Source organism: Roseibium sp. HPY-6 (assembly GCF_040530035.1).
GTDB lineage: Bacteria > Pseudomonadota > Alphaproteobacteria > Rhizobiales > Stappiaceae > Roseibium.
The window spans coordinates 1,433,744-1,491,414 of the sequence record NZ_JBEWCD010000002.1 but is presented as its reverse complement, the minus strand read 5'-3'; the positions used below and the strand labels follow the sequence as shown (position 1 = coordinate 1,491,414).

At 55.7% G+C, this 57,671-nt stretch carries 51 protein-coding genes, 1 tRNA gene and 1 riboswitch (2 of these 53 running past the window's edge); of the genes, 19 read left to right on the top strand and 33 right to left on the bottom strand.

The genetic code is table 11. The annotated features are described in order from the left end of the window. Positions 1–419 carry the beginning of a histone deacetylase family protein gene (locus ABVF61_RS18265; protein ID WP_353994966.1) on the bottom strand. Its footprint begins 499 nt before the window's first position, so 419 of the gene's 918 nt are visible here — the first part of the coding sequence; its start codon is at positions 417–419; its stop codon lies off the left edge, out of view. Between the two features lie 144 nt (positions 420–563). Here ABVF61_RS18265 and ABVF61_RS18260 point away from each other — a divergent pair, with 144 nt between their 5' ends. Beyond that, positions 564–1,916, top strand: coding sequence for an MATE family efflux transporter (locus ABVF61_RS18260; RefSeq protein WP_353994965.1), 1,353 nt, complete (start codon positions 564–566; stop codon positions 1,914–1,916). Here the strand turns inward: ABVF61_RS18260 and ABVF61_RS18255 are convergent. Both ABVF61_RS18255 and ABVF61_RS18250 read right to left on the bottom strand, forming a co-directional pair. Next, positions 1,913–3,007, bottom strand: a complete 1,095-nt coding sequence (locus ABVF61_RS18255) for a quinone-dependent dihydroorotate dehydrogenase (RefSeq protein ID WP_353994964.1) — start codon at positions 3,005–3,007, stop codon at positions 1,913–1,915. The two genes, ABVF61_RS18260 and ABVF61_RS18255, sit on opposite strands and share 4 nt — an antisense overlap. Further along, positions 3,004–3,348: a DUF952 domain-containing protein gene (locus ABVF61_RS18250; RefSeq protein WP_353994963.1), complete on the bottom strand. Its 345-nt coding sequence runs from the start codon at positions 3,346–3,348 to the stop codon at positions 3,004–3,006. The genes ABVF61_RS18255 and ABVF61_RS18250 overlap by 4 nt, the downstream gene beginning before the upstream one ends. A 226-nt stretch (positions 3,349–3,574) precedes the next feature. Here ABVF61_RS18250 and ABVF61_RS18245 point away from each other — a divergent pair, with 226 nt between their 5' ends. Further along, entirely contained in the window at positions 3,575–4,480 is a 906-nt protein-coding gene (locus ABVF61_RS18245; protein WP_353994962.1) for a thermonuclease family protein, read from the top strand. A gap of 409 nt (positions 4,481–4,889) precedes the next feature. Beyond that, positions 4,890–6,728 carry a vWA domain-containing protein gene (locus ABVF61_RS18240; RefSeq protein WP_353994961.1) on the top strand — a complete coding sequence of 613 codons (1,839 nt, stop codon included), beginning with the start codon at positions 4,890–4,892 and terminating at the stop codon, positions 6,726–6,728. A 51-nt stretch (positions 6,729–6,779) separates the two neighbouring features. Here ABVF61_RS18240 and ABVF61_RS18235 read toward each other — a convergent pair whose 3' ends face one another. Further along, positions 6,780–8,438, bottom strand: a complete 1,659-nt coding sequence (locus tag ABVF61_RS18235) for a lysine--tRNA ligase (protein WP_353994960.1) — start codon at positions 8,436–8,438, stop codon at positions 6,780–6,782. Between the two features lie 255 nt (positions 8,439–8,693). Here ABVF61_RS18235 and ABVF61_RS18230 point away from each other — a divergent pair, with 255 nt between their 5' ends. After that, on the top strand, positions 8,694–9,065 hold the full coding sequence (locus ABVF61_RS18230) for a tellurite resistance TerB family protein (RefSeq protein ID WP_353996452.1): 372 nt from the start codon (positions 8,694–8,696) through the stop codon (positions 9,063–9,065). A 6-nt stretch (positions 9,066–9,071) separates the two neighbouring features. On the opposite strand, the gene ABVF61_RS18225 is transcribed toward ABVF61_RS18230, so the two are convergent. Together ABVF61_RS18225 and apaG are read right to left on the bottom strand one after the other, a co-directional pair. Beyond that, a complete protein-coding gene (locus tag ABVF61_RS18225) occupies positions 9,072–9,287 on the bottom strand; it encodes a LuxR C-terminal-related transcriptional regulator (RefSeq protein ID WP_353994959.1) in 216 nt (71 codons plus the stop codon). 54 nt (positions 9,288–9,341) lie between these two features. After that, positions 9,342–9,743, bottom strand: coding sequence for a Co2+/Mg2+ efflux facilitator ApaG/CorD (gene apaG / locus ABVF61_RS18220; protein ID WP_353994958.1), 402 nt, complete (start codon positions 9,741–9,743; stop codon positions 9,342–9,344). A gap of 148 nt (positions 9,744–9,891) precedes the next feature. Between apaG and ABVF61_RS18215 the strand changes: the two genes are divergently transcribed. Next, positions 9,892–10,503: a CDP-alcohol phosphatidyltransferase family protein gene (locus ABVF61_RS18215; RefSeq protein WP_353994957.1), complete on the top strand. Its 612-nt coding sequence runs from the start codon at positions 9,892–9,894 to the stop codon at positions 10,501–10,503. Positions 10,504–10,527: 24 nt separating this feature from the next. Here the strand turns inward: ABVF61_RS18215 and ABVF61_RS18210 are convergent, their stop codons facing one another. Then, positions 10,528–11,073: a hypothetical protein gene (locus tag ABVF61_RS18210; protein WP_353994956.1), complete on the bottom strand. Its 546-nt coding sequence runs from the start codon at positions 11,071–11,073 to the stop codon at positions 10,528–10,530. Positions 11,074–11,732: 659 nt separating this feature from the next. Continuing rightward, positions 11,733–12,521 carry a Stf0 family sulfotransferase gene (locus ABVF61_RS18205; RefSeq protein WP_353994955.1) on the bottom strand — a complete coding sequence of 263 codons (789 nt, stop codon included), beginning with the start codon at positions 12,519–12,521 and terminating at the stop codon, positions 11,733–11,735. 340 nt (positions 12,522–12,861) lie between these two features. On the opposite strand from ABVF61_RS18205, the gene dmeF reads away from it, so the two are divergent. Then, positions 12,862–13,869: a CDF family Co(II)/Ni(II) efflux transporter DmeF gene (dmeF, locus tag ABVF61_RS18200; protein WP_353994954.1), complete on the top strand. Its 1,008-nt coding sequence runs from the start codon at positions 12,862–12,864 to the stop codon at positions 13,867–13,869. Between the two features lie 8 nt (positions 13,870–13,877). On the opposite strand, the gene ABVF61_RS18195 is transcribed toward dmeF, so the two are convergent. Next, positions 13,878–14,810 carry a DMT family transporter gene (locus ABVF61_RS18195; protein WP_353994953.1) on the bottom strand — a complete coding sequence of 311 codons (933 nt, stop codon included), beginning with the start codon at positions 14,808–14,810 and terminating at the stop codon, positions 13,878–13,880. A 103-nt stretch (positions 14,811–14,913) separates the two neighbouring features. On the opposite strand from ABVF61_RS18195, the gene ABVF61_RS18190 reads away from it, so the two are divergent. Continuing rightward, positions 14,914–15,849, top strand: a complete 936-nt coding sequence (locus ABVF61_RS18190) for a LysR family transcriptional regulator (RefSeq protein WP_353994952.1) — start codon at positions 14,914–14,916, stop codon at positions 15,847–15,849. Positions 15,850–15,894: 45 nt separating this feature from the next. Here the strand turns inward: ABVF61_RS18190 and ABVF61_RS18185 are convergent, their stop codons facing one another. Further along, complete coding sequence (locus ABVF61_RS18185; RefSeq protein WP_353994951.1) at positions 15,895–16,839, bottom strand: alpha/beta fold hydrolase; 945 nt, start codon at positions 16,837–16,839, stop codon at positions 15,895–15,897. Between the two features lie 86 nt (positions 16,840–16,925). Here ABVF61_RS18185 and ABVF61_RS18180 point away from each other — a divergent pair, with 86 nt between their 5' ends. Beyond that, positions 16,926–17,645 carry a helix-turn-helix transcriptional regulator gene (locus ABVF61_RS18180; protein ID WP_353994950.1) on the top strand — a complete coding sequence of 240 codons (720 nt, stop codon included), beginning with the start codon at positions 16,926–16,928 and terminating at the stop codon, positions 17,643–17,645. 47 nt (positions 17,646–17,692) lie between these two features. On the opposite strand, the gene ABVF61_RS18175 is transcribed toward ABVF61_RS18180, so the two are convergent. Continuing rightward, a complete protein-coding gene (locus ABVF61_RS18175; RefSeq protein WP_353994949.1) occupies positions 17,693–18,883 on the bottom strand; it encodes an O-succinylhomoserine sulfhydrylase in 1,191 nt (396 codons plus the stop codon). 44 nt (positions 18,884–18,927) lie between these two features. Beyond that, positions 18,928–19,008: riboswitch (SAM riboswitch) on the bottom strand. A 129-nt stretch (positions 19,009–19,137) separates the two neighbouring features. Between ABVF61_RS18175 and ABVF61_RS18170 the strand changes: the two genes are divergently transcribed. Continuing rightward, positions 19,138–20,274, top strand: coding sequence for a 2'-deoxycytidine 5'-triphosphate deaminase (locus ABVF61_RS18170; RefSeq protein ID WP_353994948.1), 1,137 nt, complete (start codon positions 19,138–19,140; stop codon positions 20,272–20,274). Positions 20,275–20,280: 6 nt separating this feature from the next. After that, entirely contained in the window at positions 20,281–20,829 is a 549-nt protein-coding gene (locus ABVF61_RS18165; RefSeq protein WP_353994947.1) for a YigZ family protein, read from the top strand. 623 nt (positions 20,830–21,452) lie between these two features. Here ABVF61_RS18165 and ABVF61_RS18160 read toward each other — a convergent pair. Both ABVF61_RS18160 and ABVF61_RS18155 read right to left on the bottom strand, forming a co-directional pair. Beyond that, positions 21,453–22,907: a gamma-glutamyltransferase gene (locus tag ABVF61_RS18160; RefSeq protein ID WP_353994946.1), complete on the bottom strand. Its 1,455-nt coding sequence runs from the start codon at positions 22,905–22,907 to the stop codon at positions 21,453–21,455. Between the two features lie 70 nt (positions 22,908–22,977). Further along, positions 22,978–23,778, bottom strand: coding sequence for an ion transporter (locus ABVF61_RS18155; RefSeq protein ID WP_353994945.1), 801 nt, complete (start codon positions 23,776–23,778; stop codon positions 22,978–22,980). 156 nt (positions 23,779–23,934) lie between these two features. On the opposite strand from ABVF61_RS18155, the gene ABVF61_RS18150 reads away from it, so the two are divergent. Continuing rightward, positions 23,935–24,008: transfer RNA gene (locus tag ABVF61_RS18150), tRNA-Gly, on the top strand. Positions 24,009–24,179: 171 nt separating this feature from the next. Here ABVF61_RS18150 and ABVF61_RS18145 read toward each other — a convergent pair. Beyond that, positions 24,180–25,967, bottom strand: coding sequence for a hypothetical protein (locus ABVF61_RS18145; protein WP_353994944.1), 1,788 nt, complete (start codon positions 25,965–25,967; stop codon positions 24,180–24,182). A 443-nt stretch (positions 25,968–26,410) separates the two neighbouring features. Here ABVF61_RS18145 and rfbA point away from each other — a divergent pair, with 443 nt between their 5' ends. Then, on the top strand, positions 26,411–27,334 hold the full coding sequence (gene rfbA / locus ABVF61_RS18140; protein ID WP_353994943.1) for a glucose-1-phosphate thymidylyltransferase RfbA: 924 nt from the start codon (positions 26,411–26,413) through the stop codon (positions 27,332–27,334). 148 nt (positions 27,335–27,482) lie between these two features. On the opposite strand, the gene rffA is transcribed toward rfbA, so the two are convergent. The 7 genes from rffA to ABVF61_RS18105 form a co-directional block, all read right to left on the bottom strand. After that, positions 27,483–28,625, bottom strand: a complete 1,143-nt coding sequence (gene rffA, locus ABVF61_RS18135) for a dTDP-4-amino-4,6-dideoxygalactose transaminase (protein WP_353994942.1) — start codon at positions 28,623–28,625, stop codon at positions 27,483–27,485. Between the two features lie 265 nt (positions 28,626–28,890). After that, positions 28,891–29,295, bottom strand: a complete 405-nt coding sequence (locus ABVF61_RS18130) for a GtrA family protein (protein WP_353994941.1) — start codon at positions 29,293–29,295, stop codon at positions 28,891–28,893. Between the two features lies 1 nt (position 29,296). Continuing rightward, the gene (locus tag ABVF61_RS18125) at positions 29,297–30,853 is read right to left on the bottom strand and encodes an AMP-binding protein (RefSeq protein WP_353994940.1); all 1,557 of its coding nucleotides are present in this window, start codon (positions 30,851–30,853) and stop codon (positions 29,297–29,299) included. Positions 30,854–31,057: 204 nt separating this feature from the next. After that, the gene (locus ABVF61_RS18120; RefSeq protein ID WP_353994939.1) at positions 31,058–31,933 is read right to left on the bottom strand and encodes a formyltransferase family protein; all 876 of its coding nucleotides are present in this window, start codon (positions 31,931–31,933) and stop codon (positions 31,058–31,060) included. Next, entirely contained in the window at positions 31,933–32,673 is a 741-nt protein-coding gene (locus ABVF61_RS18115; protein WP_353994938.1) for an SDR family NAD(P)-dependent oxidoreductase, read from the bottom strand. The genes ABVF61_RS18120 and ABVF61_RS18115 overlap by 1 nt, the downstream gene beginning before the upstream one ends. Further along, entirely contained in the window at positions 32,663–32,902 is a 240-nt protein-coding gene (locus ABVF61_RS18110) for an acyl carrier protein (protein WP_353994937.1), read from the bottom strand. Before ABVF61_RS18110 ends, ABVF61_RS18115 begins: the two co-directional genes overlap by 11 nt. Before the next feature lies 1 nt (position 32,903). Next, positions 32,904–33,578 carry an acetyltransferase gene (locus ABVF61_RS18105; RefSeq protein WP_353994936.1) on the bottom strand — a complete coding sequence of 225 codons (675 nt, stop codon included), beginning with the start codon at positions 33,576–33,578 and terminating at the stop codon, positions 32,904–32,906. Positions 33,579–33,932: 354 nt separating this feature from the next. On the opposite strand from ABVF61_RS18105, the gene ABVF61_RS18100 reads away from it, so the two are divergent. The 3 genes from ABVF61_RS18100 (at position 33,933) to ABVF61_RS18090 (ending at position 37,246) form a co-directional block, all read left to right on the top strand. After that, entirely contained in the window at positions 33,933–34,871 is a 939-nt protein-coding gene (locus ABVF61_RS18100; protein WP_353994935.1) for a class I SAM-dependent methyltransferase, read from the top strand. 490 nt (positions 34,872–35,361) lie between these two features. Next, a complete protein-coding gene (locus ABVF61_RS18095; RefSeq protein ID WP_353994934.1) occupies positions 35,362–36,303 on the top strand; it encodes a glycosyltransferase family 2 protein in 942 nt (313 codons plus the stop codon). Further along, positions 36,296–37,246: a glycoside hydrolase family protein gene (locus ABVF61_RS18090; RefSeq protein ID WP_353994933.1), complete on the top strand. Its 951-nt coding sequence runs from the start codon at positions 36,296–36,298 to the stop codon at positions 37,244–37,246. Before ABVF61_RS18095 ends, ABVF61_RS18090 begins: the two co-directional genes overlap by 8 nt. Before the next feature lie 114 nt (positions 37,247–37,360). Here the strand turns inward: ABVF61_RS18090 and ABVF61_RS18085 are convergent, their stop codons facing one another. From ABVF61_RS18085 to ABVF61_RS18065, 5 genes are all read right to left on the bottom strand, one after another. Beyond that, positions 37,361–38,131, bottom strand: a complete 771-nt coding sequence (locus ABVF61_RS18085; protein WP_353994932.1) for a WbqC family protein — start codon at positions 38,129–38,131, stop codon at positions 37,361–37,363. Between the two features lie 784 nt (positions 38,132–38,915). Then, complete coding sequence (locus tag ABVF61_RS18080; RefSeq protein WP_353994931.1) at positions 38,916–39,815, bottom strand: regulatory protein RecX; 900 nt, start codon at positions 39,813–39,815, stop codon at positions 38,916–38,918. Positions 39,816–40,158: 343 nt separating this feature from the next. Beyond that, positions 40,159–42,303, bottom strand: a complete 2,145-nt coding sequence (locus ABVF61_RS18075) for a S8/S53 family peptidase (RefSeq protein ID WP_353994930.1) — start codon at positions 42,301–42,303, stop codon at positions 40,159–40,161. A gap of 15 nt (positions 42,304–42,318) precedes the next feature. Then, positions 42,319–43,431: a phosphatase PAP2 family protein gene (locus tag ABVF61_RS18070; protein ID WP_353994929.1), complete on the bottom strand. Its 1,113-nt coding sequence runs from the start codon at positions 43,429–43,431 to the stop codon at positions 42,319–42,321. 21 nt (positions 43,432–43,452) lie between these two features. Further along, on the bottom strand, positions 43,453–45,192 hold the full coding sequence (locus tag ABVF61_RS18065; protein ID WP_353994928.1) for a hypothetical protein: 1,740 nt from the start codon (positions 45,190–45,192) through the stop codon (positions 43,453–43,455). Positions 45,193–45,239: 47 nt separating this feature from the next. Here ABVF61_RS18065 and ABVF61_RS18060 point away from each other — a divergent pair, with 47 nt between their 5' ends. Together ABVF61_RS18060 and ABVF61_RS18055 are read left to right on the top strand one after the other, a co-directional pair. Beyond that, the gene (locus tag ABVF61_RS18060) at positions 45,240–45,440 is read left to right on the top strand and encodes a hypothetical protein (protein WP_353994927.1); all 201 of its coding nucleotides are present in this window, start codon (positions 45,240–45,242) and stop codon (positions 45,438–45,440) included. Positions 45,441–45,752: 312 nt separating this feature from the next. After that, positions 45,753–46,586, top strand: coding sequence for a transporter substrate-binding domain-containing protein (locus tag ABVF61_RS18055; protein ID WP_353994926.1), 834 nt, complete (start codon positions 45,753–45,755; stop codon positions 46,584–46,586). Here ABVF61_RS18055 and ABVF61_RS18050 read toward each other — a convergent pair. Next, on the bottom strand, positions 46,580–47,431 hold the full coding sequence (locus ABVF61_RS18050; protein WP_353994925.1) for a sterol desaturase family protein: 852 nt from the start codon (positions 47,429–47,431) through the stop codon (positions 46,580–46,582). The two genes, ABVF61_RS18055 and ABVF61_RS18050, sit on opposite strands and share 7 nt — an antisense overlap. A gap of 143 nt (positions 47,432–47,574) precedes the next feature. Here ABVF61_RS18050 and ABVF61_RS18045 point away from each other — a divergent pair, with 143 nt between their 5' ends. Next, positions 47,575–48,216 carry an alpha/beta family hydrolase gene (locus tag ABVF61_RS18045; protein WP_353994924.1) on the top strand — a complete coding sequence of 214 codons (642 nt, stop codon included), beginning with the start codon at positions 47,575–47,577 and terminating at the stop codon, positions 48,214–48,216. A 3-nt stretch (positions 48,217–48,219) separates the two neighbouring features. Here the strand turns inward: ABVF61_RS18045 and ABVF61_RS18040 are convergent, their stop codons facing one another. The 5 genes from ABVF61_RS18040 to ABVF61_RS18020 all read right to left on the bottom strand — a co-directional run bounded on the left by ABVF61_RS18040 (position 48,220) and on the right by ABVF61_RS18020 (position 56,327). Further along, entirely contained in the window at positions 48,220–51,621 is a 3,402-nt protein-coding gene (locus ABVF61_RS18040) for an efflux RND transporter permease subunit (RefSeq protein WP_353994923.1), read from the bottom strand. 12 nt (positions 51,622–51,633) lie between these two features. Continuing rightward, positions 51,634–53,037: an efflux RND transporter periplasmic adaptor subunit gene (locus tag ABVF61_RS18035; protein ID WP_353994922.1), complete on the bottom strand. Its 1,404-nt coding sequence runs from the start codon at positions 53,035–53,037 to the stop codon at positions 51,634–51,636. Positions 53,038–53,214: 177 nt separating this feature from the next. Then, entirely contained in the window at positions 53,215–54,189 is a 975-nt protein-coding gene (locus ABVF61_RS18030; protein WP_353994921.1) for an Hsp33 family molecular chaperone, read from the bottom strand. Between the two features lie 12 nt (positions 54,190–54,201). Further along, complete coding sequence (argF, locus tag ABVF61_RS18025; RefSeq protein WP_353994920.1) at positions 54,202–55,131, bottom strand: ornithine carbamoyltransferase; 930 nt, start codon at positions 55,129–55,131, stop codon at positions 54,202–54,204. Then, a complete protein-coding gene (locus ABVF61_RS18020; RefSeq protein WP_353994919.1) occupies positions 55,128–56,327 on the bottom strand; it encodes an aspartate aminotransferase family protein in 1,200 nt (399 codons plus the stop codon). Before ABVF61_RS18020 ends, argF begins: the two co-directional genes overlap by 4 nt. Before the next feature lie 527 nt (positions 56,328–56,854). On the opposite strand from ABVF61_RS18020, the gene ABVF61_RS18015 reads away from it, so the two are divergent. Beyond that, positions 56,855–57,391 (top strand): GcrA family cell cycle regulator, encoded by a 537-nt coding sequence (locus tag ABVF61_RS18015; RefSeq protein WP_353994918.1) that lies wholly within the window; start codon positions 56,855–56,857, stop codon positions 57,389–57,391. A gap of 100 nt (positions 57,392–57,491) precedes the next feature. Here ABVF61_RS18015 and phoB read toward each other — a convergent pair whose 3' ends face one another. After that, a protein-coding gene (gene phoB, locus ABVF61_RS18010) for a phosphate regulon transcriptional regulator PhoB (RefSeq protein WP_353994917.1) crosses the window boundary here: on the bottom strand, positions 57,492–57,671 show its 3' end. Its footprint extends 519 nt past the window's final position; only the last 180 of its 699 coding nucleotides appear in the window; its start codon lies off the right edge, out of view; the stop codon is at positions 57,492–57,494.

Below are 57,671 nucleotides of genomic sequence, written 5' to 3'. Positions count from 1 at the left end.
ACCGCAACGGCTACGTCGTTGAAAACGCAGAATCCTGCGCCATGGAGCCGGCGCGCATGATGGCTGCCACCGGCCGTGTTGCAGGCAAGTCCATGCTCCAGGGCAAGGTAACCGGTCAGCACCGTCCCCCCCGTTGCGCAGCGCGCGCGCAGGGCGATGTCGTGCCGCATCGGAAAGCCGATTTCGCGGGCAACGGCGTCCGGTACGTTCCCCTCGAAAACCTGATCCACATAGGCGGGATCATGGGCGAGCGACACCCACTCGAACGGTGCCGGTCTCGGGCGGAAGAACGTGCCGCCGTCCAGAAGGCCTTCCGCGCGGATCAGATCCGCGACGGCACGGAACTTGTCCATCGGAAATCTGTGATTTACGGGAAGATTGGCGCAATAGGCCGGATGGTGAACAATCGGCAAGGACATTTTCTGACATATAGCAAACCGTACGCAGACAGGAACCCTTAGTTACGCGGCGCATCAGCAGCTCATACCGGGTATGTCAGGAAAGCGATTGACGAAACCGGTTTGCGTGGACAAGAAGGGCTCTTCAATTGAGATGAGCCTTCCATGTCCACTCCACGTTCTGCGGACAGCCCCACGAACCATGCCTTCACGGTGACGCACCGGTCTGTTCTCGTGATCGCGGTACCGATGACGCTCGGCTACCTGTCGACGCCTCTTCTCGGGGTTGTCGACCTGGCCGTGATAGGCAGGCTTGGTGATGCAACGCTCTTGGGAGGAATTGCCCTTGGCGGGATCATCTTCGACCTGATTTTTACGGTCTTCAACTTCCTTCGCGCTGGAACGACCGGACTGACGGCGCAAGCTTTCGGTGCGCGGAACGACCCTGAAATCAAGGCAACCCTTTTAAGGGCTCTGGTGATCGCCGCGCTCGGCGGGCTTTGCGTCATATTGCTTCAATCGCCGATCCGCGATGCCAGTCAGTGGTTCCTGGGCGGCAGTGCCGATGTTCAGTCAGCCACCCGCCGCTACTTTGATATCCGTGTTCTCAGCGCGCCGTTTCTGCTCGCAAACTATGCCATCCTCGGATGGTTCATCGGTCTCGGACGCGCCGGAAAAGGCCTCTTGCTTCAGCTGTTCCTGAACGGGTTGAATATTATTCTCAGCATATGGTTCGTCATGGGCCTCGGCTGGAGCGTGGAAGGGGTCGCCTTCGCAACGGTCCTCAGCGAAATAGCAGCAACTTTGCTCGGCCTCGTTCTGGTACTGGCAAGCACCGGGCGCGGCAGATGGCCGGCCCCTGGTGTCGTGTTCGACCGGAGGCTGCTGATGCGCATGATGGTCCTTAATCGGGATATCATGATCCGCTCTTTTGCACTTCTTTACGCATATGCGTTCTTCATGGCGCGCTCGGCAGACCAGGGCGACACTGTACTCGCCGCAAACGCTGTGCTTGAGAAATTCATTATGGTCTCCGGCTATTTCCTCGACGGCCTGGCAACCGCTGCCGAACAGCTCGCCGGACGTGCGGTCGGCGCACGCTTCCGCCCGGCCTTTGACAGGATGCTCAAGCTCACCGCGCTCTGGAGTTTTGCCATGGCCGGTGTGCTTGCGTCGCTCTTCTATCTGTTCGGGCCTGCCATGATCGAGTTCATGACAACCTCTCCGGAAGTGCGGGAAATTGGAAACACATATCTGATCTGGGCCGTTCTGACGCCGCTGCTTGGTGTTCTGGCGTTCCAGATGGACGGTGTTTTCATAGGCGCCACCTGGTCCGACACGATGCGCAACATGATGCTGCTTTCGCTGGCCGTTTACATTGCCGCCTACTACGCGCTCTTTCCGCTGCTTGGCAACCATGGTCTTTGGCTCGCCATGGGGATTTTTCTCGGACTTCGAGGCATTACTCTGCTGGCAGCGTGCCGGCGGCGCGCGGACAGAACCTTTGCTGCACTCTAATGGGCTTCAGATGCCCAGGACTCCATCTCCCGGTCCCGCGCCTCGCGCAGGGACGTCAGCCCGTGCTGATCGAGTTTGGCGGAAAGGCCTGAGAGAATTTCACCAATCAGCGACGGGCCTTTGAAAACCAACGAGGAATAGAGCTGGAGAAGATCTGCTCCGGCCGTGATCTTGCTCCAGGCGGTCTCGGCACTGTCGATGCCGCCGACCCCGATGATCGGCAAACCCGGTCCGGCCAGCCTGCGTGCCTTTGCAAGAACGATTGTCGACTTTCTGAAAAGCGGTTTTCCGGACAGGCCACCGAGCGCCTGGTACGGCCCCGAGCGGCTCAGTCCGTCCCTGTCCACGGTGGTGTTGGAAACGATCAAACCGTCGATGGCGTTTTCAAGCACCTCCTCGACAATGTCCTTCAGATCCTCCTCGACAATGTCGGGAGCAATCTTGAGGAGCAGCGGAACCCTACGGCCAGTTCTGTCCGCACATTCGCGGCGTGCATTGGAGACGCCTTCAAGGAGTTCGGCAAGCGCTGAGCGCGCCTGGAGATCCCTCAAGCCGGGTGTGTTGGGAGAGGAGATATTCACCGTAAAAAACGAGGCCAGATCGGCAAATTCCGTTATGCCGCTCACATAGTCGGCAATGCGATCTGTCGCGTCCTTGTTCGCACCGACATTGATACCGACGATACCGCCCGCTTTTTTCCTGGAAAGCAGCCGTTTGCGAATGGCATCGTGGCCGTCATTGTTGAAGCCGTAACGGTTTATGACGCCTTCATCGGCGGGCAACCGAAAGACACGCGGACGCGGATTTCCGGGTTGCGCCTTTGGCGTGACCGACCCGACTTCCGTAAACCCAAAACCGAGTTTCAGCAAGGCATCGGGCACCTCGGCATTCTTGTCGAAACCGGCAGCTATCCCGAGGGGATTGGGAAAGTGCAAATCCCAAAACTGCACCGCCAGTCGGGGGTCCGGCGTCCCGGAAGCGCGGGACAAGAGACCGGATTTCATGGCAAGAACCGTGACGCGATGAGCCGTTTCCGCTTCAAGGGCTTGAAGTCCCTTGAGCGTGAGACTTTCCAGCCAGCCTGCCGTCATTCGCCAAGCTCCGGGAAAACGTGCGCTCCTTTAGAAGACACTGGCAGCTCCTTGACCCATAAGGCTGTTGCAGGATCCAGGGTGGCATAAAGGTGCGGAAACAATGCCCCGCCTCTGGAGGGTTCCCATTTCAACGCATCTGCAAATCTGTCCGCTTCAAATGCCGCTAGCAGAAGATCCTTTTGGCCGCTGAAGTGTTTGGCAGCCGTTTCGCGAACCTGTTCGGCGGTCGAGAAGTGGATAAATCCGTCAGCAAGGTCAACCGGAGCACCTGTGAAGACATTCGCCACTACCGCTTCCTGCCACATCGACTTCGGGACGATCTTGAAAATCAGCGTCATTTCTTCCTGTTTCCGTCACTTTGCGCCATCGGTCGCCTCAACACGTGGCTTCCTCAAATTGCGCGGACACTACTGACAGGTCTGCCATCAAACAAGCCGGAGAAACGGACTTTCCCGATGAATGGCAATTCGACCGGGAAAATGCAAAATAATACCGTTTTAATTTCTCGGTATTTTAGTGTTCGGACCTTATGATCACGATACAGCAGCAACTAAGTGACTCGCGATGAAGCTTCGGCCTTTCCTGGTGCCTGTACTTTTGCTGACCGTTGCGGGCGGTCTGGTCGCCTGGCTGTTGCTGGCAGAACCGCCGGAGATTCCGGAGCGGCAAATCGCCGGAACGCTCCGGCCGAGCATCAGCGAAGAACAGGTTCCTTCGTCACGTCCAGAAGAAAGCGCCGCCGAGGAACAACCATCGGCAAAAACTGATGAAGCCAACGCGCCTCTTCCAGTCGATATTCGCAATGTGTCACCCGACGGTGTTTCAGCCCCCGAGGTCAGTGGCGATCTGAAGCGTGTCGAGCCATCCGAGCGCTTTCAGGAGCTGATGAATCCACCGGTTGACCCCGTTCCGGACGGGCCGCTGGAACTCAGGCGCGTTCAGGTGCTGGATGGCGGACGGATCAAGTCCAAGAAACTGGTCGTTACACTTGCCCATATCGAACCATTGAAGATCGACGAAACCTGCGTTGCCGAACAGGGCGGTGCCTGGCCCTGCGGAACGCGGGCAAGGACGTTTCTTCGCGGCCTCATCCGGCAGTACAAGATCACCTGCGAGAAGCTTGCGGAAACCGGGCCAAACCAGATCGTGGCTTCCTGCAAGCGCGGCAAAATCGACTTGAGCACCCGTCTGGTGCGCTATGGTTGGGCGACACCGACCGCGGACGCCCCGGAGGGCTATCAGGATTTTGCCCTTCTGGCACAACAGCGCAAGCTTGGCCAATGGCAGGATGAATGGCAATTCGCAGCGCCCAAGACAGCCTGGGAAGCCGATCCCGACGCTCCGCTGCCGGGTCTTGAAGAACTGGAACCGGAGGTCGTCGAATGGAGCCAAAGCGCAGATACGGACCAACCGGCCCAGGAGTTCTTCGGATTTGAACCGGACAGGGCGGCAGAAGCACCACAGCAATAAGTGGCAAACCACCACAAAAACCAGTCATAATTGTGCCGGAATATTGTCCGAATTCCTTCCCAATTTACTCACAAAATCAGCGATTTCTTACACTCTCCTATAGGTTGTCTTTTTGCCCACAACGAGTTGTGGGGTCTGACACGCGACATAGGGGCTCATCATGTCTATCAGACAAATTGGAAAGTTAGTTTCTGTTGTTTCCGTAGTTTGCATTGCCGTCTTTATTGCAGTCTTTGTGTTCAATAAAGAGAACGGAAGCGGGTCGGATGCTCCTGATCTTGCAAAGGGCTTTGCAAAGCCGGATGACCGCGGATCTCCGGCTTCAAGTCAGGCTCACCCTCCTGAAAAGGCATCACGTCTGGCAGCCCCCAAAACGGAGAAGATCCAATCCGCTGCGGGCTCAGCAGCGATGCCGGATAAATCTGAGGCTGTTTCCGAAGCAGCGGCCGTTGATCAGGCTCGTACTGACACCGAGGTTGTAACGGCCGTTCCCGGTTCGAAACCTTTCGCACAAGAGATCGACTGGACTGATCGGTTTTCACGAACGCGGCAACACAGACAGCTCGCGCAATCTGAGCCATCAAGGCCGGCATCCACCGATCAAAGGCAGGTTTACACGTCGCATCTTGGTGTTCCGACGGCCAAGGCCGCAAATGAAGCGCGTGAACGCCAAGCTCAAGTCAGATTGGGAGCCGGGTCGCTCGACGGGGTAAGCTCTCAGGGGCTGACCGCTTCTTCCTCCGCTTTCGCGCCACCAAGCTCTGACAGGTTAAGGAAACAAGCTGATGTGGCCCGTCGGCAGTCTGCCGCAGCGATGCCGCATGACTTAAGCCGCGAGCGGTTTCCGCAGGCGATCGGTGGCACTGTTAACAAGGTTGCGAGCGCGCCGGTATCGACTTATTCAATCGATGTCGACACCGCCTCCTACTCTTTTGTGAGGAACAATCTCGTCAACGGCGCGCGTCCGCATCCGCAAGCCGTCAGACCCGAAGAATTGATCAATTACTTCAGTTACGACTACCCGCTTCCAGACTCGCCAGAAGTTCCGTTTTCGACAAATGTTTCGATGATCGACACGCCCTGGAATGCGGACACCAAGCTGCTTCAGATCGGATTGCAGGGTTACAAGATACCCCTTGCGGATCTGCCGCCGCAGCATCTCGTGTTTCTGATCGATACGTCCGGATCGATGAACCGGCCCGACAAGCTGCCGCTCCTCAAGCAGGCCTTTCGGTTGCTGCTCGCAACCTTGCGGGAGGAAGATACGATTGCCATCGTGACTTATGCAGGGCACGCCCGAGTGGCGCTTGAGCCGACACCAGCTTCGGACAAGATATCAATTGCAGATGCTGTCAATTCGCTCTGGCCTGGCGGAGGCACCGCGGGACATGCCGGTCTGCAGGAGGCTTATGCTCTTGCGGACAGTATGCGGGAAAACGGAGGCAACGCGCGTATCCTCCTGGCGACAGACGGCGATTTCAATGTCGGCCTTTCCAGTGTCAGTGCTTTGAAGGACTACATCAAAAATCAGAGTAACAATGGTATCGGACTTTCAGTGCTGGGCTTTGGGCGCGGAAACTACAACGATGCCCTTATGCAAACGCTGGCGCAGAACGGCAACGGGTTTGCGGCCTATATCGATACGCTTGCAGAGGCTCGAAAAGTGCTTGTTGAAAGCGTTGTCGGATCCCTCATGACGATTGCGAGCGATGTAAAGATCCAGGTTGAATTCAATCCCGCAACCATCGCCGAATACAGATTGATCGGGTATGAGACGCGCGCGCTGCAACGCGAGGATTTCAATAACGACAAAGTAGACGCCGGTGATATCGGTGCGGGACACACCGTCACGGCGCTTTATGAGGTCACCCCGGTCGGATCTCCTGCAATGCGTCTTGATGATTTGCGATATCAGGTAAGCGAAACAATACCCGCCACCGCTGTTAGCGATGAATTTGCCGACGAAGTGGCTTTCGTTAAGCTCCGCTACAAGCTCCCCGGCGAAACCAAAAGCCGCCTGATCAGCACACCTGTCAAATTCTCCACGTCTGAGATCCCGGAAAGTGAAACGCTCTTTGCGGCGGCTGTTGCCGGTTTTGCACAGCACCTGCAAGGATCCAGCTATCTGGGCGCCTGGACGTTGGGCGAGATGGCAGAAATGGCGCGAACTCATGCCGGAGACGACAGGCTAGGATACAGAGCCGAGTTCTTATCACTTTTGCAGCTTGCCGACTTTGCTGAGAACTGAAAGTCGGCGGAGACCACGTCTCCGCCTTTTTCCAATTCCATCGGTCGGCCGTTAAGCCGACAATTCGCCGGCGAGCGCCTTGCGGATCATCTCTCGGGTTTCCGCGATACCATAGAGCGCGACAAAGGAGCCGAAACGCGGCCCTTTTTCCTGCCCAAGCAGCAGCTGATAAAGCGCTGAGAACCAGGCGACGGATACGCCTGGCCCGCCATCGGGACCCTTTTTGTTCGGATCCTGATACCGTTCGATCGCCCGCGCTACATCGAGGACGGCGTCCTGAATGGCAGCACCGTCGGCATCATCCGGCAGCTCCGCCAGTTTGGCGTCCAATTGCTCAAGAGCGGTCCGCTCAACCTCATCAGGCGCTTTGAATGACTTCGTCGGCCTGACAAAATCCTCAAAGTAGCGGATGGCATACCCAACCAGCGCATCCAGCTCGGGATGCGTTGCCGCGGTCACGCCCGGCGCATAGCGGGAGATGAAAGCCCACAGCACCTCCTTGTTGTCCGCGTTGGACGCCGAGACAAGGTTCAAAAGCATCGCGAACGGAACCGGCATATCGATCGCTGGAATGTTTCCGGAATGAATATGCCAGGCCGGGTTCTGCAGTTTCTGCTCCACCGGCATTTGCCCGTATTTCTGGACGAAGGTGTAGTACTCGTCGACCGCCTTCGGGATGACGTCGAAGTAGAGCTTCTTGGCCGTCTTGGGCTTCTGGAAATTGTAAAGCGCAAGGCTTTCCGGCGAGGCATAGGTCAGCCATTCATCGATGGTCAAACCGTTGCCCTTCGACTTGGAAATCTTCTCGCCCTTTTCATCCAGGAACAGCTCATAGACGAAATGTTCCGGTGCCTTGCCGCCCAGAATGTTGCAGATCTTGTCGTAGATCGGTGCATTCGTCTGGTGATCCTTGCCGAACATCTCGAAGTCGACGTCAAGGGCCGCCCAGCGCATGCCGAAGTCCGGCTTCCATTGCAGCTTCACATTGCCGCCGGTGACGGACAAGGTGATCTCTTCGCCGGTTTCGTCGTCAAACGTGACCGTACCGTCCGCCGGATTGACCTCTTTCATCGGCACATAGAGCACACGGCCCGACGACGGTGAAATCGGCAGGAAGGGCGAATAGGTCGCCTGACGCTCTTCGCCAAGGGTCGGCAGCATCACGTCCATGATCTTCTGATACTTTTCCGTTGCCCGGATCAGAACCTCATCGAACTTGCCGGACTTGTAGTATTCCGTTGCGCTCGCGAACTCGTAGTCAAAGCCGAATGTATCCAGGAACCGGCGGAGCATCGCGTTGTTGTGCGCGGCAAAGCTCTCGTAATCGCCGCCAAAAGGATTTGGGACGGCGCTAAGCGGCAATTGGAGATAAGGTTCAAGCGCGGCGCGATCCGGCACGTTTTCCGGGATCTTGCGCATCCCGTCCATATCGTCGGAAAAGCACAGCAACCGCGTCGGGATCTTGTCTTCGGTCAGCAGCCGGAAGGCTGTGCGCACCATGGTGGTGCGCAGGACTTCCCCAAACGTTCCGATATGCGGCAATCCGGATGGACCGTAGCCGGTTTCAAACAGAACCGGTTTTTCCGGATCCCTCTTGCCGATGCGTTTGACCAGTTTGCGTGCTTCTTCGAACGGCCAGGCTTTCGATTTCGTGGCCGCCTCGACAAAATCTTGCGAAAGGTCAAGCAAAGGCAGGGATTGGTCGGTCATTTCGGGTTTCATTCTGTTGATTTGGATGGAAACAGTGCAATTTGCGGCGGCAAAATTGCCAAAGGGCCTCATGTTGCGGCGCGACACTAGAAAAGCGCAGGCCAACAGTCAATCAAATGTCGCATTTCGTTGACTTGAAGCTTTCCCGCCAACCCTATACATCGTGTCTTCGATTTGCCCTTTAACCGGCGCAGTGGAGAATGAATAGTGTCTAGCAATGAACCGATCAGCGTTCAGGAAGCCCTCATCTACGTGATGGTGATTGTGTCTGCCTCAGACAACGCGATGACAGATAAGGAACTGGCCACGATCGGTGACATGATCAAGATGTTGCCGGTGTTCGGCGAATATGACGGCAACCGGATCATCCCCGCCGCGCAGCGCTGCGGCGACATTCTTCAGGAAGAAAACGGCCTGTCGCTGGTGCTGGAACTCGTCGGCGACGTCTTGCCGCCGAAGCTCTACGACACGGCCTATGCCCTCGCCGTTGAGGTCGCTGCGGCAGACCTTCACGTCGAACAGGAAGAACTGCGCATTCTTCAGATGCTGCGCGACCGGTTCCGCCTCGACAAGCTCACCGTGGCCGCCATCGAGCGCGGCGCCATCGCGCGGCACCGCACCGTTTGAGCAGGATCAGTCGCGGGATCCGGCGATGCCGGATCTCAGCGACTTGATGGCAGGCGCAGCCCAGGATGGGACGCCCAGCTTGCGGTAGCTGTTTTCCAGCTTTCGGCCGACCGTCTTTGCTGAAATAGACAGCAAACGCGCGGTGTCCCTGTTTGTTTCTGCGTGGATCAACTGACCAAGCACTTCGCGTTCGCGCAATGTGAGCTGAAATGCTTCGTTCAATCCCTGTTGTTTGCGTTCCGGCCCATCCCTTTGGCATTGGTCGCGGCGGAATACTCAGTTCAGGCTGCGGATGGCGTCCGGCAGATCAAGTGAAAACGCAGGGATGGCAACATCAAACCGCGATCCGTCGGGCCGCTCCATCGCGTAGGAACCCGCCATGATGCCGCTGTCGGTCGACAGCGGGCAATGCGATGAATATTCGTAGGTTTCGCCCGGTTCGATCACCGGCTGCTCGCCGACGACACCGTCGCCGGAAACCTCTTCCTGGCGGCCGAGAGCATCGGTGATCTGCCAGTACCTGGTTTTCAACTGAACCGGTTCCGAGCCGCCATTATGGATCTCCACCATATACGCCCAGATGAACTCGCTTTCTTCCGGTTTCGATTCATCGTCCAGATAAAACGGTTCGACCGAGACTTCGATCCCTTGCGTTGTGGCGCTGTAGCTGCCTGACACGGTAGTTCCTTCAATCCAGGGGCGGTGATCCGCAACTTCAGGAAGCGCTTATAGGGCGAATGACATAAGCGTGAAAGAGTCTTACTTGTGAAATCTGGAAGGATTTTGCATGTAGGCCGCTGATTTTCCCCAAACCAGGTCCAATACCGTGTTCGACGCCCGCATACGACCTCTGATCGACCCACCGCTCAATCGGGTGGGGCACCTTCTTGCCAGAGCCGGGGTCAGCCCGAATGCCGTCACGCTTTTCGGCTTTGCGATCGGCATCGGGGCGGCTGTCGCGATCGCTTCAGGATTTTTTCTTCTCGGTTTCGTTCTGATCGCTCTGAACCGCCTTGCCGACGGGCTCGACGGTGCTCTGGCCCGTGCGACGCAAAAAACCGATCTTGGCGGCTACCTGGATATCACTCTGGATTTCTTCTTCTATGGGGCTATCCCTCTGGCATTTGCAATCCAAGATCCCGCCGCCAATGCCCTGCCCGCTGCGGCGCTGCTTTGCAGTTTCTACGCCAACGGATCCGCGTTCCTTGCCTTTGCGATCATGGCGGAACGACGCGGTCTTTCAACCGACAAACAGGGTGCGAAATCTCTCTATTATCTGGGTGGACTGGCGGAAGGCACTGAAACAATTGCCTTGTTTCTGCTCATGGCCCTATTCCCGTCATGGTTTGCCTTGCTTGCCTGGGCCTTTGCCGCGGTCTGCTTCGTCTCGGCAGTCGCACGCGTGATGATCGGTGTCAAATCACTGGACAGGCACTAGACGAAACCTGTCAGCCTGTCGAAGTCAGCTCAGATAAAAGCCTTCGAAGTGGACGTTCTCGATCTCGTCTCCGGAGAGATAAATGTAGCTGCTTGACGTAGCCGTAGACACAGGCTGCGACGTTGCCAGCGTCGACAGGGGCCGATCCCTGCCAAGCCTCAGGTAGAACTTGATCGGCTCGCGAATGACGATGTGATCTATCGTGCTCGCCCCCTTGAGACTGACTTCTTCCGGATATCCGGCATACATGATCCGCTTGTTGCCATCTGCGATTTTCGTCAGGACGAAACAGGTGAAAATGCCGGTTCTATTTTGCTCTCGAGACATAAGCGGTGCGAGCGGGCCGTACATCAGACGCCCGATCACCATTACCCTCATCGCTATTGTTTTGACCATCTCAGACAAGACAAGCGCCCAGATACAAATAGCCAAAAAGGTAATAACTGCCTTTTCCGGAAATTCGAAAATAAAGTTGATCAAGCTGTATCTGATTGCGTCGTAAATCAGAAAGAATTTTCCTTCATCATCGATAAATTCTATTGGAAACTTGTATGGATATACTAGGTTCATGCTCAAAATCAGCACCTTCAGAACCACCACAAAAGAAACCAATATTCCTGCGGAATAGATCAGTATTGAAACCGTGGAAAAGACAACGTTCACGGCCCCGAAGGGGCGCTTTACAATCGATCCTTGAAAAAGAGAATACCTGAACATCAGTCCAGGTATCAAAAACAGGAAAATCAATAAAGTTGAGCTACTTAGCGACACTCACAATTACCTTGCGAACGCGGGCTTCTGGCCTTTCAACAAGCTCTTAATCCTGTTTCTAACGTCGTCTTCCTTGATTGAAGAAGAGTTCTCCTCGGCGGACACTTCAGACAGGGCGCGATACACCGTTGCAAAAGAACCTTTTGATTCTTTGCTGAATTCCCTCAGAAGCCGTTCCCGGCGGGACGAACTCGACATTCCAACCTCCTAGAATCAAACTCGGCGCTATCTTATCGCAAAACCGCTTAAGTTTGCGCTAAACAGATACAAACCACCCGGTGAATTTCCGGGGCAGGACAAGCCCCAAAATACCAGGAAATCACTATAGATATAGTGCTTATTACGGACATTTTTAAGTCCGAATGCCACGAGGACGTTTCGATCCGACACCTGCACCGCGCAAATGGGTAAATCAGGGCAGAATCGAAAACCCCCGGTGTAGAGGTTGAAGCGGCGCATCAGGACCCGGATGACGAGCCTGTTTCCTCGGCTCTGAAACGCTCGATCCATTCCCGGTTGGTCTTGTCCGACAGCCGTGCGACGGGGAGCTCAATGCCTGCAGCCGCTTTCGGATCCTGCCCAAGTTCCCTGAGGATCGTCTCGACCGCTGCAACGGGCTGACGGGCGAGTTCATCATAGGTTATGCGCCGCGGCGTCAGACCTTCGTCCTCGAACCAGTCGATCCAGGCCTGATCATATGCCATCATCTCTTCGACGTGCTGCCTGATCCGTGCGTGGTCATAGGCTGGTTCCTGCGGCGGTGCCAGCCTTTCTATTTCGGTCCCGTCCGGCGCCTGGTGCCAGAGCCCCGTCTGGCTGGCTTTCACGAAGGAGACAGCCTGGGCAACCTTGTCGTCCCGGGTGAGATGGATAAACAACGGTTTGCCGAACACGGCCTCGATCCGTGCTGAAAGGCTCGTCAATTCCGGATGAAGGGAATTGAGCTTCGCTGAGAAGAAGTCAAAACTCCCGCGCTGCAATCTCAGACCGAAGATCCCGGTTCCGGCAGAGCCTTTTTGCCGGGCCGTTTCAAAAAGAACAGAAAGCCGTTCGCGTTCACCTGGAAAAACCTCGCCTTCCAGCCCGAAATGAGCCTGCCAGGCATCAAGACTGGCTTTGTGAAAGTAGGACTTCGGGTCACCCGCCTGCCCTGTTGCCGCGAGAAGCTTGCACAAGAGCGTGCTGCCGCTGCGGGGCGACGTGCAGATGACGTAGGCCTGGTATCCCGACTTATCCTGCGTTCCCATACACTGGCCTTTCGAAAAGCAGTTCCCAACTCCACCGCTGGCGTACCGACCGCGCATGACACTTCGAAGACGATACCGGTATTTCGGGCAGATAACGCGTATGCGCGTGAACTTGAAGCATGCCCAAAGACGAAAAACCATATGCCGGCAAAGGCACCTCTTCCGTATCCGAATGGCGACAATGATACTGGGCCGGTCAGCTGCAACGCAGGCGCTTTAGCGGGCATCTTGCGAAGACAGTCTGCTCTGCCGTGTGCTACGCATTTCAGACAAGTTCAAAAGGCATAGAATCAGGTCGTAGGACATAAACAGATCCGGATGTTGCGGGAGACTTTTTAAAGTGCACACGAAAGACATGTCCTCCTGGACACACGACCACGTTTTCGGTCAGGACAAGGCGCGCCCGGGCGAACGGCGGACACTCATCATTGTCGTTGTGACCGCCGTCTTCATGGTCGTGGAGGTCTTCGCCGGACTTTACTACGGCTCGATGGCGCTCCTCGCCGACGGACTGCACATGGCAAGCCATGCGGCAGCGCTCGGCATCAGTGTCGCCGCCTATGTCTATGCGCGGCGGCAAGCCGCCAATCGGCGTTTTTCATTCGGAACGGGCAAGGTCAACAGCCTGGCGGCATTCGCCAGTGCGATCCTTCTGGTAGGTTTTGCCGCACTCATGGCCGTTGAAAGCATCGAGCGGCTGTTCAACCCCGTTGCCATCAGTTTCGACCAGGCAATTCTGGTCGCTGTGATTGGACTTCTCGTGAACGGCGCCAGCGCTTGGCTGCTCGCGTCCACTCCGCATCACCACCACCATCACGAGCATGGGCATGGTCACGGGCATGATCATGACCACCACCACCATCATCACGGGCACGATCATGACGATGAGCAGACCTCCGAAATCCATAAGGACCACAACCTGAGGGCCGCTTATCTCCATGTTCTGGCAGATGCGCTGACGTCGCTTCTGGCAATTCTCGCGCTCCTTGCCGGCAAGTTCGCGGGGGCGACGTGGCTTGATCCAGTCATGGGCATTGTCGGCGCCGCTCTTGTCGCACATTGGTCATTCGGCCTACTGCGGATGTCGGCAAAAGTTCTCCTGGACTGGCAAGCGGATGACCGATTGATCGATCAGGTGCGCGCGGCGCTCCGGGCTGACGAGAGCGACAGGATCGCCGACCTGCATGTCTGGGCGATCGGCCAGGGACAGCATGCCGCCGAGGCCACGATTGTCAGTGATCACCCCCGCAGCCCGAACCACTACAAGGCACTGATCCCCGAGAGCCTTGGGATCGTGCATGTGACTGTGGAAGTGCACCGCTGCGGCATGTCCAAGGAAGCCGCGTGAAAACGCGATCACCGCGCCTTCCGGCGGAGCACCAGCAGTCCTGCGCTGACAATCATCATCATGCCGGTCACAGATGCAAAACTCGGCGATATGCCGAAAAACAAAATGTCCCAGATCGCGACGAACACGAGATAGCTGTATTCGAAGGTTGAGACGATGGCGGGTGGGGCGGCCTGGTAGGCGCCTGCCAGCATCATTCCAATGACGATCGTCAATCCCGCCAGCAGCGCGAGGACCAGCCAGTCTGTCAAACCGATATCCGACCACACACCAAAAATGTAGGGATACTCACGGAGCAAGTCGCCGGGCGGAACAACCAGGTAAATCAGGGCACTGACAGAAACGCCCGCCGTCAGCATGACAATAGTCTGCGACAGCGAAAGGGCAGAAAGCGGGGTGTCCTGGCATTTGACCCGCGTCGTAATGTGCGCCATCGCATAAAACGCAGCTCCGACAACGGGAAGCAGCGCCCAGGGCGAGAACGCGTCGGTCCCCGGTTGCAGCAATACCACGACGCCGGCAAACCCGAGAACGATACCCAGCCTTCCGAACGGTCCGACAGCCTCCCCGATCGCATATGCGGACAGAAGCGCCACAAAGATCGGGGCAAGATAGTTGGCCGCGCCGACGGTCGACAGGCTCAGGAACGGGATTGCTGCATAAAACGCCAGAAACGTGGTCGTGATGAAGACCGATCGTAACATCGGCCATTTTCCGAACGCGGCGCGAACGACGCCCCGATGCACTCCCCTCGCCCACAGAACTGCCCAAAGCATAGGTATCGCGAGCATGCCGCGCAGCGCGAAAATCTGCCACAGGGTCATGTTGCTGCTGAATAACTTGAACACCACATCCTGGATCGAGATCGTAAGCGCCGCTGCAACGATCAGGACCACACCACCGACGATGTTCTGCGGACGGGAGAGCGTGTTGTCGTTCAAGTGATCTTCCTTGCGCAAAGTTCTTCGTTTCCAAGACGTACCGTCGTGGCATTAGTTTGGGTAGGCATTGCAAATTGAAGGCATTATTTGATAATTTTAAAGAATGGAGCGCATACCCACACATGGCATCGAGGTCTTTCTAACCATTGTTCGTGAAGGATCAATGCGATCAGCCGCAGAAGTGCTCGGCGTCGGAGCACCCGCCGTGAGCCTGCAGCTTAAGGCGCTTGAAGACCGGTTGGGAATTGAACTGTTTTTCCGCACGACACGCAGCTTGGAGCTCACCGAAGCCGGGAAAATTCTTTTCGATGCCGCTGCGCCTGCGCATCGGGACCTGACCTACGCCTTCAAGAAAACGAAGGAGATGGCGCGCTCGACAACCGGCACGTTAAGGCTGAGCCTTTCGCGCGGCGCTTATATCGCCGCACTCGCACCCGTTCTGAAAGACTTCCTGGCAAGACACCCGGGCATCAACCTGGATATTTCCTGGAATGAAGAACTGGTCGATATCGTCCGCCGGGGAATTCATGCGGGCATTCGCATGGGCGACATGCTGAGCCCTGACATGATCGCGGTACGCATTACCCCACCGATCAAGTCAGCCTTCTTTGCCGCGCCCTCATATCTCCAGAACCATGGCTTGCCCCGTACGCCTCGTGACCTTTTGGACCATCAGTGCATACGACAACGGCTCCCCAGTTCCGGTGAGCTGCGGGAATGGTGGGTAACCGAGGATGGCCAGGACACATGCATCGACCCGCCCGCCCGGCTGATCTTCGATTCCGCCGCTGGCGTTATTCAAGCCGCGCGCGAGGGCCACGGTGTCGGCTGGTCCATGAAGGCGACAATGGAGGATCATCTGAAGACCGGAGAACTTGAGAGGGTCCTCAAGCCATACGCCAAGGACCTCCCCCCGTTTTACATCTACTATCCTGCGCAGAACAAAAGGGTAGAGTGCCTCAGGCTGCTCGTGGAGTTCCTGAAGCATCGGTCAAAGAACCGGGCAGACCCTGAGATCGCTTCAGCCGGAGAGAGCTGACCGGTAAGGCGCACCGGAAGCAGACTTGAATTGACGGAGCATCAGCTAGGCGGTGTTCTGTCGTTCCAGCCAAGCCAGAATCTCGCGGTTCGTCTCGTCCGGTTTTTCCTGCTGGATCCAATGGCCGCAGTCCAGGCTGACCACATCCACATCCGGCACGAACTGCGAGAGGTTTTCGGACTTCGGGATGGGATCCCTGTCGCCATAGATCATGAGCGCGGGCTGCCTGATGACCGGGTCCACATCCGCCAGGAGATGCCAGTTGCGGTCAAGGTTCCGGTACCAGTTGATGCTGCCCGTGAAGCCCGATCTCTCGAAGGCGGAAACGAAGACACTCAGTTCGGCTTCACTCATGACGGCTTCGCCGCGTGGCTCCTCCGCCCTGGCAAGATTTATAAGGGCCATACCCGGTTCCGGTGCCGCCGGGGGCTCGTTTTTCCGGTAAAGACTTCGGAGAAACCTGCAGGTGTTTTCCTGAAAGACCGCATCCGCTACGCCCGGCTTCCGGTTGAAGTGGACGAAATAATTGTCAGCGCCGAGAAAAGTCTCCATGAGCTCGACCCATGGCTTTTCGCCGCGCTCCTGGTACGGCAGGCTCAGGTTGATCACCTTGCGGACCCGGTTCGGATGCAACAAGGCCAATCCCCAAACGACCATCGCTCCCCAGTCGTGACCGGCAAAGACAGCATCCTCGTAACCATAGTGATCAAGGAGCGCGACAAGATCTCCTGTCAGATGGTCAATATCGTAGGCGGTAACATTGCCTGGTTGCGACGAGTTTCCGTAGCCACGCTGATTGGGGACGATGACATGGTAGCCCGCCTCGGCAAGCGCGGGCATCTGGTAGCGCCAGGAAAACGCGTGTTCCGGCCAACCGTGACAGAGCACAATCGGATTTCCCGAATGTTCGCGTCCTGCTTCAAATACTTCAAGTTCGACGCCGTTCACAGCAATGAGGCACGGACTTGGAAAATCGGTTGGATTGAACACTGCTCTGCTCCTTGTTGACTTTTAAAGCCGTTACATGAAGCTTAATGGTGCCAAAAACTGGCACTATTAATCGATAGCCTAACCAAATGAATGCACGCCACCGACAAGACGCTCTCGTGCGCAACCTTCGCCGTCAAGGCACATCCACCATTTCTCGCCTGGCAGAAGAGGTTGGCGCTTCTCGGCGCACTGTGTTGCGCGACATTGCAGCCCTGCGCGATGAAGGGTTTGCCATTCACTCGCAAATCGGCCGCGGAGGCGGCCTTTACCTTGATCCGCACTCCATCCAGACCACTGCGCGTCTCTCAGTCGCTGAGGTCTTCGCGCTTCTGATCAGCGTTGCAAGCATGAGAGCTGCCGGCACCCTTCCCTTCTCGGGTCTTGCAGACGCGGCTCTTGCCAAGATCGAGAAAGCTCTGCCTTCGGACAAGGTTCGGGATTTACGGCGTTTTTTGGATTGTCTCTACGTCGGACCGCTTGCTCCCGAGGTCGACATATCCGATCTGGGAACAATGGACCCCGCGCTTCTGCCGGCCTTTGAACCGGCCTTTCTCAATCGCTTGCACCTGCGCTTCCGCTATAGGGACGCGAAGGGCGCTGAGACGACGCGGCATGTGGAGCCGCAAGCCATGCTGATCCTGCCGCCGCTCTGGTATCTGGTCGCCTGGGACCCGTCGCGCCAGGATTTCCGGCACTTCCGAATGGACCGGATCAGCGCAGCCGAATGCGTCGAGGGTTCAACCTTTCGACGACGCCATGTGCCCTTCGACGACAGCGTCCGCCCGGTTCGGCAGACGTTCGATTGACGATCACCGTTCAGGCAGGGTTTCATTCTCCCTGCCTGAGCATCACCTCAGACCGCGTTCAGCGCTTTTTCGACGTCTTCCAGCAGATCCTGCGGATCTTCCAGCCCGACCGACAGCCGCAAAATGCCGTCGGTGATACCGAGTTCGGCGCGCGCTTCTTCACCGATCGACTGGTGCGTCGTTGTTGCCGGATGGGTGATCAGGCTTTTCGCATCGCCAAGGTTGTTGGAGATCCGGATGATGTCCAGCGCATTGGTGAAGCGGAAGGCCGCCTCTTTGCCGCCTTCGATTTCCAGGGCCACCATGGTCGAACCGGCACGCATCTGCCGCTTGGCCAGATCCGCCTGCGGATGGTCGTCCCGCCCGGGGTAGATCAGCCGCTTGACCTTGGATTGGCCGGCGAGAAAATCGGCAATCTGTCCCGCGCTCTCGGTCTGTCGCGCGACACGGATCGGAAGCGTTTCAAGGCCCTTCATCAGGACCCAGGCGTTAAACGGGCTCATATGCGGACCCGTATGCTTCACAAACGGCATGACTTCGTCGACGATCCATTCTTCATCGGACAGAACCACACCGCCAAGGCATCGACCCTGGCCATCGATATGCTTCGTTGCCGAATAGACAACAACATCGGCCCCAAGCTGAAGCGGTGACTGGTAAAGCGGGGTGGCAAACACGTTGTCGACGATAAGGCGCGCGCCGGCCGTTTTTGCAATCTCCGCGACCGCTGAAACATCGATGACTTCCAGCGTCGGGTTGGTCGGGCTTTCCAAAAAAAGCGCGCGTGTGTTCGGTCGCACCGCCGCCTTCCACTGTTCGATATCCGTCCCGTCGACGAGCGTGCTTTCGACGCCAAAGCGCGGCAACAGTGTTTCGCAAATGTAGCGGCAGGAGCCGAACAGCGCTTTTGCCGCGATCACGTGATCGCCGGCCTTGACTGACGCCATCAGGGCAAGGTTCACCGCGGCCATGCCGCTCGCAGTACCACGCGCAGCTTCCGCACCTTCAAGCGCTTTGATGCGATCTTCAAACATGGAAACGGTCGGGTTGGCATAGCGGGAATAGACAAAGCCCGGGTCTTCGCCATTGAAGCGCGCTTCCGCCGCCTCGGCATTGTCGTAGACAAAGCCTTGGGTCAGATACATGGCTTCCGAGGTTTCACCAAAAGGCGAACGCATGGTACCGCCGTGAACCAAAGAGGTTGCAGGACGCCAGTTCTTGGTGGTGGACTCAGTCATTGTCTTGTTCGCTCCAAACGCAAAAAACCCCAGCCTCAAGACCGGGGTTCGCACCTCCGGCCTTTTTTAGCGATTTATTTAACGTGGCTGCAAGCCGGCCGGCCCAAATCACCACGGAATGGCTCCGTGGTAAGGGAAAACCTTGCTGCGGTCAATCATCTTCAGCGAAAGTTCTCGTGAACCGACAAAGCCTGTTGGCGCGGGCCAACCTATCCTTTAAGGATTCCTCTAAGGACAAAAGACGGGAATTCTTCATGAACGTGCCAACCGGCGAGGCCTTGAACGGAAGCGCAACCCTTGCAGCAAGCGGGATTTTACCGGAGCGGATCATTCGCGAAATGTTCGCCGCCGGTGAAATTTCGGCCGATGAAGCCCCTGTTTCCGGGCAGATCCAACCCGCCAGTCTGGACCTTCGCCTCGGCGCGGTGGCTTTTCGCGTTCGTGCCAGCTTTCTGCCTGGCCCCGAAATCCGCGTCGCCGACCGCCTGGAAGAGTTGAAACTTCACACGGTCGACCTCAGGGACGGTGCAGTCCTGGAAACCGGCTGTGTCTATATCGTGCCGCTTCAGGAAAGCCTTGCCCTGGCATCAGACATTTCAGCGACCGCAAATCCGAAGAGTTCGACCGGTCGTCTTGACGTTTTCACACGCGTGATCACCGACAATGGCCTTGCCTTCGACACGGTTCCGGCCGGATACAAGGGTCCGCTTTATGCGGAGATTTCACCCCTCACCTTTCCGATCCTCGTGCGCAGCGGGTCACGCCTCAGCCAGATCCGTTTCCGGCGTGGTCATTCGCTGATTGCCGATGCCATCCTTGAGGACGTGCACCGGACCCATACGCTGATGAGCGGCGGCAACGAGCGCATCGGCGGCGGTGTGCAGTTGTCGATCGACCTTGAAGGAAACGGCCCGGACAGCCTGATCGGCTATCGCGCCAAGCATCATTCCGGGCTCATTGACGTCGATGTAGTCGGAGCCCAGGATCCGCTTGATTTCTGGGAACCGATTTACCGGCGCCAGAAGGGTGAACTGATCCTCGATCCGGACGCGTTCTATATCCTAGTCAGCCAGGAGGCGGTCCATGTGCCGCCGGATTTTGCCGCCGAAATGGTGCCGTTCGATCCGCTTGTTGGGGAATTTCGGGTGCACTATGCCGGCTTTTTCGATCCCGGGTTTGGGCACGCAGACGCAGGCGGCGTCGGATCCAGGGCCGTGCTCGAGGTCCGCTCCCACGACGTTCCCTTTATCGTCGAACACGGTCAGACTATCGGCCGGCTCGTTTATGAGCACATGGCGGAGCGGCCGGTCACGCTCTACGGCGAAGGCATCGGCTCGAACTACCAGGGCCAGGCACTGAAACTGTCGAAACACTTCCGGGTGCCGTCGTAAGACGCCATGCCCCTGAAGACCGTCACGCGCGAATATGAGGGGTTTCTGGAGGACCGGAAGTCCCGCTTTCTGGCGTTTCTGATGCCGATCCAACAATTCGACCAGCGCCTCGACTCGCTGCGCAAGGAGCACAGGAAAGCCAACCACATCGTTACCGCGCATCGCCGCCTGCTGGATGACGGCCGGATCGAGGAAAGCGGCAAGGATGATGGCGAACCGGCCGGAACTTCAGGTATGCCGACTTTGCGCGTGCTTCAGGGCGCCGATCTGATCAATTGCGCCGTTCTGATTGTGCGTTACTTCGGTGGTACCAAACTTGGTGGCGGCGGACTTGCGCGCGCCTATTCCGGCGCTGCTCAGGATGCTATCGGCAATGCGGATCTCGTGCCGTTCCAGAAGATCACGAGCAGAAGACTGAACGCAACGTTTGCGGCAAGCTCCGAGCTGGAGCGAAGGATAGAGAGGCTCGGCCTGACGGTCGTTGCGCGGAACTATACGGAGACCGGTGTAGAACTGACCGTTGAAGGCCCGGAAGAGGCACTGGCAAAGCTTTAGCGTCCTTTCGTGATTGCCGTGTAAACCTTAACATCAACACTCCAGAGGCAAAGATGGACGCGGCTTGTTTTCTAGACCGGCAGCGCCTGCATCCTTTTGCCCTCAACCCTACACCATCGTCATCCCGGACGCCCGGAGGGTGAGCCGGGATCAGGGAGCCGAGGGCATGCGCTCAAATGTGCCGAGGCCCTGCCTCTCCGGTCCCGGCTCGCGCTGCGCTTGGCCGGGAAGACGACGGAGGGTTTTGTTGAGCTTGCTCACGCTCAGGGGTTGCGCGCACTTTGTTATTGCGGGTTTGAAGAAAACTGACTTTTCATCTTGTGCATCCGCTTCCCGTTGACAGAAAGGAGCTGTGAAAGAGGTAATCCTCGATACCGGTTCTGCAAGCGCATCAATCACTTGAAAACATCCCACCACCGTCATCCCGGACGTCCGGAGGACGAGCCGGGATCGGGCAGCCGAGGACATGCGCTCAAAATGCCGGGGCCCTGCCTCTCCGGTCCCGGCTCGCGCTGCGCTTGGCCGGGAAGACCAAGGAGAGTTTGTGCGAGTATGATTGGAGAGCTGAAGTCGGCTAGTTGATCGACCTTAAAAGCTGAGACATCTGAGTACCGCGCCTGAGTTCAATCGACGATCACGGCGGCGCCTTCCCGGCGGTCGTCTCCGATACTCGAAAAATAGCCACGGCTATCGGCGCTGACGGCATGTACGCCGCCGAAGAACATGTTCTTTTCCGCCCAGATACGATGGTCGGGAAAGAGGCTTTTCAATTCTTCAATATCAATACCGGCCTCAATCGCCTCAACATCCAGATGTCCATTTTCAATGTGAAGGCGCGGTGCACGGACCGCTTCTTTCAGTCCGGCCTGCCCCAAACACAAGCGCGCAACAACCTGAAATATTGCCGAACGGATTCGACTGGACCCGCCGGACCCGAGAGCGATCAGGTTTCCGTCCTTTGTCTCGATCAGCGTCGGGCACATCATTGAGGCCAGGCGCACATTCGTCGGCCAGTCTTGCGATCCATGCGGGTTCACATCCTCTTCTCCAAGAATGTTGTTCAGCATGAAGCCATACCCGGCAACGATCTCACCATTGCCAGTACCGTTCGAGACCGTCACTGAGCAGGCATTTCCCTGGGCATCGACTGTTGAGATGTGGGTTGTTCCCTTCTGGCGCATGGGCCGGTCCAGGAGCCTTGCGAGGTCTCCGCGGACCAATCGGCGGGCTTCATCGGTCAGCTGCAGAGCCGTTGCCATGGCTGGCATGTCGCATCGCTCAAGATGGGTCAACGCGTAACGGATCAATGCGCCGCAAGCGGCCGGCGGCGGATTTAGGAAAACCGAAGCGCCGTCTAGCGCGATACGAAGTGGTTCACGCGCGACGACCTCATAGCCTTCCAAGTCCGCACGGCGCAGATGGCCGCCACGCTTCTGCTCCTGAAGGATTTGACCCGCGATCCCTGAGTGCAGCCAGCCTCCGCGCGCCCATTCTTCGAACATTTCCGCAAGGCCGGGATTTTGAAAGACCGATCCGACGCGCGGCAAATCGCCTGAAGGCGCAAACAGGTCTGCAGAAGCCTGCGTCGCAGTCAGGATCGGCCGCACCACGGTCGACAGATAATACTGATAAGCGGTTATGCGGTGCCCGGACGTTGCCGCGTGTATCGCCGGCGCAAAGAGGTCGGCAAAGGGCAACGTAGCGCCCGCCTCGCGGAGTGCCGTCAGACCTGCAAAAAAGCCCGGCGAGGCGACAGTCGCAGGTCCGATGTGAAAAACCTGCGTGGCCGACCCGAAATCTGCGGTGATGCTGTGAAAGCCGTCGGCAATGTCGCCGCGTTGTTGCCGAGGCGTTTGAGGAAAAAAATCGAGCAGCGTGGTTGCTCCGCTCCGACCGCTGCGGATTATCGCGAATCCGCCGCCGCCCGGCGAAGCCAGAACCGGCTCGCACACGCACGCCATCGCGAGCGCGGCGATTGCCGCATCAAGGGCGTTGCCGCCATTGCGCAGCATTTCAGCTCCCGCTTCAGCGGTCAGCTGATGGCCCGCTGCTATTGTGCCTTTTGCTTCGCCTGCCATATGTTCCGACAAATCATGCGTTTACTGGAAAGGCAAGCTCAGCAGGCGACATAGGCGCTGGACGCGGTCCTCACGACGATTTTTCGGCGACCTTGACCCGCAACTCCCGCAGTTCTTCCCTGAGTGCCTTGACCTCTTCCAGGATGAGGCCCGTGTCGTCGTGGATCGCCTGGCGGTTGGCATCTGCTTCGGCTTCATGCTCCTCCTGCATGGCTGAGACGATGATACCGATAAAGAGGTTCAGCACGGTGAAGGCGGTGCACAGAATAAACGGCACGAAGAATATCCAGGAAAGCGGGTAGACTTCCATAACGGGACGCACAATGCCCATGGACCAGCTTTCCAGCGTCATGATCTGGAAAAGCGTATAGAGCGAAGCACCCAGATCGCCGAACCATTCCGGGAAGGACTGGCCGAACAGCTTGGTCGCCATGACGGCAAAGACATAAAAGACCAGCGCCATCAGCACGACGATGGAGCCCATGCCCGGCAAAGCAGCAATCAACCCGCCGATCACGCGCCGCAGCGATGGCACAACGGAAATCAGGCGCAAGACACGCAGGATGCGTAGCGACCGGAGGACGGACATCGGCCCGGTCGAGGGAACCAGGGCAATGCCGACGATGGCAAAATCGAAGAGGCTCCAGGGATCCTTGAAGAATTTCAGACCGTGCGCGTAAAGACGCAGGATCAGTTCGACAACGAAAATTCCCAGAATGACCTTGTCGATCAGGATCAGCCACGTACCGACGCTGTTCATCATGAACGCACTGGTTTCCAGGCCGAGCGTCACCGCATTCAGCATGATGATCCCGATGATGCAGATTTCCCAATTGCGCGAGGTAACCAGCGCCCTGACCTGATTTCGCATTTACCTGACCTGGAGTTTGTCCGTTCAAAACACCGCGCTCTTGCGCCGGCGCGAACATGGCGATTTCTGCGCTGCAGCGCAAGATCAAGTAAGACGGAAAAGCACTCTTGTCCGCTTGACAGCTTCACCAAGTCGGCTCAGTACTTGGGTTGCAAAGCGGGTGTAGCTCAATGGTAGAGCAGAAGCTTCCCAAGCTTAAGACGGGGGTTCGATTCCCCTCACCCGCTCCATGGTGGCCAGGAATTTCGCCGCCAGTTCAATGAATTCGATGGCGTCTGCGGGCAAGACCGGAAGCAAACAACATCATTACTTCATGATGAGTTTGTCGAACCGGCGATCGTCAGCTCACGACTTCGGCTCTAAGGCGCGACAGATCGACGTTTCGAGTTTCAGTTCCGCTGCTAGCTTCCTCTGCAATCAATGACGTCTAGTGGCAGACGATCTATATCGTTCACCAAAATCACCGCATCAACGGAGCGGCTTCGTGCGATGGGGCAAAGCGCGTCGGGCGTATAGGGCGGGGTAAGGTTCTGCGGGATGCTCTGATATCCGGCGATTGGGTTTGGGCACCGTTCCGTTATCGGGCGGTTTCCAACCAGAAGCGCCATGCCGGTATTCGCCTGAAGATAAAAATTCGGAAAGATACAAGAATACCCCAGAGCCCAGAATTCTTTGTTCTCGTGCGGAATGAACAGACCTACATTTAAATCACCGTCAATTTGATTTGCTGCCTGTTGAACTGCGTTTAACGTTTGGGTGAGAGTTGGGTCGCTGGCTTGCAAGCTGGAAGCGATGCGTTGGAGCGATCTATCCATGCGGGTTTTCAGGGCGTTGTTGTCAGCCAACTCAAATATCGTCAGGGCGTTGATCAAGACAACCGCCGCCAGCGCAATCTTTAAAGTCATCCGGGATTGCAGGAGCCCTCTGTTCGAAGCGATACCGACTATAACCGGCACGGAAATCCAAAGTGCCTGATTATGAAAGAAGGTCTCCTGGTTCCCACTGGCATAGAGAGTGGGTGTGACCAAAGCTGCAAGCAGCATCACGGTGAGCGGGAGCGACAACCACTTCACTGACGGATCTCGATCGCTGACCATGAACAACACGAGCAAAAGCGCAACACCGGCATGTAGTGCGAGCAGCTTCCACTTGACTATGATTTCCAGCCCACCAACAAATTCCAGTGAAAAATAAATTGCATAGAACCCCGCCAACGCTAACAAGACCGAACAAACTGTGAGCAGGGCCAGGCGATGTACCAATTTCATCGGCAGGATCAGTATTGCAATACAAGCCCCCGCCGAAGTGACGAAGCCAACCTGAATTTTTGAAGCCGTTGCCAGTGTCGCAACAATTACCATCAGCGCGCAAAATTTTGCTGCCGTTCCGAATGGCATGTCCGTTTCTTTGTAAGCCTTTGACGCAAGCGCCAGCCGCACAAGCACGAATACCTGCAGCAGCAGAAACATAAGCGCGAAAGCGTATGGGGCATTTATGAAAGGCTTCATTCCCCAGTACGGAACTTCTACGGTCAGGGAGAACAAACTGATCGTTGCAATCGCGACCGGGGCCCATGCCGCCAATAACACCGGCGCTCCGAGGATGATCGGAATTGCGACGAGCAACAATAACCAGATAGCCGGAACGAACCCGGAGAAATATGCATAAAAAACGTCAACCGGATTCGAACCTAAAAAAGCCGACAAGCCGCCCAGAGACACCTCAAACAAAGACGGACTGATTGTATTAACGTATCCATTCACGCCTGCCGTGATGAGAGCATTTTCCGATAAGATACTCGAAATACTGAGCCTGAATACGATGTCATGGTGGAGCAATCCCGCATGCATCAACATTGGGGCAAATGGTGTTCCCACTCCGTATATGAGCCGGATGCTGCCAACAAATACAAAGAAAATCAGCCCTACAGCGATGACCGTTGCGCCATATGCCCTGGTTCCGGGCGCGTGATAAGGCAGATTTTCAACGCGATAGAAAAGCAGGCAGCAAAGAGCGCTTGAAACAAATAAAAATAAAACGCTGCCAAAAATATTGTTGAGCAAATTAAAGCTGTCAAAAAAATAAATAGAACTCACCACTACAGTAAAAAAAAGTGAGAAAATAATATAGAAAACTGGAAACCAGATGACACAAACAACAAAAGACCAGTTAAACACTGAACGCTTCATTTTCAGAAAAAATCTCCACCGTTAGTGAGGCGCTTCAAGAATAGGCGACACGCGTGCGGGAAACCATGAAACACCGCGCTAGCGTGAGTGTTAGTACAAGTCGCAAATACGGTCCATCATGATTTCAGCGCGCAATCCGTGTGCCGGCTTGAAACTGCATCCCAAGCCTTCGCCATGAGGCAGCCGCCCCCGAAGCAGGGACGGGCTCTTCCTGCGACGCTCCTTCGCCATCAACAACCGTTTTGCGCGGTCTGCCGGCTTAACGCCCCCCGGTCGTCGCTGCTTTCCCAAAACAGGATTACCCTCAAGCAAAACGGGACGGGGCAATATTTCAGATATGCAATTGACAACGCTGAGATAACGCAAGACATACACTGCTGGCCACCTCGGGCTTGATGAAACGCTCGAAGACACTGCGCTTTGATTGCGGGGCAAGAATAAGAATGACAAATGAACCTGGGAAAGATCCAATCGGTCTTTTGCTTGCTGGGGGTACCGGCAGCCGACTTTTTCCGACAACAAGATCCGTCAATAAACATCTTCTCCATGTCTACGATAAACCGCTGATTTACTATTCTCTTTCTTTGCTGATGCTCATCAAGGTTCGTGAAGTTGTCTTCATTTGCCGGCCGGAGGATGAAGCGGCTTTCAGAGGTCTGCTTGGCGACGGCAGTCAATGGGGCATGACGCTGAATTATGTCCATCAGGATGAGCCTCACGGCATCGCCGAGGTTTTTCTCCTGTGCGCCCAGCAGATCGGCAACCGGGACTCGGTCTTGGTTCTGGGTGACAACCTGATCCACGGATCGAACCTAGCTTCAGTGCTTCAGCGCGTTCTGGAAGAAAACGTTGGCGCCAGCATTCTTGGCTACCCCGTCAAGAACCCTGAAGCCTTTGGCGTTGTTGAACTCAGTGGCGACCACGAAGTCCTGAGTTTGGAAGAAAAACCGGATCACCCGCGATCCAATCTAGCGGTTCCAGGCTTTTATTGTTACGACGGTCGTGCCGTGGAATTCGCGAAATCCCTCAAGCCGTCCAAGCGGAACGAATTGGAAATCACCGACCTCAACAAGCTTTATCTGGCCGACGGAAGCCTCAAAGCAGTTGACCTGGGGCGTGGTGTCGCCTGGCTTGACGGGGGAACGCCCGAAGGCTTGTTCGAGGCGAGCCAATACGTCCGAACCATGCAACGCCGGAACGGCTTGATGATCGCCAGCCCGGAAGAAATGGCATGGCGCAACGGATGGATTGACAGATCAGACCTGGTCGCACTTTGCGAAAACAACAAATCGAATGACTACTTCAATTTGTTGCACGAGATTTGTGTTCGCCCCCAATCAAAGACAGTGCTGAACCCGTCCGACTAGTGCGCCGCGTTCGACCGTATCGTCCATCTTTTGAAACAATGACCTGCAGCGCCGCTACGCACTGTCATTACCCGCCAAGTCAAAGACGCCGGCGACCGTGGTCGTGCCAGGAAACTCAACGCTTGGCCTGCGCTCTGGGAGCAGAAAATCAACCGATTGCGTTTTTCAGTGTCCGGGCAACTTCGTCCTGTTGTTCAACGGTTATTGTCGTCCAGAACGGCAGTCGGACAAGCCTTTCGGAATACTCATTCGTAATTTCGAGATTGCCATGCGCTCGACCATAGCGCATGCCCGCCGGGGCTGAATGCAGGGGAACGTAATGAAAAACGGAATCAATGCCGTTTTTCTTGAAACTCTCGAGCACACTTTGTCTGTCGATGTCCGGCGAAAACAAGACATAGTACATGTGAGCGTTGTGCCGGCACTCCGCGGGGATGATCGGGCGACGCAGGATACCGCTCGCTTCAAGGGGCTCCATCAAATCGTGGTAATAGCGCCAGTTCGACAGTCTTTGCTCAGTGATCTTCTGTGCTTCTTCAAGCTGCGCCCACAGAAAGGCTGCAATCAATTCGCCGGGCAAAAAGGATGATCCAACTTCCTGCCAAGAATATTTGTCTATCTCGCCCCTGAAAAAACGGCTTCTGTCGGTTCCTTTTTCACGGATAATCTCAGCTCTCACTGACAAAGTTTCGTCGTTGACTAGGAGAGCCCCCCCTTCGCCGGAGATTACGTTTTTCGTCTCATGGAAACTGTAGGTTCCCAGATCACCGATGCTTCCAAGCATGCGGTCCTTGTAGCTTGCCATCACGCCCTGCGCAGCATCTTCCACAACGTGCAAACCGTGCTTGCGCGCGATGCTCAAAATGGTGTCCATTTCGCACCCGACACCCGCATAGTGCACCGGCACAATCGCTCTGGTTCGGGGTGTGATCGCAGCTTCGAGCAGGCTTTCATCCAGATTGAGGGTATCTTCGCGTATATCAACGAAGACCGGCACACCACCTCGAAGCACGAACGCATTCGCCGTCGACACAAATGTATAGGACGGCATAATAATTTCGTCACCAGGCTCGATGTCCAACAACAACGCGGCCATTTCCAGTGCAGCAGTACATGAATGCGTCAGAAGTGCTTTGCTGCATCCGCTGTTTTCTTCGATCCACGCGTGGCAGAGCTTTGTAAACGGACCGTCGCCGGCAAGCCTGCCCTTAAAGTGCGCGTCGGCGATATAATACAGCTCCTTGCCGGTCATGTGCGGCCAGTTAAAGGGAATGTGACTGTTTGATTTCATTAGCTCACCGTCCTTGTTTCTTGATCAGATCAGGAACCGTTTGCTGATAGTGGCTCGAAAGAGCCGATTACCGACCTGCGCAGACCGCCACTCAAGATAGTAACAATGGCCTTTTCAATATATTGGGATCTCACTGCTTTGAAAGAGCAGCAATATGTTTTCCCACGTTGAAGAGACGTCGGTCCAAGGCGTTCGGTTATTATTGGTTCTGAGTTGTCAGCGACAGCGGCTGGTCCGACGAAATGAACCAAACAGGATCAAACGCTTAGCTCTTTGACACTTCCCGAAAAACGTAAAACCGGAAGAGAAGAAACAGAAGGCCAGCCACGACGAAAATCGATGCAGCCTGTACCAGCTGGTGCGGGTAGCCCAGCAAGTCAAAAAATACAAACAGCATTCCCAAACTCGTGGCGTAGCCGATGGCGTGCGAAACGCAATAACGAAACAACCCGCGGGTCTGGTACCCGTTGTATTCGAATGTATATTTCGCGTGACCGAAATAAGCGGTCAATGCCGCAATTGGATACATTATCGCAACAGCTACCTTCGGCTCGAGCCAAAGCCAGGTCACGAGAAGATAAATCAGGTAACCCAACAGATTGGTAAGCGCGCCTACAACGCCGTACCGCACCATTTGCCTTGTCGTTGTGATGATCGTGTCCAGCGTCACTTTACTGCTCCGAGAGGGCGCGCAGGGCTTGCCGATCGACCTTGCCGTTGGCGTTTTTCGGGAGTTCCGGCAATATGTGAAGACGATGCGGGACCATGTAGTCAGGCACCAGCTGACCAAGCTCTTTCAGCAGCACTCCGTCTTCTACGTTATTTTTACACGCGACATACGCGATCAGCTTGCCGAATGCCGCCTGCTTGCGGAGGTAGACGACCGCAGCCTGGTCAACCTGGGTCAACCTCACAAGCGCGTTTTCTATCTCTTCAAGTTCGATCCGGTAACCCATGTGCTTGATTTGATTGTCCTTGCGGCCAATGAAATGCAGCTGTCCATCATCCTCCCTCACCAGGTCACCTGTGCGGTACATCCGTTTCATATAGCGCGTCGGATCGGTGAGCGTATGGAAGGCGGCGCCAGTGCGCTCAAGATCATTGAAGTACCCGGCTGCCACATTCGGCCCGATCAGACAGAGTTCGCCTTCAGCGGCTTCATCACCGGCATCGTCCAGAATGACAAAGTCGAAATTCTTGTTCAGGCGACCAAGAGTCGGTAGCCCTTCCATGTCCTCAAAATCGACCGGACTCAGCGTGTGAGCGCTACAGATGCATGTGCATTCCGTCGGTCCATAGACATTCACGAGACTCGCCTGCTTTTCGAAACGGTCATAAAGCTTCTTGAGTTCCACCTTTGGGTATCCCTCGCCGCCGAAAATGATGGCACGCAGGTTTTCAAGTGCGCCAGGACCAATCGCCTTCACCGCCATGAGATACATCAGCGCCGAAGGGACCGAGAACCAGATCGTACAGTTGCGCGCGCTCACATAGGCGACCAAGTCATACGGCTTGGTGAGCAGGCCCCGATGGACCGGACTGAGCGATGCGCCGTTGAAGAGGCCTACATAGAAATCGAAAACCGAGTTGTCGAAATACATCGGACTGAGATTTGAAAAATTGTCTTCTTCCGTGACGTCGAAACACTCCCGGCCCCAGTCGATAAAGTGCAAAAGGTTCTCATGCGTAACCGCGACGCCCTTTGGTATTCCCGTTGAACCCGAAGTGAACATTATGTAGGCGATGGTCGAACCATCCACCAACCGGCAGCATTCCTGCTGGCGCTTAAGATCTTCGTCGCTGGTCTCTGGCAGGCTTGTCGTCTCAAGCAAGATCAACTCGCAGCCCTGCGCGCCTGCCAGCTCGGTCATCTCTTCCCGATAGGTCGCATCATCGTAGAACAGCAAAGAAGGGGCGCTTACTTCGAGGATTCGCTTCGTTCGTGCGATTGGTGAACAGACGTCGAAATTGACATAAGCGATACCAAGACGAAGCGACGCAATCATAAGGGCATATGAAAGAGGGTGTTTGTCGTGCCCAATGGCGATCACGTCGCCACGGCTGAGCCCCTTGCCCAGAAGGAGAGTTGCAAGCGAGGCGGCCCAGGTTCCCAGATCACCAAAAGAGTGATCGCTCTCAGCGTAGCGCAGTGCCGGTCGTGTGGAGTGCCGGGTCAGTGTTTCGGCGAGGAGATTGCCCAGATTATAGTGGTGCGGAATGGCGGTCATATCAATTTGTCGGAAGTCTCTGTTTCCTGAAAGGCTAACGGACAGGAAATCGGGAGCAATTCGCTGTTTGGTGTCGCCCTTGTAGGAGGGTGGTTCCAGCAATTAACGGGCGTGCGTCCCGTATCCGATAAATCGCACGTCTCGCTAAAGACTTTGAATGAACCTTATCAAGTGATCTTGTTCGTCACGTTTAGTCGAAGCCAACTAGGGTTGCAACAAGCTGGAACCAACGGCGATGATCTCGCCCCCGTCCGATTGGATCTCCAAAAACCTCATGATTTCGCCGTCCTTGCGAAAGACAATGCTGTTCTCGTAGCTCAATCCAACCACGCATTCGGGGAACCCCTCCAGCGCCTTGCCGATGAAGGGATTTAGCATGCGCTGTGCTGAAAAGACGCGAAACTTAGTTCCCTGGACACTGAAACCGCAACCTTGAGAACGGTTGTTGAACGCCTTGACCTTTTGAAGGATCAAATCATTGTCCTCTTGAAAGGTAATTCTCTGATCCTCCGCACTGCGGGAGTAGTAAATTGCCTCAGGCTCATCGGGCTGTGCCCGCTGAGGTTCAAAGTTTCGAGCAAGCGCCTTTGAAAATGCGTCCTGCTCAGCAATGAAACTCAACTGATAGAGTGTCGTAACGTCCAGATCAGGCGAAAAAGGAATCCGAACGCTGGATATGATGTCTCCGGTATCAATGCCGGCATCCATAACGTGACACGTGGCACCGCCATCCCGTTTGTGCAGTACGGAGCCGATCACCGGGTCGACGCCCCGCAAGTCAGGGAGGCAGGACGGGTGGATATTTACATAGCGCGCGGCGGGCAACTCGCTCACGGGAAGGATGTAGGGGCAGCCATTGGAAACAAGTACGTCGTAGCAGCTCTGTTCCAGGTGTTGAAGGAGCTCCCGTTTGCTACTGACAGTCGAGTAGTCCGACACACCTGAGATCATGCCGCGCTGCAAGTCTCGTTCCAGGTGCGTCCCCGCGACGACAAACACTGAGGTGACATTCAGCTCCTCGGCAATCATACGCTCAAGCACGAAACGTCTGTTGCCGACAAAAACAAAACCGGTCGCCATCAGATCCTGAGCCCGCCATTCACGTCGAGAATGACCCCGTTCAGAAAATCGTTTTCTATCAGCGTTCTAACTGCAGCGGCAACCTCGCTGGCGTCACCAAGCCTGCGCAGCGGCGTGTTATCCCGGATATGTTTTATCGCTGTTTCAGTAACGGCAGAGTGTGTGGAATCGGTCCCTATGAACCCCGGAGCAACAGCGTTTGAACGGATACCCCAGCGCCCGAGCTCTTTCGACCAAGTCACCGTCATTGCGTTTACGCCGGCCTTAGCCGCGGAATAGGCCGTCTGGCCTTCGTTGCCGCAGGCGCTGATTGAGCTGATATTTACAATCGCTCCCCTGATACGAAGTTTGACCATGTGTTCCACCACCGCTGAGGTGACGATAAAGACAGAATCGAGATTAACGGTCAAAGAGTCCCGGAAACGGCCATAGTCATGCATGATGCCGTCAGGGTTGGTGAGATTGACGAGAGGTTCGCTTGAAATAACACCGGCATTGTTGACCAGTATATCGATACGCTTGTGCTTATCGATGATGTTGGCAACCTGCGACTTCACCTGAGCGGGATCTGTGACGTCCATCACGCAACCTTCAAGCGCTGGAGAAAGTGCCGCAAGCGCTTCGGCATTTCTGTCTGCGACAACCACTGTTGCGCCCGCTCCAGACAAGTGCTGTGCGATTTCCAGTCCAAGGCCACGCGCTCCGCCGGTGACGAGTGCAACCGTTCCCTCAGTCTTCAAAAGACACTCCTTTGTCTTCAAGAACGGCAACGATCTCCGCAACCGAAGTCATGCGCAAAATGTCGGGGAGATCCAGCACGATATCGTAGGCCCGCTCCAGGGACATGACGAGATCCATCTGCTTCAGTGAGTCCCACGAGCCGACATCGGTTTTTTGAAGTTCTGGGTGGATTTCAGTTGGACGCAGTCCGAAAACCTCGGCAAGTAGTTCTGTAAGTTTGGCGTTCATCTTAAATTCCGAAATGCTTGACATATTCTTCCGACGAAAAACGGAAGGGTTCGGCTGATCGAGACAGGTGGACTGAATGAGGTTTTGTGTCGCGTGACACCAAGGCCCCGGCACCGATGATGTTGAATTCACCCACAGTAACCTCATTCACGATGATTGAACTGACGCCCAGGAAGGAGTTGCGCTCAATGACGGCCTTTCCAGACACCACCGTTCCTGCAGCGACCCAGCAATTTGCTCCAACTGTGCTGTGGTGGGCGAGTGTCACGTTGCTCCATACCATAGTGTTTGAACCGACTGAGGAATGTGGTTCGATGACGGCGTGGGGAAGGACCACCGAGCCTTGGCCAACGGTTGCGTCTGGAGCGACAAAAGCGGTTGGATGCACGTAGGTTTCAAATTCATAACCCAAATCGACCAGCTTGTTGAACAACCTCTCGCGCGTTTGATTGAGATCGTTGTAGCCCATGGCCATGATGAGGGTATATTCATCACGCGGGTACTCTTCGGCCAAATGTGACAAGGCAATTGTTCTCACGTCGGAATTCGTTCCGGTGTCGACATACTGGTCGTCGACAACAAGACCAGAGACCTGATAACGCGCGTCAATCTTAAGATAAGAATAGAGAACTTCTGCGGTAACGGCGTTTCCGACTAGAACAACTTTTTTTTCCATGGTTTTGGCCTACAGATATAAACATACCAACGGTGCTGGCGCTTGTGCTGGTTTTTCGATGAAAGACACTTTTGGCGTGCTAAAGTCAATGAGCACCTCGTTCTCCACCTTTTCCGCACTCGAAACAGTTTTCCGGAGCCGAGAAACGCTTCATTCTCACCTGAGGCCGGTGGTTACCCTGAAGGTCGACCTACACGAATCTGAGGCACAATCAAACAGAATTCGAAAAGAAAGCCAGACCAAATTATCAGAGCTGATAATCGCGTGTCAGGCCCGCATTTGGTCTTTTTTTCTCTTTGTTCCTTTTGTAGAAACTCTAAAAATTTTCAGCCGAAGCAAGCGAGTCCAGATACAATGAAAGTTCAACAATCATTGCAAAAAATATCGGTCGAGCTTGAATCCGACGACTTGATGAAATTCGAAAAATGTCCGGCATGCGGGTCCGAACTTCCCAAGAAAAACGTCGGAGAAGTTCAGTCAAACCCTACAATATCTCTTTTAAAATGTTCAGTTTGCAAGGCTGTTTCCACATCGCACCACGCCAAGCCGGAATATCTGAGGAAGTATTACGACGAAGTATTTTCGAAGTTTTACGCGGATTTCAACGAAGAAGAGCTGAACGTAACGTTCTCAAATCCTCAGAGATTTGCGAAACACATTTTCAATATTCTTCCAGATGTTGGATCAAACTCCAAGACTTTCAGATTGCTGGATTTCGGCGGCGGGGACGGTGCGTTGGCGCTTGCATTTTCGTCCCTTCTGCAAGGACCTGAGAAGCTAGAGATAGATGTGATCGATTATGGGGATGATTTGGTTTCTGCTGAGTCGGACCGCTTCGTGATCACGAAACATGAAAGTACGGATTCCGTTGACGGCAAGTATGATCTCATCATTGCGTCGGCGTCGTTGGAACATGTCATCGACTTGCGTACTGCCATGAACGACCTGATTGGCTTGCTGAAGCCGGAAGGGCACCTTTATGTCAGAACGCCATACATAGTTCCCTTAAAAAGAATTGTACCGGCAATAGACTTTTCGTTTCCGGCACATATGCATGATCTCGGCGTCGATTTTTGGAACCGTGTCCCTGACGTTTTTTGCGAAAAGCTGGGTATCGTCCATTCTTCGCCATCAATTGTGGAGATCGACTGGAGGACCAACTGGTACCGTTACTTGATCGCGGCCAGCATGAAACTCCCTGCAAACATCGAGTTCTTTTTCCACAAGCGCAAGAAGTTTGCAATTTGGCCGTATGTCGGCGGATGGGAAACCATGTATGTACTTTCAAAGTAAGAAATTACACGTCGCCGAGATGTCAAAGCCTTGGTGCCGCCGAACTCAGTGATAAAACCACATCAGGCATCGAAAGAGAAACCAGCCAGTCGGTTCACGCCAGGACAAACCCTGATCTGGCTGTGTTATCGGATACTGGCAAACGCAATCCTTAATCCTGCACCGTAGCTCAAATGATCAACGCAACTGTATGTGTGCCCGACCGACATAGCCGCCGGTCACAAGCAATACCTTTGAACAGCATTGTGCATCTGAAACGGTGCGGAACTGCTTGCGGCTACTTCACAAAAGCAAAGGTGGCATTGGTTAAAGATCTGCCTAATTTCGTCTGTCGGACAGGTACCCACCAGCAGCCGCAAGGTGAAGCTGCAAAAACGATGTTCGCTCACCTGTGTCGTTATATTGGTATTGTTGCTGGCCATACATCGTCAGTCAGAACGCATTCGATCGTGATGATTGTCGCTCACTATTGCACTCTGGAGTTGGTTTGATGCCCGAGGTTGATCTGTCGATCGTCGCGACAATGTACAAATCTGAGGATTTTATACCCGAGTTTGTGCGCAGAATCGAAGCTTCAATAGCGGATCTCGGCGTATCCAACTACGAGATCATTTTGGTAGATGACGGTTGTCCGGGGCGAAGTCTTGAAGCCGCCAAACAAGTGCAGGCAAATGGGTCAAAAATCCGCATCGTGCAACTCTCCCGCAATTTCGGTCATCACAAGGCGATTATTACCGGTTTGTCGTATGCACGCGGTGAGCGGGTCTTTGTCATTGATGTTGATCTGGAAGAGCCACCCGAAAGCCTCTTGGATTTCTGGCGTGAGATGGACACCAGCGAAGCAGATATCGTTTATGGGGTTCAGCCCGCGCGCAAGGGCTGGTTCATTGAGCGCTTTAGCGGAACGTTGTTTTACAACATCCTGGATTTGATCGCCGGCGTAACGATCCCGCACAACGCTCTGATCGCCAAACTGATGACAAGAGAATTCACAGCCTCTCTGGTTGAACACCGCGACAGAAGTCCCTTCCTGGGTGGCCTGGTTGTTCTTACGGGTTACAAGCAAGTTGCAATAACCGTCCAGAAAGGCAACAAGGGTTCGACGACCTATACACTTAAGAGAAAAGTGGTGCAGGCGTTAAACTCCGTTGTGAATTTCAGCACTGTACCGCTGAACATAATTTCCGTTTTCGGTTTCTTTATTTTCATTTTTGGTTTGTCTTTCACTGTCTACCTGGTAACGCAGCGCCTTCTCGGAATTAGTTCGCTGCCCGGGTGGACCAGTGTCATCGCATCCTTGTACCTCGTCGGCGGCCTAATAATTCTCATGCTTGGAATTTTGGGAATTTATGTCGCGCAGTTGTTTGATGAGGTCCGTCATCGCCCGTACACAATAGTTCAGAAAGTGTTGGAACATGAAAAAGATGTCTGATCAGCAATGGCGCAAGTTGGGACATATTTTCTGTGCCGACAACAACAGCGCGCAGATGATCAGTTATGCGCGCATGCCATTCGCGGTCCAGTTGGATGGCGACCTTTACCGAGTGTTTTTTGAGGCCAGATCGTCTGAGAATATTGCGAAGCCGTATTACCTGGACATTGACCTCAACAACCCGCAGAAGATTCTGAACATAGAAACTTCGCCGTTGCTGAATTTTGGCAGAACAGGAACGTTTGACGACAACGGGATCACACCATTTTCCGTTGTGAAAAACGGGAATGAATGGCTGCTCTACTATGCGGGGTGGACGCTGGGCGTGAAGATCCCATTCGAGAACGCGATTGGTGTTGCTCGCAGCACCGACGCTGGCAGGACATTTGAAAAAGTATTTGAGGGGCCTGTGCTGGGCCGGGACAAATATGACCCCTTGTTTGCAACCGGACCGCTTGTGTACAGGTTCAACGACCAATACCACATGTTTTATACGTCCTTCGTTGACTGGAAACATGAAAAAGACGGTGACAAGCCGAAGCACTTCTATGACATCAAGACGCGATCTTCTCGCGATGGCTTTGACTGGTCGTCGCCACCGCGGTCGGTCGTAAAATTTGAGAACGAACTCGAATATGCCTTTGTCCCTCGCGGCCTCCAAAAACTGCCGGAGGGAGACTTCGGACTTTGGTATTGCTTTCGAGCCGGCCCCAGTCACGAGACTTACCGGGTCGGGTTTGCCACTTCCCCCGACTTGATGGAGTGGACACGTCGTGACGATCTCACGGCCGGCCTTCTTCCAGGCGCTCAGGGGGACTTTGATCACGACATGGTCTGCTACCCCCATGTATTCGCGCACAATAACCGTTTCTACATGCTCTATAATGGTGACGGTTATGGACGAACCGGATTTGGTCTGGCGATCCTGGAAGGAGATGTCTAGCTTCGCTCGAAGCGCGCGAGTGAAGCGGAATGAACCCGAGCCTGACAATTGCCGCTCACGGCGAAGTTCCCTGTACCGCAAAGACTATTCGGGAAGAAGGCCCTGACAGGGTCTTCAAACGTATCTCATGTACTTGGACGCATCTTTTCCGCAGTTGAACAGGAGATCGAGAATTGTGACATTATGAGCAAACTCTCCCCAAAGCTGCGGATATTCCAGATAGCCTGTGTAATCGAACCAGGTGAGCTTGATATTCTGCTCCTGGAAGATTTTTTCGTCGATGTAGTCTTTCGCAGATGGGCCGGAAATGTACTCGGTTCCGTCCGCACCGGCGCATAGTCCGGCAAGCCGCTCCGTCTTGCCGTCAACCAGTGTGTAATCCCATGAGTTTGAAATCACCGTGCGGATTTCCAGGAAGTCGCAGATCGTTTCAATGAACCGCCGGTTAAGCGGCGAAAGATGGTTTTCCGTGCATTCGGCGTATAGTGGTTCCAGCCACTCGGATATTTCCTTAAAGTGTGGTGCGCGACGATAGCATTGAGCCAGGTTCCGCCAGTGAGCCTCTGGCCAATCTGTTCCATCGATCTTCGTTTCCCGAATCTTCTGATGGTACTTGCCCTTTACCTGCACCGGAATGGTCAACCACTGCAAACCCTGCGGGGCTTTGATCTGGTTGCGGTTTCTCCAATCGCGCCGCGTGTATTGCATGTCGTCAAACAAAATGAACTCGTCGACCGCAGCGATAAGGTCGAAATACCCTTTCCAGGGGATATAGTTTGACTGCAGGATGGCTATCTTTTTCATTGCGGAACGACTTTTTGCCCAAAAGACTCGTGAGTTAGCACTGAAACTGTTCGAGTTTGAACCAGTAGAGCCTTCAAGCACTCAAAAACCTGAAGCGCAATCTTATTGTCGCGTTTGGGCGCCAACACTCGCCAACCGAACGCGAGCTGGCTCATTCATTCAACCATTGGCGTTTTGACTTTCATGGCTGAGAGCCGCCGCTGATCTCTGAAAACCCCTAGCGAAGATCGCTTCATACTGAAATGATGGCGAGCCAACAAGCCTTCCTTCTCTCAGTTGACAGTTTTCAAGAAGATCGGCAGCACACCAATTTCCCCCTTGATGCCCCACCCCCGCCACGCCGAGGTTTACCGGGATTTCTGGAGAAGAGTTCGGTCTTGTTGACTTGAGGGTTGCGCAGGATGCCGACAAAAAAAGCGCTTCCTAAACAAGGCACGGAAACCCGGCTGACTTTCGCTGGAACTTGCCACCTGAAGCGTAGCGGCATGAAGATCCCGAACCTGCTTTTGATTTTGCGCCTCGAACGCGGCCTTCGAATTTTTGCCTGCTGAGGCCGTACGTCCATCGAAGGCCGGTTTGATTTCGGAATCGGTCATAACCGCAGTGGACATTTCTGTCTTTGTCTTGAGCAAGTCGCACTCTGGAACCGGACACCGGCTGCCGGTCCGCTTGGTGCAAACGGCCAAACAATTTTCGACCAGTAAACTGAATTCGGAACCAGCGTGATTGCTGAAAAAATAAGTGGCGGGGAAAGCCCCGCCACCGAATACAACTAAAAGCAATTTATTTTCAAAGATATAGCGCTTCAGATTCAGATGAACCAGTCGGCAAAAAGGGATGACGCGGTTGCCCGCAAAACCTTGTGCTAGACGATGGGATAGCCATCGATCACGTTGCGATAAAATCCTGCAATGTCCTTGGACGCATCCAGGTCCGGGTGAAACTCATCCGTCCACCGGCCCCGAACCACATTCCTGATATCGACCAGGGTTACGTTCGGATACTGGTCGTCCACTTCCTGCAAAAACCCATAAAACCGGTCGACAAGGTAGTGGAGGATGGCTGTAATCCGTTCCTTGTCGGCTTCGAAGCGAAAATTGCGCTTCACGAACGGCCGGCCAAACCATGGACCATCGCTGTGCGCGACGGGATAGTCATACCCGTGCACAAGCAATTGCGTACGCGGTGCGCGCTTGCGCAGGTACTCTGCAATTTCGACGTAGCCGTCTTTCAGTTTGTCCAGGATCGCTTCAAGCCTGTCCATCTGGAGAAAATCTTCCGGCTCATCAGATCCCAGCGTTGCGCTCCGGTCTTTCAGGAGTTTCGTGAGAGCGACACCGCCCAGAACCTCGTTGCCGCCGCCAGAAAACACCAGATAGTCGTAGACGCCGGTGTCGACATGAACACGAAACGGTTTCTCGTTGATCATGTCGTCGAAGGAATGACCCGGCCATGCTGAACTTGCTGTCTGGTAATATCCCTCGAGAATGTCGAAAAAGGTCTTGTTGTAGCCGAGGTACCTGGACACCTCGATCACGACATTGATCCAGGAATCACCACCGGCACATACACGCAATGGTGAGCGGCGGACCCTGATCGGGTGGGCATCGTCGCCTTTGCCGGACGCTGACCATTCCACGGCGACCTGCTCTTGCGAAAGAGGTGCCCGCGTGTCGTCCAGAACATGGTAGGCAAGACACCTGTTGGGGTCTTTTTCGTAGCGGGTATTGTTCAGGACCGTCGCTTCCAGGATATCGGCGTACATGACTACCTCCAAAGCTTGCGTCGACAAACATCAGGAAGTCGCAATCCTTCGGACCTGCTTCCCGAATGCTGGCGGAAACGGAAACCGGCTGACGGCTCTTTTCCACCTTTGTCCGTGCGGCCGAAACCGTCGAACTGTCTTTTCCTTCGTGACTGCCGGGGACCCGACAGATCCGGTGCGGTCTTGTCCGCCCCGAGTGGCTTCGTTTGACTGCGCCGTGTTGATTTTGTTTTACAATAATCATTGGCTTCACGCGCGTGAGAAAAGCGTGAATTCAAAACCTCACAAAGCGAAAGGCCCGGCGAAGACCGGGCCTTTCAGTAATAAAATGAACTTTACTACGTCAGATGATCAGAAATTTTCCCAAGCGAGCTGTTCTTTCACTGTCCTGATTTGGCAGTTCAACTTTATTCAGAATGGGAAGATAGTTTTCACTTTCAGCTTGCTTGATCTCTACACTGGAGCACGTAGCAAACGCTTCTGACAAACGCCTCGCCACAAAAGGCGCCGCAACACTGGTCCCAAGCACCGTGGAATAGGATCCGCTGCGCGTCCCTGCGCCAACAACCCCCGGACTGACATAAGATCGGTCCGCAAGTGCGGTGCAGTCGACATGGCCGACTGCCGTGTCGGAAGATGGCTTACCGGCTGCGCTGAAGACCGAAGGGACGAGCGTTTGCGAACTCAATTCCGCATTGATGTCCGGGCGGCAGCCGGAAACGACCAGCGTCGTAGCCCCGGTCGCCATACCGTTCAAGCTGCCGAAACGCTTTACATGGCTTTCGGCCAGGTCTGATTCTGCCTCTTTTCCATCGTCGTCGACGAGCCTGTAGTCTTCATCTCTGAGGTAGCTTTGCCTGGAGCCTGTCAAAAAAGGCTCCAGGTCAATGTCGCGCTGAACCCACAAATAGATGGGGTCGTGATTGGTTGGCGCTTGCGGACCGCGTTTCAGCGTGACTTTCCAATCACCTGCCGGCGCCGCCGGGAGATCGGGGTCATGCGGTTCGCTTGGCGCCAGGGCGACAAGTACGCGCCAACGATCCTTTTTCCGGTGATTGTCTATACTGACCTGCCCGATTGCATCGGTTTGGCCTGTCCTGGCAACTTCTATGGTCTCAAAGCGTCTCGGATCACCGTGTTGAAATGCCGGATCCGGCGTCAGCTCCATCTGGGTCTTGGCCTTCGAAAAGGGTGCTTCGATTTCAAAAGAAAAGCCCTCCGGATTCAATCCGTCCGGGAACCAGATTTCAAGGTAATTGGACGAGCGATCGTTTGGCTGCGTCGTCCACAAAAGCTCAAATGATCCCGATCCGAAGTCGGCCGCGTTTATCTCGCCATGAAGCCGGTCCTGGAACGTGTTCCCGGATGGTATGACCATTGCGGTCGGCCTGCCGAGCTTGCGGCGCTCGCTGACGAGTTCGTCGAGCGCGGCTTCCAGCTCGCCGATCCCATCATGACGACCGGCGGAAAATCCGTAGCTGATGTTGATCGTCACGCGGATGTTTTCCACGCCGTACCCCTTGGCGACGCGTTCAGCGCGTTCAAGAATATAGTGTACGGCGGACAGCATATACATGTCTTTGCCGAAACTTGACGTGTCCCATCCATACGTGTTGGGGAGCTGCACCGCGATCAGACGCGTTTCCTCAGGCACGTCAGCACCATTTTCAGGATCGGCACCCGCTGCGACATCCATCACGCGCGACCCGTGGGTCGCGAGACGGTTTATTGCAGCGCCTGCACCGAACTGTTCGCCGGACGCACCTGCAGCCGCATAGAGAGCGTCTTCATCGGCGCCGTGATCCCGGATCAGCTGTTCAATTGCACCCCGCGTGAATTCACGGCCGAAAAGGACCGCTTCCTCAGTTCCCGCGCACCGGTGCGCGGACTGAAGCCAGCAGAATTCCATCCGGGTTCTCTTGCCGTCCTGCGCTCTGAAATTGCGATGCGCAAAGGGAATACCGTCATCGATCACGCCAAGCACATTAAGCGTCTTTTGAGCAGTATCGCCTTTCGGAACATTGGGATCGTGCGACCAGGACGGCTCTCCCGGCACACGCTTTTCGGGATTGCCCATCGCCTTGTCTTCCACGGGAAAGGCCATCCGAAACCGCGCCTGTCCGGGCGTATCGGGTGGCATCGCATCAACGAGGTTCAAACTGAGGCTATCGCGCGAACCATCCGGCTTTGACCGGTTTTCGACAACGATCGGCCAGAAACGAAGGGCAATATCCTCCGAAGCGCCCCACATCGCAGGCAACCACATTCCCTGACCCTGCTGACCGGGGTCGGCCGGTTGCAAGGAACCGGGCTTTTCCGGTTGCCCGAGTTCGGCCAGTGCCGTCAGATACGACGCTTCGACATTGTGAAATGGCGGAAATGCATAGGCTTTTCCAATTCCGAAATTCCAGGCTTCATACGGTCCGAGGTAATTTCTGAGTGTCGCGGCAGTGTTGTCACTGCCGCTGTTAACGCTGAGGTCATTCATGATTGAGCACCTCGATCACAAGGTGAATTCTTTGACGACCCTGCCCCACAGCCAGCTGAAGAGAGGGCTTTCGGTGACCTGGAAAGCCTGAAGGTCGCTTACGCCATGATCTTTCCACTCAGGGTTCTGGTACGAAGCCAGAATGAAGTCTGACTCAGCCTTGGCATCATATTTCAAACCGGTCACGGAAGAAGTCTTGCCGCATTTGTTCAAGATGATCTCGCCGACCAGTTTTCCTAGCAAAGCGCCAGCCCAACTGTCGATTGGATAATGAACGCCTGCAACAGTTCGGCTCACCGCAATCCGCTCCGCTTGTTTGTAGACAAGTTTCACGCGCTTGTCGGGGTCCGGATAATGCGTTTTGACCGTATCCAGAAGTCCTTCCAGCAGACGCGCGACTGCAAAGGCTTCCGTTGCATGGGCACTCGGAAAACTGCCGTGTCCCGGGGTCGGAATGATCGGGAGAACCGTTGCTCCGATGCGATCCGGCCGCCGGATCGCCAGGTGATGCTTGACAATCATTGCAACGTGGGCGGCGAGCACCTGTGTAACGGTTATCAGCTCGAACGTGTTGCTGTTTCGCGCATTGTTCAGCCCAAGGATCATTGCAAAATAGGGTGCCGGAAACCCAAGTTGTGAGAGGATTTCCGCAGTCCGTTCAGGCCGCTGGTCCATATAGGAGCGCAGAAATATCATTTGCTCCTCAAAGACCTTCGGTTCGGGACGGACAATTTCGAACAGATCATGCGCGTCGCCGCGCTGCGACCGATACGAAAGCTTGACGGTTTCGGCCGGCGTGTCAGGGGCTATCCACTGCAATTCACTCAGGAAATCACTCAGATACAAAGACGCCCTGACCCAATCGGACCAAAATCCGAGATTCTCCGGGTTGGAAAAATTGAGCTCACGGGAGCCGTGCTGCTCAGCTTGCCCGGCGACATGACTTATCGCCTGCGCGCTGGTTTGCAGACCCTGAACCGTCATCGGATCAAGCCCGCCGCCACCTGGTATAAAACTGCCAAGCCCGGTGGCATTCAGGTTGCCGAAGCCACCAAAGCCTCCGAAACCACCGAAGCCGCCAAATCCGCCGAAGCCCCCAAAGCCCCCAAAGCCCCCGAAATAGGCCATGATGTCCTCCTGATTGAAAAATTAATCGAATCCGGCCGCACGCAGGGCGCGCGCGACTTTTTGACCGCCTTGGTAGTCGGCGGCCGGGTGTGCACGTATGTAACTTTCGACAGAAAAGTCAGGCTGCCTAAGTTTGAGCTCCTGAGCGACTTGTTTCGCCTCTTCGTCACGCTCAAGAAAATGCAATGCAGTAATCTTCACCCGCATTGTAGAAAGATGGCGTTTGTTGTTTTCCAGCGACTTGTTCGCCAGATTCAGGGCCATTTCGTAATCATCTGCAGCAAGATAGGCCGTTGCGCTTAAGCAATCGAAGAAATACTTGAACGGATCAATCGGAGAAAGCTTGCGTGCCTTGTCTGCGGCATGAACAGATTGCTGCGGCGCGTCTTGGAACGCAAACAAGGCGCTTCGCAATAGCCACGACAATGCCTCGTTCGGATTGGTTTCCAGCGCACTCTCGTAACGGTCCGAAGCAACGTCCAAGCGCCTGAGCAGATTGTTGTGGGCAAATCCGTCAATCGTCAGGCAGAAGGCGTTTTCCGGGTCTATATCGAGCGCCTTTGACGTATTGCCGATAGCACCCTTCGTGTCCTTTGCAGGATCGGAGCTCCATCCGTTGATGACGCTCAAAATGTGCCACTTGCCGCGCCAGGCGAGAACCTCCGCCGAGGTAGGCGAACGGCTGACAGCTTCGTCCAGAAGCTCCCGTGACTTCGCAAAATCGCGTAAGGTCGACTTGTGCATCAAACTCACGCCGGCCATCAATAACTTATGGTCGGCTATTTCGTTGATCGGACGTCCACGAATGTAGCGCAGCGTGTCAGTCGCGATCGCGTTGCCGACCGAAGTGACGATGTTGTTGAGCCCTTGTCCCGCATCGCTGATAAAGTCGTTAAGCTTTCCACTGAATTGCCGCGTCCACAAAATGCGGCCCGTCTCGACATCCAGGAAATCGACGTCGGTAATCACTTCATCACCGATCTGGCGAATGCTGCCTGCAACGCAGTAGTCAACAGACAGTTTGGAGCGAATAGCTTCTATATCAATCCTGCGGCCAGCAAGGGCGCGACTGGAAAAATGCGAAATCACCGCAAGCAGGTTAGTGCGGGACAGCGAACGGCAGATCTCTTCAGCAAACCAGTCGCCAAGGATCGTGAGTTCAGGATTGTTTTCCAAACTCAGCAACGGCATCACTGTCACCGAAGGCACCGGCGGTCTCGGTAATGACGACGATGGTGATCGGAACAACGCCTGAATCTGTTCCGGACTAGCCCGAACCGAGTCCCGCCATTCCTCGAAGAGGGGAGCCGGCACGTCCAGGCCTTCCAAAAAAGTGCCTTGCCCGGGCTGTCCGGCAAAAACCACGTTGCTCAGATCAAGCGTGACATCCGAGTTATTGGTCGTGATAAGCTGGTTGTAGTAAGGCCCCATGGCAGCTTTGATATCGGACAAAGCGCGCCTCAGGCTCTGCCTGCCTGTATCGTAACAGGCAGCGCCCCACAGGGTTTCCTGAAGGAAAGTACGGCTCCGGCAGCCATGCGGCGCTGTTGCAAGCAAAGCAAAAATGGCACGGTGTTTTTTACCCGTGATCTCGAAAGCGCCGGGCTCAAGCGAACGGACGATGCAGGACCCAAATAAGCTGATTTCCAATAACTTACCGCGCATGCCCCATCGCCTCGAGAAAATTACGCATTCTATAGAACAGCACTTATAGCCACTATCCAACCGCTTCACACTTTTTTCACGCTCGCTGGCGGCCAACTCCCTCTAAACTCACGGAGTGAGGAACAGAACCGCGAGCAAGAAAATTGTCTGAAAAAAGCTCTATTATTGATGATGTTTCGGATGTTGTTGATTTTTTCCTAGCCTGGAACAACCATCGCGAAACAGTGTTGAAGATTTCTGAAATGGATCATCTGAATGACGAACAGAAGAAGACTTTGCACTGGCTTGTAAAGATGGCTGACAGGGTGAGTCTGACCGACTTGGAAAAGGACGATCTACACTAAACCGAAACACGCCACCCTTAATTCCGAATCATAGATTTCGGCATTTGCCGACCGTGGGCAGGTCGCACAAGGCAGGGCTTCCACCATCCATCCAGATTTCGAATGCGTCGCGCAGACCGTTGGCTGACAGCTTCTTCTGTGGCCAATGCCCGGTGGCCTGACGGTTCGAGAGGCGCGCTGTTTTCATTTTTCTGACGCGGCCGCGACGATTGGGCTATGGTTGCCAGAACAAAAAAACGACTCGGTCCCATGCTTTGGTGGCCAAGCCCTTTACGATGTGACAGGCAACAAGGTCCTACGATTCACAATGCCATGAAGCAGTTTGCGATCGCGACATTGCTTTTTCTGGGTCTGACCCCGGTGTTTCCGGGCGTAGGTCAGGCTACGGATTTTCAGGTTCCTAATTTCTGGGATCCCAAAGCCGTGCATGACAGGCCGGGCTCAATTCCAGACAAGATCCAGTTTCTTGCAACTGACAATTATCCCCCTTTTGTGTTTCGTGATCCACAAGGTCGCCTCACCGGTTTCAATGTCGACCTCGCGCGTGCGCTTTGTCAGGAGCTTGAAAGCTCCTGCGCACTCAGGATAAAGGATTTCAACGTTCTGCTATCAGCGCTGGATGAAGAAGAAGGCGACGCGATCATATCCGGTCTTTCACGCGAGTTTCCGGCAACAAGACGGCTGAATTTCACCGACGACTATCTCAAGCTTCCGGCAAGGTTTGTTGTGCAGGCGGAAAAGGCCGACGCATTCAACGAACAAGCGCTTGCCGGGAAAACCATCGCCGTGGTTTCCGGCTCCAGATACGAAGCATTTGCAGAGCGGTTTTGGCCCGGCGCAAACATTTCAGGATTTGAAAGCGTTTCTGATGCACGCGAGGCTGTCAAATCAGGAGACGCGGATGCGCATTTCGGTGACGGGTTGAGCCTCGCCTTCTGGCTACCAAGCGAGTCCGCCGATGAGTGCTGCGCTTTTGCCGGCGGCCCCTGGCTGGAGCCGGGCTTTTTCGATCAGGGAATGGCAATTGCGACGCGGTCCGAAGATGCGGAGCGCGCGGCGGCACTTAACTATGCCCTGAGGCAGCTGCAGCAAAAAGGCGTGTTCCGGGAGCTGTATCTCCGGTATTTCCCGATCAGCTTCTACTGATTGCGCTTGCCGATCTCCAATGGTTCTGGATCCGGTTCCGGTTTTTGCCTGTTCTTCAAAAAGGGTATGGCAAGACTGAACGGCATTTGGTGGGCTTTCGGCGTCAGCGAGGGACCAAGCCCGATTTCCATTCCTTCGTGCCCTTTTTCAGGTTCTTCAATGTAAGTGCCAAACAGCCTGTCCCAGATAGACAGGTAGAAGCCGTAGTTCGAGTCGGTTTCCCGCTGGATCACGGAATGATGGATCCGATGCATATCCGGCGTCACGATTACGAACCGCAAAAGACGGTCTAGGGCGCCGGGAAGCTTGAGGTTTGCATGCCCAAAGACGGCAGAGGCATTGAGAACAATCTCAAAAATCAGGACCGCTTCCACGGGACCGCCAAGGGCCACGATGACAAGGCCTTTCCAGACAAAGGACAGCAGAATTTCGATCGGGTGGAACCTGAGCGCCGTTGTCGCGTCCACTTCGCTGTCCGCGTGGTGCACACGATGAATGCGCCAAAACAGCGGAATCTTGTGTGACGCGACATGCTGGCCCCAAACGGCCAGGTCCAATACCAGGAAAGTGATCACACCGGCGGCGAGACCGTTCCAGCCGGTCAGTCCGAACAGGCCCCAGCCTTGTTCCTGCGCCAGAAGTGCAAGGCCGACGCCGCCAATCGGGAAAACCAGTCTGACGAGAATGGAGTCCAGTATGATAAGCCCCCAGTTGGTCGGCCAACGCTTCAACCGGCCGTTTTCCAACTTTCGCCTCGGAAGGCCTGCCTCAAGCAATGCCATAACCAGAAACACACCGCCAAAAAAGGCCATACGCACCTGGTTGATGTCTAACTGTTCAAACATGCACACAGTCTTCCGGTATTTCGTTATGCTGCTTGTCAGGGCCGATCCAACCCTGTAGCCATCCCTGGCCCGTAAAATGGGACAACCTACGGCAAATTATAGCCCGCACGACAGAAATTGAAGCTGCGACAGATCACATCACCATGAACGACTTTCTCTGGACACAACCCGGCACCACACCTGTTGCCACGCTTTTGTTGGCTCACGGCGCCGGCGCACCAATGGATTCCACATTCATGGAAAAGCTCGCAAACGCGCTTTGTGAACACGGCGTTGCCGTGGCACGGTTCGAGTTTGCTTATATGGCCGGACGGCGGACTGGCGGCAGCAAGCGACCGCCCCCGCGCGCGGAAAAGCTGATCGCTGAGTTCCAAACTGCTCTGCAGGCATTGTTACCCGTGACCGGTGGCCCGATCCTTCTGGGCGGCAAGTCCATGGGCGGGCGCGTTGCGGCTATGCTGGGCGGCGGGGGATCCCTGCCCTCGCGGGTCGGCGGTGTCTGCTGTTACGGTTATCCGTTCCACCCCACCGGCAAACCGGATGCAGCCTGGAGGATGGCGCCACTGGAAGAAACCAAGCGACCGGTTCTCATCCTGCAGGGCGACAGGGATCCGTTTGGCTCAAAACCCGAGCTCGACGAGATATCGCTGCCGGGCCACGTTTCGCTCGCCTATCTTGAAGACGGAAATCACGATTTCGGTCCGCGCGGTAAATCTCCTGCTACGCTCGACGGAAACATCGATATCGCGGCCCGGACGACGGCTACGTTCGCCGCATCGCTTTGAAGTCTATTCTGCCGGCGTCACACTTTGACCGGTTGCAGCTGCCGAGGGCGTGCGTGGCTGTCTATTTTTGAGGAAGATGATCCTCCCGATGTCGTCCCCGATCATAATCAGTGCCGGGACAAGCACGAGCACCAGCGCGGTCGCCGTTGCCAGACCGAATACGATTGTGATCGCCATGGGCAAAAGGAACTGGGCCTGAAGGCTCGTTTCGAACATCAAGGGCAGCAGACCGCCAATCGTGGTCATAGAGGTCAGCAGAACAGCTCGCAGGCGATCACAACTGGAACCTATGGCAGCTGCATCCATGGCCTCGCCCGCGGCCAGACGTTCTTCAAAGCGCGCAACGAGAATGATGGAGTTGTTGACCAGGATCCCGGCGAGGCCCAAAAGTCCGATCATGCTCAAGATGGTCAGGTTGAAGCCCATCAGATAATGGCCGGCAATCGCACCGACGATGCCGAATGGAATGATCGACATCACAACGATCGGCCGCGAATAGCTTGCAAAGATTGCAGCAAGGATGATGTAGATCCCGGCGACGGCCATCAAAATGCCCGTCAATAGGTCGGAAAATGCATTCGACTGTTCTTCTGCCCTGCCGGCGAACGAGTATTCAAGACCGTAGGTCTGCGCCAGTTCCGGCAGGAACTCCTTGTTCAATTCCGCGATGATCTCATTATTTGATGTAATCGTGCTGTCGACATCGGCAACAACCGTGACCACTGTCCGACCGTCCCTGCGCAGAATGACAGAAAACCCTTGCGCGTCCGTGAGGTCGACTACTTCCGTCAAGGGTACGAAATCACCAGCCGGCGTTCGCAGCGACAATTGACGCAGGGCCGCAGAACCGTCGGCATCGAAAACCTGCTTGACCCTCACCGAGACTTCTTCATCGCCTTCCGCAAAACGCCGGGCAATATTGCCTTCAAACGCATTACGGATTTGCCGCGCCGCAGTTTCTACCGTGAAGCCGAGCGCACGGCCCCTTGGTGTCAGCTCTACGAGAAGCTCCGGTTTTCCAAAAGGCAGATCATCTTCAACGGCACTGGTGCCCGGGAAAGCCGACAGTTCTTCCTGAAGTTTCTCAGCCGCCGCCTTCAGGTCATTCAAGGGCGCTCCGGTCAGGCGGATATCCAGATCACGCCCGGGAGGCCCGCCCCTGCGTTCAGCAACGGCAATGCGCGATGTCCCAGGTATGGCAGGCAACGCGGCGCGCCAGGCCCTGACGATTTCAGGCGTTCGAACCGTGCGCTCCTCCGAGCGGCTCAGCTGAACGGTGATGTTCGCAACGTTATCGCCCCGATTGTTTCCCGCCTGCCCAAGCGTCGCATAAGAGGCCACCACCAGCGTTTCGCCATTCTCGCGGGTCAGGCCGGCTTCCGCGTCCTTCAACGCCTGTTCAATCCGGCCAATGCCGGCGATTGCCTCAGCTTCCGGTATGCCGGCATTGAAGAAGATGGACGCCGTCAGGTTTTCAGCCTCGGGCGAGGGAAAGAAGGTGAAGCCTACACGGCCGCCACGGACGAGACCAACCGCAAGGATCATGGCTGCAATGGCGACAGCAAGCGTCGCATAGCGCCAATGCACGGCCACAGAGACGAACGCGCGGAACGGGTAGTCACGTATCCAACCGAAGCCATTGTCAAAGCCGCGGCGGAACCAGCCCGGTCGATCCGGATCGTCGCGACGCTGCTTCTTCCGGCGCAGGACCATGAGCAGGCTTTCAAATGCAAGTGCCGCTGAAAAGCAAAGGCAGATGATGATCATCTCAAACACGACCACCCCGACTGAGTCCCTCAGAGCCCTCAGCGGATCGTCGACAACATCAAGATAGGGCGGCACGGAGATGTCTGGCTGGGCCACCAGTGCGCTCAGGAAAAACGCCGGTATGCCAGCGACCAGGACGACGCGCCACCAACTCCAGCCCGGTTGCTTGCCGAGCGCGTGAGACAAGTGGCCGGGGAGCACAAGAAAGCACTCGATCAAGGACGCGATAACAACCGCGACGACGACGACTGGCAAGGTGCCCATGATCTGTCCGAGCACATCGCCGATCAACAGGATCGGTAAGAACGCGGCAATGGTCGTAAGACTTGCCGCGAAGATCGGCGCCAGCATGGTGGTTGCACCGTTGATCGCAGCTTCGTTCGGATCATCGCCCATGCTTCGGCGCGTCGCCGTGTGTTCACCCACGACAATCGCATCATCGACGATGACACCCAGCATCATGATGAGCGCAAACATGGAGATCATGTTAATGCTCTCACCCATCAGCCACATGATCCCGAGCGTCGCCATCATCGCAACGGGAATACCTGCCGCGACCCAAAGCGCGATCCTTGCATTCAGGAACAGAAACAGGATCGCAACCACCAGAACCAGACCTGTCAGTCCGTTTTCAACCAGGAGCGTAATCCTGCCTTTCACAGCGTCGGCACGCACATCGTATTTCAGTATTTGAAGGGATTGAGGCAGCTGCAGAGACACTTCGGCAAGATAGTCGTCGACAATCTGTGCCGCCTTCAGGGTGTCGGTCATTTCCGTGCGCAGGATCTGCAGTTCAATCGCCCGGGTTCCATTGGAAAAACCCTGATTTTCGTTCGAGTCAAAATCCCGGACGACAGTGCCAATGTCGTCTACGATCGTTTTTTCACCCGATGCAAAGGACTTGACTTCGACGCGTCCGACGGCTTCCGGCGACCGCTCTTCCGACAACGCCCGGATCTGCCGCTCGACGGCACCATCCAGATTGCCGGCGGGCAAATCTATCGTGTTGCCGGCAATCTGACCGGCGACATCGGAGATGGTCAGATCCAAGCGGCGGAGTTCCCGTTCAGGGATCTCAACCAGATACTCCGGCGCGCGGAACCCGGACAATTCGACCTTGTCGATCCCCCTGGACAAAAGATCGTCCCGCATCTGACGGGCGAACACTTTGAGCGCCTGTTCCGAGAATGGTCCGCGCAAGGCAATTGTCGCAACACCATCTGTGAATGTGGAAGCGGATATGACCGGGGTTTCTGAATCGAGTGGCAGAGTGGTGACACCGGACACCGCCTGCTCAACATCGGAAAGCGCCTTTTGCATATCGGTGCCTTCGATGAATTCCATCTGGACCGATGCCGCGCCCTCGCGGCCGTAGGAGACGATCTCGTCGAGCCCGTCGATAAACCGCAACTCCGGTTCGATCACTTCCAGGATGTTGGAGGCAACGTCCTCCGCACTCGCGCCAGGCCACGCGATCGAAACAGAGATCCGATCCGTCTTGATCGTCGGGAAGAACTGCGTGTTCAACTTGGCGAGTCCATAAGCGCCGAACAGGACCATCACGACCATGATCAGATTGGCGGCATTCGCATGGCGAACGATCAACTCAAGGAAACCACGGGAGCGAATGTTTCTCATCGAACAGCCTCGCTATTCGGCTTTTGCACTGGGACCGGCGGCTGACTGCGTGCCAGCCGCTGCCGCGCCTGTCACATCATTGACCAGCAATCCGGCCCCGGCTTCGGGTATCCGGGTGGTCAGCAGGGTTTCGCCCGGTTGCAGGTCGCCGCTGACGAGTATGAAGCCGTCATCGATCGCAAGAGCATCAACTTCGCGCGGCTCTAGCCTGTCGTCGACGACGACATAGACCGTCCCTCCACCGTAATACGCGGTCTCCGGAATTCGGAAACTGTCGGGATAGGTCCGGTCCGGCAGGGTCACTTCTACAAAGGCACCGGGGCGAAGAGGAACGGCCGCGTCCGCGCTGTCGATCACGGCGATCACTTCGACACCGCCGCGCGTGCTGGCAACATCCGCGCCGATCCGGCTCACGGTCGCCGGATAGGAGACAGCCTTGTTGCCGAGATACCAGGTCACTTCCACCGGCCGGCCTACGACCGTTCCGCTGTCGGCAAGCAAGCGCCCATACTGGTTGTCGGAGAGCGTAAAGCGCACCTCGAACTCGTCGCTGCTGTAAAGCGAAACAACCGCGTCGTTGACACTGACCAGGCGTCCCGGTTCGGCAGCTTCCGTGCGCACAATCGCATCGAAGGGCGCGCGCAGCACTGTGTTGTCCAGCTGGCGATTTGCGTTTTCAAGTCCCCATTGGAGACGTTTGAGCGTCGCGGTCTGCTGGACAACCTTGGCTTCTTCAAGGGCGAGCGAGTTCTGACGCTGCTCAACTGCCTGCTGGCGCTGCGAGACAAGCAGGCGCCGGTCATCAACAGTTCTTTCCGTTACCGCGCCCCGTCCAATCAATTCCTCCGCGCGCTCCAGATCCCGCTGTGCGAAATCAAGCTGTTCCCGTGCTCGGACAACATTGGCTTTTTCAAGTTCGACGCGGCCTTCGCTCTCCACGAGGCCCGCGCGCGCTTCGGCAAGATTGGCCTCAGCCTCGGTCACCGCGCCCTCGTAGTCAAAGCGGTCGATGGCAAGAAGAACATCGCCCTGTGAGATGTGCCCGCCTGCCTTGAGATTCGGATGCGCCTCGGTTACTTCCCCAGCGACAAGTGCCCGCAATTCAACTTCACGGCCCGCAGTCGTTTCGCCAAAGACATTGATATCCGGCGCGAAACTTCCCTTTTCAAGCGTTGCCGTCTCGACGGCGTAGCTGCGTTCCACGATAGGGCGCTTGGGAACCTCGGGCTTCGTCGCGACCAGGGTCTTCAGTCCCTGGAAGGCACCGAGCAATATGGCGAACGCAATCAGCGCCTGCAGCAGCGCTTTGAGAATGAGCATAGCCCGCTTCCATCCGCCGCCAGATTGCGGATCGACGGGTGGAAGGACTTCAGAGACCGGTTTGTTTCCGGAGTCCTGAGGCAAAGACTGCAACATGTTTCAGCGTTCCGGGGCTACCAAATATTGTTCGGGCTAAAGACTATCATGCATGGGGATAAGATTTACTTCGCACTGCGAAATTCAAGACCCGGATACGTCCCGAAGTGCCAAAACGCACCCTGAAAATTGTAACGGAATATGTCTGAACAGCCAAAATCGCGAATTTTGACGCAATCACGCCTCAAATTCGTATTTGGCATTACAGAACTCGCAGGTCACAACGATCTTGCCATCCACGGTCATGTCCGCGATTTCGTCTTCCCGGAACCCGGCAAGAACACCTTCGATTTTTTCCCGTGAACAACGGCATTTGTCTGACAGGGGCTGCGCGTCGAACAGGCGCACGCCGCGTTCGTGGAACAACCGGAACAGCAGCATTTCGACACTGACTTCCGGATCGGTCAGCTCGACATCCTTTACGGTGTCGACCAGAAACTTTGCCTCCACCCAGGCGTCATCTTCCTCGACCTCATGCGGCAGCGTTCCTTCCGGAGCGTCTCCCGGATCGATGTCCGCCTGACGCAAGCGCTCAGGTGCTTCCGGCAAGAACTGGATCAAAATACCGCCAGCTGTCCAGGTTTTGGCATGGCCCTCACCTTCTCGGCGCGTATAGAGCTCGCCGACACCAAGGCGGATCTCGGTCGGAATCTGCTCTGAGCGTTCGAAGTAACGGCGCGCTACTTCTTCCAGCGATATGCCATCGAGCTCCACCAAGCCCTGATATCGCTGCATGTGCTGGCCCTGATCAATGGTCATGGCCAGGTGTCCGTGCCCCAGCAATGCCTCCGGCGTTGCCTTGCCTGCCTTCGCCAGGGTTTCTACGCGGTCAGCGTCGAATGTCGCGCAGGCGCGGATCGCATCGGGGGATGCGAAATCGACGACCAGCATCGATACCGGACCCTCGGTTTGGGTCTGCAGGGTGAAACGACCGTCGAACTTCAGCGACGTTCCAAGCAAGCCCGTGAGCACAATTGCTTCCGCAAGCAGGCGGGAAACCGGTTCGGGATAGTCATGCCGTCCCAGAATGCTCTCCAGAACAGGACCGAACGCGACCGCCCGGCCACGTACATCCAGTTCTTCCACGGCAAAGGGCCGGACAGCGTCCAGCCCTGCGGGCGCGATACCCAGTTCTTCAAGATTCAGTGCCACGTCGGCTATGCCTCAACCTTTGCCGAAACACCAGGCAAGAATGCCCTTTTGGGCATGGAGCCTGTTCTCGGCTTCGTCAAAAACCACGGAATTGGGACCATCCATGACTTCGGAGGTAACCTCCTCGCCGCGATGCGCCGGAAGACAATGCATAAAGATAGCGTCGCTGTTTGCCTCGGCCATCAGACGATTGTTTACCTGGTACGTGCTGAGGAGGTTGTGACGGGACTGTGAATCGTCGTCGCCCATGGACACCCAGCAATCCGTAATCACGCAATCGGTTCCCTTGACCGCCTCATATGGGTCTGTCGTGACCAAAATGGAACCACCCTTTGCGCGAGCCGTGTCGATCAGCTCCTGGGGCGGCGCCAGTTCGCCCGGCGTCGCGATCCGCATTTCGAAGTCCAGTCGTGGCGCGGCGTGTACCCAGGACGCCAGCACATTGTTGCTGTCGCCGGTCCAGGCAATGCTTTTGCCGCTGATTGACCCGCGATGCTCTTCGAAGGTCATCAGGTCCGCCATTATCTGACAGGGATGCGAGACTTTCGTGAGCCCGTTGATCACCGGGACAGTCGCGTGCTCGGCAAGCTCGTTCAATTCGCCATGATCGAGAATGCGGATCATGATGGCATCAACAAACCGCGACAGGACCTTGGCCGTGTCACCAATGCTTTCACCACGGCCAAGCTGCATTTCCGCGCCGGTGAGCATCAGCGTCTCACCGCCAAGCTCGCGCATTCCGACATCGAACGAAATCCGCGTACGGGTGGAAGGCTGTTCAAAAATCATCGCAAGTATCTTGCCGGCGAGCGGTCCCTCGCCCCGGCGGACACCGTTTCGCGACGCCTTGATCCTGCGCGCTGTATCCAGAATAGCGCGCAGTTCATCTCCCTCGAAGTCGGTGAGGTCCAGAAAGTTCCGGTAAGCGGCGTTGGCAGTCATTCGGCCGCTCCTTCCACAAGCTTTGCCTCAACCGCGATCGCTGCCTGCTCCAGGCGTTCCAGTGCCACAGAGATTTCGTCTTCGGTCATTGTCAAAGGCGGCATGATACGCACGACGTTGTCACCAGCTGGAACGGCCAGCAGTCCAGCGTCTCGCGCCGCGGACACGTATTCCGCTGCCGGCACAACGCATCTGAGCCCCAGCATGAGACCCGTGCCGCGCACCTGATCCAGTACCTTTGGGTGGCTGTCGACGAGCCCTGCCAGTTTCTGCTTGAAGCTGAGGCCCTTTTTCTGCACCTCTTCGAGAAACCCGTCCGCCAAAACAACATCAAGGACCGCATTGCCAACCGTCATGGCCAGCGGGTTGCCGCCGAAGGTGGTGCCATGGGTCCCGGGAGCGAGAGCCGAAGCGGTTCGCTCGGTTGCTAGGCACGCTCCCATTGGAAAGCCGCCACCGATGCCCTTTGCGACGGCCATGATGTCCGGGCTCACACCGGCCCATTGGTAGGCGAAGAGTTTTCCAGTGCGTCCAACACCCGTCTGGATCTCGTCGAAGATCAGCAAGATGCCGTTGTCGTCGCAAAGCTGCCTCAGCGCGCGCAGGAATTCCGGTTGGATTTCACGAATGCCGCCTTCACCCTGGATCGGTTCAATTGCAAGCGCCGCCGTGTGCGGGCCTATGACCGCCTTGAGCGCATCCAGGTCTCCTGCCGGGACCTGGTCGAAACCCGGTGCCTTGGGACCAAACCCTTCCAGGTATTTCGCCTGGCCGCCGGCCGCAATCGTTCCAAGGGTCCGGCCGTGGAACGCTCCCTCGAAGGTCACGATCTGATAGCGATCGGGTTCGTTGTTGTCATAGTGATACCGCCGCGCGCATTTAATCGCAGCTTCCATCGCCTCTGCACCCGAATTTACAAACAGCACCCTGTCGGCAAATGTCGCCTCAACGAGGCGCTGTGCCAGACGTTCGCCGTCCGGGATCTGATGAAGGTTGGAGACGTGCCAGAGTTTGGCTGCCTGCTCCTGAAGCGTCTTGACCAGATGCGGATGGCCGTGCCCGCAGGAATTCACTGCGATGCCGGAACCGCAATCGAGGAATCGTCGGCCGTCCTTGGTAACCAGCCAGACACCTTCCCCATGATCAAATGTCAGATTTGATCTTGCATAGTTTCCAAACAGCGCAGTCGCGGACATAACCTCTTTTTACTCCTCAGAGCACCCAGCCTCCTTTTGAAGGCAGGTGAAATGCTCTCTACATGGTGTCATCGATCAAGCTCGAACGCCAAACCGCCCAGGCCGATATTTCCCGTTTCCTGTTGCGGCACTTGCCCGGGAAACGAGCCCGTTTGATCCGGTGCGCTTCACGAGTGCGGACAAGCCAAAACGCAACGTGCCGCCCCGATGAGGCGGCACGTCGCAAGATGCTTATACACCGCGCGTACCGTTGGCTGTCAATGGAAATGCTGCTGCCGGCACTTAAAGTCACGTTTCGTGAAACGCTGGAAGGCCTTACCATAACTGGGGAAAAGTCCGCTCATCCCCAACTGGTTTGGGTGAAGCGGTTGCCTCACAAATTAACGTTATTGTAACCTCTGGCTCATCAAACACGAGATCTCGTGCGGCACATCACCAAGAGGCACAAGATATGCCAAAATTAGGCATGCTAGAGCATGTCTGACACGAGGTTAATGGCCAAATGGCCGAACTAAAGGGTGCGGGCAATGAGTTGGACGAACGAACGGGTTGAACTGCTCAAGAAACTTTGGAGCGAAGGCCTGAGTGCAAGTCAGATCGCAGGCGAACTCGGGGGTGTGACCCGCAACGCCGTGATCGGCAAGGTGCACCGGCTCGGGCTTTCCGGACGTGCAAAGACCTCAAGTTCCAGCGCAAAGCCGCGCCGGCCGCGCACCGCCAGCCCCGCTGCAGGAGCAGCACCAAAGAAACCTGTGCAGCAACCGCAGATGATCGGAGCTACGGCACTCAAGGTGGACACGTCACCTGCACCTGTCGCTGATATCAAGCCTGAGTTGGAACCCATGCCCGAGATGGTCATTCCGATTTCTCAGCGCGCAACGATCCTTACGCTGACTGAGCGGACCTGTAAGTGGCCGATCGGTGATCCTGCGACGGACGATTTCTATTTCTGTGGCCGCGTTTCCGATGCTGGCGTTCCTTATTGTGCATATCACTGCAAGATCGCTTATCAGCCTGTTGCTGACCGGCGCCGCGAGCGAAAGACGGTTGCGCAGGCCTCCTGATATTTTCCTCAACCATTGAAAAACCCGCCTTTGTGGCGGGTTTTTTGTTTTGGACAAAAAGTCCGTCGGGTTTCGGTTAAGTATTGCCCGCGAGAACCTGTCAGCTGGCAATCGAGAACTGGTCATTGAAGGCGTAGCCTGCGCCACGCACGGTCCGGATCGGATCCTTCGCCTTGCCCTTGTTGAGCGCCTTGCGCAGCCTGCCAACATGAACATCCACCGTACGTTCATCGACATAAACATCGTGACCCCAGACACCGTCCAGAAGCTGTTCACGCGA

Excerpts from the sequence above, each read along its gene's own strand:
- ABVF61_RS18190 (WP_353994952.1), top strand. The coding sequence starts at position 14,914 with ATGGAGCGCATACCCACACATGGCATCGAGGTCTTTCTAACCATTGTT.
- ABVF61_RS18210 (WP_353994956.1), bottom strand. The coding sequence starts at position 11,073 with ATGAACCTAGTATATCCATACAAGTTTCCAATAGAATTTATCGATGAT.
- ABVF61_RS18070 (WP_353994929.1), bottom strand. The coding sequence starts at position 43,431 with ATGGCCTATTTCGGGGGCTTTGGGGGCTTTGGGGGCTTCGGCGGATTT.
- ABVF61_RS18075 (WP_353994930.1), bottom strand. The coding sequence starts at position 42,303 with ATGAATGACCTCAGCGTTAACAGCGGCAGTGACAACACTGCCGCGACA.
- ABVF61_RS18240 (WP_353994961.1), top strand. The coding sequence starts at position 4,890 with ATGCCGGATAAATCTGAGGCTGTTTCCGAAGCAGCGGCCGTTGATCAG.
- rffA (WP_353994942.1), bottom strand. The coding sequence starts at position 28,625 with ATGAAATCAAACAGTCACATTCCCTTTAACTGGCCGCACATGACCGGC.
- ABVF61_RS18245 (WP_353994962.1), top strand. The coding sequence starts at position 3,575 with ATGAAGCTTCGGCCTTTCCTGGTGCCTGTACTTTTGCTGACCGTTGCG.
- ABVF61_RS18105 (WP_353994936.1), bottom strand. The coding sequence starts at position 33,578 with ATGGAAAAAAAAGTTGTTCTAGTCGGAAACGCCGTTACCGCAGAAGTT.
- ABVF61_RS18165 (WP_353994947.1), top strand. The coding sequence starts at position 20,281 with ATGCCCCTGAAGACCGTCACGCGCGAATATGAGGGGTTTCTGGAGGAC.
- ABVF61_RS18175 (WP_353994949.1), bottom strand. The coding sequence starts at position 18,883 with ATGACTGAGTCCACCACCAAGAACTGGCGTCCTGCAACCTCTTTGGTT.
- ABVF61_RS18020 (WP_353994919.1), bottom strand. The coding sequence starts at position 56,327 with ATGTCCGCGACTGCGCTGTTTGGAAACTATGCAAGATCAAATCTGACA.
- ABVF61_RS18230 (WP_353996452.1), top strand. The coding sequence starts at position 8,694 with ATGGTGATTGTGTCTGCCTCAGACAACGCGATGACAGATAAGGAACTG.
- ABVF61_RS18080 (WP_353994931.1), bottom strand. The coding sequence starts at position 39,815 with ATGTACGCCGATATCCTGGAAGCGACGGTCCTGAACAATACCCGCTAC.
- ABVF61_RS18235 (WP_353994960.1), bottom strand. The coding sequence starts at position 8,438 with ATGACCGACCAATCCCTGCCTTTGCTTGACCTTTCGCAAGATTTTGTC.
- ABVF61_RS18160 (WP_353994946.1), bottom strand. The coding sequence starts at position 22,907 with ATGGCAGGCGAAGCAAAAGGCACAATAGCAGCGGGCCATCAGCTGACC.
- ABVF61_RS18090 (WP_353994933.1), top strand. The coding sequence starts at position 36,296 with ATGTCTGATCAGCAATGGCGCAAGTTGGGACATATTTTCTGTGCCGAC.
- ABVF61_RS18180 (WP_353994950.1), top strand. The coding sequence starts at position 16,926 with ATGAATGCACGCCACCGACAAGACGCTCTCGTGCGCAACCTTCGCCGT.
- ABVF61_RS18015 (WP_353994918.1), top strand. The coding sequence starts at position 56,855 with ATGAGTTGGACGAACGAACGGGTTGAACTGCTCAAGAAACTTTGGAGC.
- argF (WP_353994920.1), bottom strand. The coding sequence starts at position 55,131 with ATGACTGCCAACGCCGCTTACCGGAACTTTCTGGACCTCACCGACTTC.
- ABVF61_RS18255 (WP_353994964.1), bottom strand. The coding sequence starts at position 3,007 with ATGACGGCAGGCTGGCTGGAAAGTCTCACGCTCAAGGGACTTCAAGCC.
- ABVF61_RS18045 (WP_353994924.1), top strand. The coding sequence starts at position 47,575 with ATGAACGACTTTCTCTGGACACAACCCGGCACCACACCTGTTGCCACG.
- ABVF61_RS18055 (WP_353994926.1), top strand. The coding sequence starts at position 45,753 with ATGAAGCAGTTTGCGATCGCGACATTGCTTTTTCTGGGTCTGACCCCG.
- ABVF61_RS18125 (WP_353994940.1), bottom strand. The coding sequence starts at position 30,853 with ATGACCGCCATTCCGCACCACTATAATCTGGGCAATCTCCTCGCCGAA.
- rfbA (WP_353994943.1), top strand. The coding sequence starts at position 26,411 with ATGACAAATGAACCTGGGAAAGATCCAATCGGTCTTTTGCTTGCTGGG.
- ABVF61_RS18035 (WP_353994922.1), bottom strand. The coding sequence starts at position 53,037 with ATGTTGCAGTCTTTGCCTCAGGACTCCGGAAACAAACCGGTCTCTGAA.
- ABVF61_RS18170 (WP_353994948.1), top strand. The coding sequence starts at position 19,138 with ATGAACGTGCCAACCGGCGAGGCCTTGAACGGAAGCGCAACCCTTGCA.
- ABVF61_RS18040 (WP_353994923.1), bottom strand. The coding sequence starts at position 51,621 with ATGAGAAACATTCGCTCCCGTGGTTTCCTTGAGTTGATCGTTCGCCAT.
- ABVF61_RS18050 (WP_353994925.1), bottom strand. The coding sequence starts at position 47,431 with ATGTTTGAACAGTTAGACATCAACCAGGTGCGTATGGCCTTTTTTGGC.
- ABVF61_RS18145 (WP_353994944.1), bottom strand. The coding sequence starts at position 25,967 with ATGAAGCGTTCAGTGTTTAACTGGTCTTTTGTTGTTTGTGTCATCTGG.
- ABVF61_RS18155 (WP_353994945.1), bottom strand. The coding sequence starts at position 23,778 with ATGCGAAATCAGGTCAGGGCGCTGGTTACCTCGCGCAATTGGGAAATC.
- ABVF61_RS18120 (WP_353994939.1), bottom strand. The coding sequence starts at position 31,933 with ATGGCGACCGGTTTTGTTTTTGTCGGCAACAGACGTTTCGTGCTTGAG.
- ABVF61_RS18100 (WP_353994935.1), top strand. The coding sequence starts at position 33,933 with ATGAAAGTTCAACAATCATTGCAAAAAATATCGGTCGAGCTTGAATCC.
- ABVF61_RS18110 (WP_353994937.1), bottom strand. The coding sequence starts at position 32,902 with ATGAACGCCAAACTTACAGAACTACTTGCCGAGGTTTTCGGACTGCGT.
- ABVF61_RS18205 (WP_353994955.1), bottom strand. The coding sequence starts at position 12,521 with ATGGGAACGCAGGATAAGTCGGGATACCAGGCCTACGTCATCTGCACG.
- ABVF61_RS18260 (WP_353994965.1), top strand. The coding sequence starts at position 564 with ATGTCCACTCCACGTTCTGCGGACAGCCCCACGAACCATGCCTTCACG.
- ABVF61_RS18250 (WP_353994963.1), bottom strand. The coding sequence starts at position 3,348 with ATGACGCTGATTTTCAAGATCGTCCCGAAGTCGATGTGGCAGGAAGCG.
- ABVF61_RS18095 (WP_353994934.1), top strand. The coding sequence starts at position 35,362 with ATGCCCGAGGTTGATCTGTCGATCGTCGCGACAATGTACAAATCTGAG.